Genomic DNA, 57,671 nt, shown 5'->3' with positions numbered 1-57,671 from the left:
GGCCGCCGGCACGCACGCGTACGTCACCGATCAGGCGGCCGGCAGGCTGATCCCCGTACGGGTGGGGCCCACGGTCGCGCAGCGGGTCGGCACCGGGGCTTCCTCCCGCCCCCGTTCCGTCTGCGTGACGCCGAAGGGCGACTGGGCTGCTGTCGCCGACTCGGCTACCCACCGCATCATGGTGAGTGAACTGTCCGGCGATTCGCCGGGCGAGCCGAAACCCATCCCGCTCCCCGGGGACGCGGAGAAGGTGAAGCCCTGGGGCATCGCGACCAGCCCCGTCGACACACAGACCCTTGCCTGTGCGACCAGCCCGGAGACGGACCAGCTCTTCAAGGTAACCCCGAAAGTGGGCCGGCCCCTGGGCGGGGACGTGGACGTCACGGCCATCGCACTCCCGGGCGGCGCGTCCCCGCGCGGGGTCGCCGTCACCCCCGACGGCAGATACGCACTCACGGCCAACTCCGGTGGAAAGTCGCTCTCACGGGTGGACCTCCACGGGGGAATGTCGACCATCGCGGAGGATGTCGTGCGGTGCGCGGAGCCCGTCGGTGTGGAGATCGGTGGCGTCGACGGCGACACCCTCTACGTCGCGGACTACCGGCCGCCGGGCAATGGGCATGTCTCCATCCTGAAGCGGCGGGGCACGGAGTGGGAATGGGCCGGCAGCATCACCGCCGCCGAGGGGATTCTCTCGGGCCCGCACGAACTCGCCCTGTCCCCCCAGGGCAGATTTCTGTATGTCGCCAGCTACGACAACGGCAGCATCGCGGTCTTGGAGGCGACGGACGACGGCTGGGTGGCCCGTGAGTCCATCAAGCCGAGCGGGCTGGTCAACCCGTACGGGCTGGCGCTGTCCTCCGACGGGCGATATCTCTACGCCGCATGCAAGGAAACAAACCGGGTCACACAGCTCTGTTCCGAGGACGGCGGCCTGACGTTCACTCACCAGTGCTGGCTCAATTTCCCGCGGCTCAACGAGGACAAGTCCTCGGCCTCGCTGACACTCTCCAAGGACGGCACGTACCTGTACGCGAGTCATCAGAAGCAGGGCTTTGTCCACGGCATCCAGGTGCCCCAGTCGTCGAACACCACGCTGATTCCGCTGCGGGGCAACAACCCGGAGCTGAAGGGATCGCGAGGCATCGTCTGCCGTGGCGATGAGCTGCACGTCGTCAGCGCGACCGAGCACGGCGGGCAACGGGCCCTGACCGTCCTCACGCTCAACCCGGAGGACCCCTTCACGGTCACCGAGTTCGCCCGGCCCACACCCCTGCTCGACGCGGAGCCCTGCGCGATCGCCGCCCACGCGGACGGTCCCGTCTACATCACCAACTTCAGGGAGAAAACCGTCTCCGTGCGCGGGGATTCGGTCACCACCGTCGCGCTCCCGCCGGCGGAGGGCTGCGAGCCCGAGGAGGTGGCGTGCACCTCGGACGGCGCCTACGCGTACGTCACCGACCGCGCCACGGCCCGGCCGGTGGTCCACTACCTCTCCCCCTCCGCACTCACCCCCGCCTCCCTGCCCGCCCCCGCCCCCTCGGCCGGTGTCGCCTGTGCCCCGGGCGGGCTGCGGGCGTATGTCGCTCATCCCGGCGACAACAGCATCTCGATCCTGCGGCGTTCGGCCGTCCTGACGGGTCCCGCACGCCCGGCGCAGCGCGCCGCCTCCCGGACCGTGGCGCAGCACCCGAACGAGCCGTACGCCTATGCGCTGGTCACCGAGGAGGGCGCCGGCGGCCTCCAGGTCATGTCGCTGGCGGACACCTCCGCGCCCGTGGAGGTGGCGGGCGCCACGGTCCCCCTCTCCGGGGACGCCGCGGCCGGCCTCACCATGACGCCGGAGGGAGAGCGGGCCTACGCGGTCGGTACCGGAGGCACGCTGTGGGTCCTCGCGACCGACTCCGCCGAGCGACCGACGCTGGCGCGCACCCTCGATACCGGCCTCACGGCGGTATGTGACCTTGCCATCGGGCCGGGCGATCCGGCGCATCTGTATGTCGTCACCTACGAGAACGGCCAAGGCTCCCTCCATGTACTGGAGTTGGGGCCCACGAGGGAGGCGGTGGTGGCTCGTGCGGACGCCGGGATCGCGCTGCCGGGCGCGGGCCGGCCCCACTCGCTGTGCGTACACCCGCTCGGTGGTCACGGCTTTCTCAGCACCGCGGACGAAGGGGTGTACGTCCTGGACCTCACCGACCCCGCCCGGCCGTCCCTCGGCGGAAAGATGGCCGCCGGCGCGGGGTCGGTGCACTTCCCGTCCGGCTCCGACGAGGCGCTGCTCACCCAGGAGGGCGGGGTCAGCGGGATCAGGCTGGGGCCACCCGAGCTCCTCCCCCGCGCCTGGACGGGCCTCGCGGCCCCCTCGCGGCTCGCCGTCTCCCCCGATGGACGGGAGGTCTACGCGACCGCCGAGGGCGGCGACACGGTCCAGGTCATCGACGCCGGGACGGGCATCGTCCGCTTCACGCTCAAGGCGGGCCAGGCCCTCTCCGGTCTCGCCGCACACCCGGACCCCGCGAAGCGGCGCCTGTATGTGGCGGACACGGCCGGGGAGCAGTTCCTCGCGGTCGACACCGGGATGCACGTTCCGGGGGCCGCGAAGGACGTGGGCATGGATGTGCGCCAGGCGGTTCGGCCAATTCCCCGGGAGGCGAAATGATCCAGCTCGTCGACGCAGCGCTGGAGGACCGCGTACGGGAGGGGCTGGGCCGGCCCGCCGGGCTCACGGTCGAGTTCACACCGCCGACCGGGGGCAAACGTCCCGGGGAGACCCCGGGTACCAAGACCGTCGGCATCTACCTCCACGACATCCGCGAGGACCTGGACCGCCGCCAGACGGGCACGGTCAACCTCTACAGCGACGACAAGCCCGACCCGTGGAAGGTCGGGCACCACGATCCGCCCCGCTATGCGCGACTGTCGTATCTGGTCACGGTCTGGACCTCGGACCCGTTGCTGTCCCACCAGAATCTCGGCGATCTGCTGATCGACCTGGCACGGGACCGTGAGTTCCCGGTCCGGCTGCCGGAGTCGCTGGAGGCGATGCGGCTCTCCGCCCTCCTCGAAGTGGGCCGCCCGCCGATCGGGGAACGGGCGCTGGCCGAGTTGTGGAGCGCGGTCGGCCACTTCCTCCAGCCGGTGCTGAATGTGACGGTCGTCCTGCCGCTGCCCACGCACATGCCCGCGTTCTACACCCACTGGGTGACCAAGAAACTCGAACTCCCCGACGACCGGATCGAGTTCCCCCTTCCCACACCCTCGCCGCACTGGAAGAAGTGGCCCCCGAAACCGAAGCCCGAGCCCCAGCCGCCGTCCACGTCCACACCCACGTCCATGCCGCGGCCTCCCGCCACCGGGTCCGGTACGGAGGAGGGCACATGACGGCCGCCGCCCCGGCCGCGGCGTACGGACGCGACGAGACGGAAGCCCGCCCGCTCCTCGCCCGTCTCGCCCTGGTCCAGTCCCGCATCCAGCGGGCGGTGACCGCCCGGGCCGAGTGCGATCCGCAGCCCCCCGACGACCCGTTCCGGGGGTTGTATCTGTCCGACGAGCTCGCCCCGCACATGCTGCGCGGCACCCCCGCGCCGCTGCCGCCGGACGAGGGCGACGCGCTGACCGCGGCGGCGCTGGACGCCACCGAGCAAGAGGCCGAGGAGGCCGGGCGCGCGGTGCCGCTGCGCCGGCTCTCCGCCCGCTTCGGACTGTCGGAGCTGGAGCGGGATCTGCTGCTGGTGGCGCTGGCGCCGGACCTCGACGCGCGGGTCGAGCGCTGCTACGGCTACCTCAACGACGACATCACCCGCCGCCGCGCCACCATCGGACTGGCTTTCGTGCTGTGCGGTCTGCCCACGCACTCCGTACGGGGGCGGGCCGCGCTGGATCCGGACGGGGCGCTGCGCGCGGGCGGACTGCTGGAGATCGAGCCGGGCGCGGAGGGCTCGCGTCCGTATCTGACGAGGTCCCTGCGCGTGCCGGACCGGGTGGCGGCTCATCTGCTCGGCCACGACGAGCCCGGAACCCTTCCCGGCGCGCTCCGCGGCGTCGCCCAACTCGCCGACTACGGAGGTCCGTTGGGTGAGCGGGGCGGACCGCCCCTGTACCTGCGCGGCGCCTCGGCCCGTACGGAGCATCCACGCTCCGGAGGCGGCCCCGTGATCCGGCTCGACCTGTCCGGGCTCTCCGGCGGCGCGCACACGCCCGACACCCTTCTGCGGGCCGCGGCGCTGGAGGCGCGGCTGCGCGGCGTCGGGCTGGTCGCCGGGCCCGTGGAGGCGCTGGCCGACGGGGGTCCGTACGGCGTACGGCAGTCGCTGGCGCTCCTCACCTCGCCGCATGCTCCCCCGCTCCCCCTGACACTGACCGGCGCCCGGCCATGGGACCCGGACTGGTCGTGCCCGGGGGCAAAGGCGCCGGTCGAACTGCGCCCGGACGGCAGCGCGGTCCCGGCACAGCGCGACCGGAACGCCTGCCGCAGCCGGCGCGGTGACGGCGCGCTCGGCCGGATGTCGCGGCATGTGCGCCCGGTCGCCGGCTGGGCGGATCTGGTGCTGTCCGCGCAGCCCCGGGCGCTGCTGGAGGACCTGGCCCGTCGGGCCCGCCACCGGGAACGCGTGCTGCTGGACTGGAAGCTACGGCCCGGGGGCGGGCGCGGGATCGGGGTGAGCGCCCTGTTCAGCGGGCCCTCCGGGACCGGCAAGACGCTCGCGGCCGAGGTGGTCGCGGGCGATCTGGGCCTGGACCTGTATGTCATCGACTTGTCGACCGTCGTGGACAAGTACATCGGCGAGACGGAGAAGCACCTCGAAGCGCTGTTCACCGAGGCCGAGCACACCGACGCCGCGCTGCTCTTCGACGAGGCGGACGCGGTCTTCGGCAAACGCGCGCAGACGGTGGACGCGCACGACCGGTACGCCAACACCTCCACCGCCTATCTGTTGCAGCGCCTGGAGACCTTCAACGGGCTGGCGCTGCTCACCACCAACATGCACGCCAATATCGACACCGCCTTCCTGCGCCGCCTCGATCTCGTCGTGCCCTTCGCCTCCCCCGACGCGCCCGAACGACGTGTCCTGTGGGAGCGCTGCCTGGGCACCGAGGTCCCGCGCGCCCCGGGGCTCGACCTCGACCTGCTGGCCGAGGAGTTCGACCTGTCCGGGGGCGCCATTCGCTGCTGTGTGCTGACCGCCGCCTATCGCGCCGCCGAGTCCGGACGCCCGGTCGGCACCGGCGAGCTGCTGGCGGCCGTACGCGACGAATACCTCAAGCTCGGCCGCTATCTGGACGAGAGCCGGTTCCCGTCCCTCCAGGAGGCGTGAGTCCATGATCCCGACCGGCGCACACACGACAGAGCCCGAGCCCGTCGCCGGCCCGAGCCACGCCCCCGACCCGGCCCCCGCGCCCGTGCCCCCGCCCCGCCCCGCGCTCGTCCCGGTGCCGGCTCCGCTCCGCGTACCCCACGCTCACGAGCGCGCGCGGCGCTCACCGCGCTGGCGGTCGGCCACCACGGAGTACGAGCAGCGGCTCGGTGTCGCGCTGGAGCGTGCGGCCGCCGTGCGGCGCGTCGCCCAACTCGCCGTGCTGCGCCTCGCCTCGGTGCTCGGCCAGGAATTCACCCCGGAGCGCGCGGCCGGCGCCTTCTTCAAGGACGACTCGTCCAGCGCCGGCCAGGTCGGCACCGCAGGCGACCTGGGCGTCCGGCTGCGGGACGCCTGCGCACCCGGCTCGGGCGCCACCGTGCGCCAGCTCATGACGGCGTTCTACAACGCGGCGTACTACAAGTACGGCCAGCAGGCCGAGAAGCCCGACGACGAGCGCGAGGTGTCGTTCAAGACGCTTCTGCACCGCGTCGTCCTGGACGGCGACACCGCACTCGCCGACCGGCTGGGGCTCGACGCCCCTGCGCTGCGCGGCTATCGCGCGTATCTGCTGAGCAAGGACCGCAAACGGCTCAAGTCGCTGCCGGGCATCCCTCCCCACCTCTTCGCCGACGATGTCTTCGCGCTGGGCAATCTGCCCGCCCGGCACGGGCTCGGCAAGGCGGTCTCCATGGGCCGCAGTCAGTGGGGCCGGACCGAGCGCCCCGATCAGCGGACGGGGCCGGGAAAGCCCACGCTGCGCGAGTACCACAGGCTCGGCATGCCGTTCGGCGAGGAGGAGTTGGCGTACCTGGAGCAGAATCTCGAACCCCTCACGGTCTCCGGGCTCGACTACGACGAGAAGGGACGCCTGCAACCCGCTTCCCTCACGGTCACCCCGGACGCCATGCGGGCGGCGCGGCTCGACCACCGGCTGCCGGGCGCCGAGTTCCCGCTGCCATGGACACCCGGCGCGGCCATGTACGCGATGGATCCCTCCGCCCTCTGGTACCGCAAGCACGACAAGCACGGTGTGCCCCTGGTGGCGGGGATCTCCGGGACCACGACCAGGATGGTCAGCGCCATGCACTGGCTCCGTCCGCCCGCGGGCGAGGACCGGCAGCGCATGGAGCGGCAGTTCTTCCTCGCGGTGGTCGCCTGGATGCTGCCGACGCGGGACCACTCGCTCTACGAGATCCTGCGCGGCGCCAAGGCCGCGGGGCTCGCCGGCCTGGCGGATCTCCCCGCCTCCTCCCAGGACGCGGTGGGCATGTACCGCGCCTTCGACGCCTTCCTCCGCGAGACCCTTCCGGGCACCGCGCTGCCCGAACCGCCGCATGCGCAGCTCTACATGGACCTGGCGAAGGCCGGCCCGGAGGACGACGGACTGATCACCGTGGACAAACGGATGGTGCGCGCCGCCGGTGCGCGGCGCCGGAAGCTCGACAGGCAGGGCCGTCACCCCGCGCTCACCGAGCCGTATCTGCTCGCCCTGGAGCAGTACACCGGCGGCAGCCACCAGCTCATCAACCGCGTGCTGTCCTGGCATGCGTTGCCCACGCTCGGCACGCGCCTCCTGGCGGGCGAGATGATCGGCCCGCTGAAGGAGGACCAGGTCGCCGAGATCCCCTTCGCCACCTGGCGCGACCCCGAGCTGCAACGACGCATCGAGGCCTATACGGCGCGCGACCTCGACGGGGTCGCGTCCAAGCGGCAGACCAAGCGGCTGCTGGACGCCATCCAGAGCCGTATGGAGGCGCTGTCGGAACGGCTGAGCGAAGAGGGCCAACTGCACGCCGATATGCTCGCCGAGGCGCTCTCCCATCTGCCGCCTGTCACCGGGACCGTCTACCGCGCCGCATGGGAACCCTTCCACCAGGGCCCACGGCACACCTTCGCCCCCTTCGCCAGCACCAGCCGCGACGACGAGCAGGCCCTGGACTTCCTGCCGCTCCAGCGCCCTCCGGTCGGCGGGCGGAGGGTGCTCTACCACGTGAGTCTCACGGGCCGCAGCGGCCGCGACATCGCGGAGTTCTCCAAGCACCCGGACGAAGAGGAGGTCCTTCTTCTCCCGGGTGCGACGTTCACGGAGACGGGCCGTTTCAAGGGCCTGGTCAAGCAGATCAAGGGCAAGGACTACACCTACGACTACGTGTTCCTCACGGAGACGGGCTGAGCGGACTCAGCCCGCGTTCACCGGCCTGGGCATGGGGAGACGCAAGAACTCGGCGTTCCCGGAGGTCGGGGGTGTGGGGTCAAAGCCCTTGTCGTTGCTGGCCGCGACGCTGAACGTGTACGTATACGTCAGCTTCGTCCTGCCGTCATCGATCACGATGGGCAGGCCCCCTTTGGTGTTGCTGTGGGCGGCCTTGTGCGCCGGCATCAGATGGAACGTGAGGGTCCCTGTCCCCTTCACGGGGAACCCGGGCCGGACATAGTCAGCCGTCACCGGGGCCATCCCCTCGATATCGGTCGGCACACAGACATGCGGACCGCAGGCGGTGAACCTCCCCGTGCCCTTGAGCGCCACGATCAGCGCGGGAGGGAGCCAGCTCGCTCCCTCCGGCGGGAGGACGACGAGCTTGTCGCCCTCCCTGACCACCGGATACGCCACAGCCCTCCCCTACCCCGCGCCCTGTCCGGCGATCTGGGCGATCGAGAAGTGCACGAACTCGGCGGGACGCACCGGCGCAACCCCGATATCGCAATGCACCTCACCCTTGTCCTGCGTCTCCCGCGGATTGTTCGACCCATCACAGATGACGTAGAACGCCTCCTCAGGCGTACGCCCCACCAAAGCACCCTGACGCCACTGATCCATCAAAAACGTCGACACCGCATGCCGCAACGTCCCCCACAACCGCTCATCATTCGGCTCGAACACCGCCCACGACGACGACTGCTGAATCGAATCCCGCAGAAAACACACCAACCGCCGCACATTCACGTACTGCCAGTCCCGCGTCGACGAACGCGTCCGCGCACCCCACACCAACAAACCCCGGTCGGGGAAGGTGCGCATGCAGTTGACGCCGGCGGCATTGAGGTCGCCCTGTTCCTCGTCGGTGAGGAGGACCGGGATCTCCAGGACGCCTCGTGGCACCTCGTTGGCGGGGGCCTTGAAGACACCGCGCTCGGTATCCGTACGGGCCCAGATGCCCGCCATATGGCCGCACGGTGGCACGGTCCGCTTGCGTGCCTCGACGCCGGGGACGGTGAGCCAGGGGTAGTAGAGCGCGGTGTAGGCGGCGTCATCGGAGTTGGGTGAGGCCAACTGGCTGTTCGCGAAGGCCTTCACCGCGTCGGGGAGCAGCCCGGACGGCGGGTCCACGAGGGCGAGCCTGTTACGCATGCCCGTGCAGTGCTTCAGCACAGCCTCGATCAGGGGCTTACCCTCCTGCTCCGTCACCGCGGGAAGCGGTTCGACCGTGGGGACGTCCCGGGTCATCTCCCACAGACTCGGCACCGCGACCATGGTGACCTTGGGTTCGGTCACCAGACCGCCGAGCCCCGTACGGCCCTCCTCGCTTCCGGCGAGCGCCGTGGCGGCCACCTTCCTCGTCGGGTCGGTGAAACCCACGACGTAACACGATTGCCCGCCGTTGGCGAAGAAGCCGTAGACCGCCTCCGCCAGGGTGAAGCACCGCTCCAGGGCGTTCCGCTCCTGGGCCGTCCTGGCCTCGGTCAGCTCCTTGGCCAGCCCTTCCATGCTGTAGCGGACGGCGAACTCGCGCCAGCCACGGATCAGTTGGGGGACCGTGCGTTCCTCATTCGTGTACGGCTCGGGCGTGGCCTCGGGATGGTCCTTGGGGGACACCCTGGTGTAGCCGAGGAACGCCGGGATGGATGTGCTCGCGCCGGTGATCGTGCGGACGCCGCTGGGCTTCTCGGTGACGAAGACTCCGGGCGGATTGGGCGGTGTCATGCGTGCTCCCTCTCGTGGCGCGGGCGGGTCATTCGACGGTCATGTCCTCGTAGGTGATGGTCACCTGCTCCGTCGCGGTCGCGGAGTTCGAGGCGCCGAGGGAGGGTCCCTGCCAACGGGAGGCCCAGGCGTTGCTGAGGTGGATGCGGCGTACGGTCTGCTTCTTGGCGTCCTTGAGGGCGATGGTGATGTTCTGCCGGGCGCTGTCGAGGTCGGCGTTGACGAGCGTGGCCTTGATCCAGTCGGTGAAGGCGGTGCTCTTGTCCATGCCCCGGGTGATGGTGATCTCCCCGGTCCTGCGCGAGCCGGGCTGCTTGCGTACGAGGAGCTCGCCGGTGGCCGAGACCTGGCGGGTCTCGACGACGTCCTGTTCCAGGGTGAGTCCGGAGACCTCCTGGACGGTCTCGACCTGGAACTTGCCGAGTTCGATGGCGAAGGTGCTGCTGCTGAAGGTGTCACCGGTCAACACGATTCTCGTTCTCCCTCTTTCCGCTTGCTCGACCTACCTGGCTTCCCTGATTTCTCTGGCTCCCCCGACTTCCCTGGCTTCCCGTCCTACGTACCGCCGGCCTGTCCGGCGATCTGTGCGATCGAGAAGTGCACGAACTCGGCGGGACGCACCGGCGCAACCCCGATATCGCAATGCACCTCACCCTTGTCCTGCGTCTCCCGCGGATTGTTCGACCCATCACAGATGACGTAGAACGCCTCCTCAGGCGTACGCCCCACCAAAGCACCCTGACGCCACTGATCCATCAAAAACGTCGACACCGCATGCCGCAACGTCCCCCACAACCGCTCATCATTCGGCTCGAACACCGCCCACGACGACGACTGCTGAATCGAATCCCGCAGAAAACACACCAACCGCCGCACATTCACGTACTGCCAGTCCCGCGTCGACGAACGCGTCCGCGCACCCCACACCAACAAACCCCGGTCCGGAAAGACCCGAAGGCAATTGATGCCCTTTTCGTTGAGGTCGCCCTGCTGCCCGTCCGTGAGGCGGGTGGGGATGCTGAGCACTCCCCTGATGTTCTGGTTCGCCGGAGCCTTGAAGACACCCCGCTCGACATCCGTACGGGCCCAGACACCCGCCATATGGCCGCACGGCGGCACGGTCCGCTCCTGAGCATTGACGCCCGGGACGCGGACCCATGGGTAGTAGACGGCGGTGAACGCGGAGTCGTCGGAGTTGGGGGAGGCCAGCTTCTGGATGAACGGACCCAGTTCACTGGGGTACAAATCGTCCGGCGGCTCGACAATCGCGAGACGGTTGCGCATCTTCACACAGTGGGCGACGACCTTCTCGATGTTTGTGCCCCCGGTGGCGACATCCTGGCTGTTCGTCCAGAGGTCCGGCACCGCAACCATGTTCACGTCGGAGAGGGCCTTGAGCTTCTCCAGGCTGGTGGCAGCGGTGAGTTCGGCACCGAGATCCTTGTCAGGGGCAAGGGTGACGACGTAACACTCGGTACCCCCGTTGGCGAAGAAGCCGTATACCGCCTCTGCCAGGGCGTATTTCTCGGACAGCGGCAAGTAGTCCGAAAGGTTTTCCAGTTCGCTGAACCGGTCGGCGACGGGCCACCACGACTTCCCGGCAACCTCCCAGGCGGTGTACGTCGCCCCCTCAAGGCTCGTCGCGATGGCGTCCGCCGCGTCCTTCTCCTCCTTACTGACCTTCTGCCCCGCCCCCAAACGCTTCTTCACCTCGGCGAAGGCCTTGTACTCCTCGTCGGTGAGCTTGCTCGGGACGGCCTCTTCCCGCAGCGCCTGGTCGGCCAACGCGAAATCGTCGGCGAGGGGCCCAAGTCGATGCAGTTCTTCCGCGATCTGCTCTGCGGTGAGGTCCGTACGGAAGTGGTACGCCTCGACGTACTGGTTCCAGCTACGCACCTTGACGGGTGGAGCCGCGACAGGTTTGGTGACTGAATACCCGAGGAACGCCGGCGTCGACGTACCCGCTCCGGTGATGGTCCGGACTCCGCTCGGAAGTTCCTTGACGAAGACTCCGGGGGCAAGGTCTGAGGACATAGGGCGGGCCCTTCCTGTCTAGGCGGTAGGTGCGCCAGACGGAAGCAGTACCCGCGCCTCCCCCGCCTCCCCGTACCCCGATCGGCTACCGTCCCGTATTCACCCGCCAGCGTGAGCACACATCGCTTGCCCACACGGATCCCACGCATACGTACGACCATTCCACCGGTTGCACGTTCGGCGGCTCTCAGCTCCGTGGCGGGGGCGTAGTTGCAGGGGCACCGGGAACCTCAGCGTGCGTCGGCACCTGGGGCACGGCGTCCAAGCGCGGGGTTTTCCGCTCGCCCCCATTCACCGACCCGCTATCCAAGCGCCCCGGAAAACAGATCGTTGACGTCTGCGGTCCGCCCGGAGCCGGTCAGATACTGCGTCACTTCTATGGCAAGCGATCCTAGGAACCCGAAAACACCTCGGGCAAGGGAAATCGACGCTCCGGTAGAGTTCACCATTCGCGCCAGGGGAAACCCTCTTCGCCTGTCTGGGTATTCGATGGTCTCGGGCTATCGGCTCGTCCACCAGGCGGCCCCGGTGCCAGTAGCGGCGGCGACCACCGTGATCAGCCACACGGGGAATCGCTGAATGGTCAAGTGGAGCCCGCCACACCGCAGTTCGAACTGCGGCTGCTTCCGATCTCTATCAGTTCTCGGGGTCATTCCCGTAGTTAAGCAGGATCCCCCGGTGTCCCGTCATGAGCCGTATGCGTACAAAACCCGGCCCCAAACTTCGCCGCGATGTACAACGGCCATACCGCACGGACCCTTGACAGCCCGGCTCACGGACGACACCGGCTCCCTCCTGACCGCCGGGAAGGGGCCTTGGCGCGAGGATGGACCCATGGCTGACAGCTTCACCACACGGACCATCGACGTGACCACCGGCTCCACGGAGACCGTGCTCGACCTGACCGACGCATGCGCGTCGTTCCTCCGGGAGGTGGCTCCGGGCCGGGACGGACTCCTCAACATCTTCACACCCCACGCAACGGCCGGTCTGGCTGTCATCGAGACGGGGGCGGGCAGCGACGAGGACCTCCTCGCGGCCCTCCACGACCTCCTCCCGGCCGACAACCGCTGGCGCCACCGCCACGGCTCCCCAGGCCACGGCCGCGACCACGTCCTGCCCGCCCTCGTCCCCCCGCACGTGACCCTCCCGGTCGTCGCGGGCCGCATGGCACTCGGCACCTGGCAGTCCGTTTGCCTGGTCGACACCAACGTCGACAATGTCAACCGTCAGGTCCGGCTGAGCTTCCTGGGCTGACCAAGACGGCCCTGGGGGTGGCCGCGAATTCTCCGTACCCTGCGTGCCCGAAACGGAGAAGCCAGAGCCCATCCCCGCAGGCACGGAGCGTTGGAACCGCCGGCCTTTCGCACCCCGAGGGTGGGCACCTCGGGACCATCCGCGCATGCGGAGAACAACCCTCGCGACCGGCAACTGTTTCACGGAGACTGCGGCATTTCCCATCTGGTTGAGCAGCGCGCAGCGCGGCTGACATTGCCCATCCCCGTACGCTTTCCCTCCGACGTGCTCCACGAGGTCAAGCACCGTTCCGAGGCCGACGACCGATCGGTGGCCTCGTGGATCCGTCGCGCTGTCGGGCACGAGCTCAACCGGACGGCGTGACCGAGGACCACACGCCGAACCACTGCTCGGCGCCGTACTCCTCGAACCGCTCCACCTCGGTGAACCCCAGCTTCGCCGCGAGGCGCAACGAGCGGTCGTTGGCGGTCCGGGTGCAGAGCTCCACCGGCTCGATAAACGCCGCACGGTCCCGGGCCTCGGGCTCACGGAGCACGAGCCGCTCTGTCCTGATCGGGGCAGGTGGCCAGGCGACGGGTCCGAGCTCAGTCATGGCGGCCCACTTATCGCACGCCCGCCGGGCAGGAGCCTCAGACGACCCACAGCGGCAGCAGCTTCTGACCCGTCGGCCCCAGCGGGATGTCGGTGCCCATCTCAGGCCCCACGCCGCACTCAACACTGAGCGTTTTCCCACAGGGAATGACGACGAAAAGGAGGTTGGGAAGGCCCTCTACAACCGCCTTCTGGAGTCCGTGCCAGGGGAGAACATCTCTCCTCAACACAACCTCTACCGGCTCTGCCACCAGATTTACGGGGGCTCGGGTCCGGCCCCTGCCCGCCCTGCTGCCGAGGTCTGGGCGCACCGGGACCACAAGACCGTTCAGCAGCGCGGTGTGGAGGCACGCGATCTCCACACCGCGCCCCGCCCGGAACATCGGCGGGCCGACCGGCGAAGCTCCTCGCGATCACCGGTGTCGCGGGTGAGCGCGCGACACGGTCACGCGACCAGGCGCAGCCAGGCCGCAGCGAGTGCGGCGTGACCGGCCGGCGTCGGGTGCACGCCGTCCTCGGCCCAGTATTCCGGTCCGCTCGTCGCAGCGAGTTCGGCGAACATGCTGTCGGCGGGGAGCAGATGGGCACCATGCTTGTCGGCGAGCTCCCGCACGGCCTGGATCTTCGGGTTCAGGTCGGCGCGCCATTCCCTTCGCTCTTTCTCTCCGATGAGCGCGACACCGGCCCCGGCCTCGACGACGCCGTGGATCGGCAGGAGGAACGGCTCGATGAGGATCAGCTCCGTGCCCGCCTCGGAGAGGGGCGCGAGCAGGCGGTCATAACCCGCTTCGAACTCCTCCACGGGGATCACGTACCCCTTCGGGTCCAGCGTGTGCCAGCCCATGTCGTTGACCCCGACGAGGATCGACACCACGTCCGGGCGCGCGTCGAGCACGTCCGCCTGCCACCGGGGTTCGAGGTCCCTCACCTTGTGGCCCGCGATCGCGGTGTTCAGCCAGGTCACGGGCCGGTCCGGATGCCGGAAGCCCCACTCGCCCGCAACGCGCAGCGGGTAGCCGAACCCGAGGCCGTCTTCGCTCTCCAGACGCTGGCTGTCGGTGATCGAATCGCCGGTGAACATCACAGTGGTTCCCGGGCGGAGGGTGATCGTCATAAGTGCTCCTTGAAAGCTGGGTTGGGGGGAAGGAGAAGGTTCAACGGGGAGCAGGAGGGAACAGGGGCGGCGGCTCAGATTCCCGAAGTGCCGAACCACTGGGCGGCGGCCCGCTCGAACGCTTTCCGATCGAAGTCGCGATCGCCCGCCCAGGCGACGACGCCGTCCGGCCGGATGAGCACGGCACCCAGTCCGAGGTCGTTCTTCGCCGCCCCGGCCGCGTAACGCAGGCGGCTCTGTCGGCTCGTCGCCGCATCGCGCAGGCGGCGGTCGGAGCTGAAATCGAGCACGACGCCTCGTCCGTCCTGCAACAGCTCGCCGAGGCGAGTGCCGTCTTCGAGACGGAGGTCCGGGGCGTTGCGGCCTACCAGCGGCTGCTCGCTGCCGAGGTCGTAGCGGATCGACGATCCCGACACCTTCTCGAACACGTGGGTCGTTCCGTCACGGGTCCCGAGCAGGTCGCGCATCAATCCTTGGATCGCCCGGCCATGTGGGTCCGGCCGCATCACCACCGCCTGGGCGCGCGTCCAATCGAGCACCCAAGCGCCGATCGGATGCCGCTCGCGGGTGTAGGTGTCGAGAAGCCCGTCCGGCGCGTACCCGTGCACGGTCGCCGCGAGCTTCCACCCCAGGTTCATGGCGTCGCCAATGCCGAGGTTGAGTCCCTGTCCGCCAAGGGGGGAGTGGATGTGCGCGGCGTCGCCCGCGAGCAGGACGTGCCCAAGCCGGTAGGTCGTCGTCTGCATCGCCCGATCGGTGAAGCTCGAGACGAGAGGGACGTCGCTCAGCGTCACATCGGTGCCGGACACGCGGCGCAGCACCGCCTGGAGGTGGTCGAGAGTCGGCTGTTGCGAGCGATCGAACGCGCCGCCGTCGAAGTCCATCATGCCGATGTGCCCCTCGGTGGGCATCCGGAGGTACATGCCCGTCGGCGTCAGGTTGATCCCGGGGCTCAGCTCGTCGGGATCGGCGACGGTGGCGAGCATGACGTAGCCGGTGAACAGCGGCTCGGTGCCGACGAATTCGAAGCCCGCGAGCCCGCGCACCGTGCTGCGTCCGCCATCGCAGCCGACGAGCCAGTCCGCCGCGTACTCGTGGTCGCCGACGTGTGCGACCACGCCCTCGTCGTCGTGCGTGATGGCTGAGACCGTGACGCCGCGCCTGATCTCCACGCCGAGCTCGGAAGCCCGCTCGGACAGCACCGTCTCGACCGCTTCGAGGTTCGTCAGCACACCGTCCATCGCCGGGTTGGGAAGCCGAAACGGCAGGGCGGCGAGGTCCACCTTGGCCGGATCGAGCACCATGCCGGCGAAGTGGCCCACGCCACGAGGAGGTGACGGCTCGTCCGCGTCGGGGTTCGGGCCGGGATCGTCGTGGACGCCCGACGCCGTCAGCAGTGGGTGCAGCATTCCGCGGCGGTAGAACGCCTCGACCGACCCGGCGGACAAGCCCCGCATCCCGAGCGGGTCCGCCCGCCACGGGGAGCCGGGCTCCGGCTCCCGCTCGAGCACCAGGACAGAGCAGCCCGCGAGGCCAAGTTCGCAGGCAAGGAACAGACCGACCGGGCCGGCGCCCACGATCACTACGTCATGCATGAGAAGTCCCTTTCCGAAGCCGGTTGTTTGCGGCACGCCAAGATTGCTGCGGGCCACTCACACGGTGCGCACACGGCGTTGACACGAGGGCACACGGGCACCGCCCTGATGTGAGGACCCGACCGTGTGCGTGCGAGGATCAGAGAATGGACGGGGGTGCCAGGGGTGCGCGGCTTCGTGTCACGCTGCTCGGCGCCTTTCAGCTGGCCCGCGGTGACACCGAACTGCCCGTACCAGGTGCCCGGTTGCAGGCTCTGGTCGTACGGCTGGCCCTCGCCGGCGGGCACGCGGTCGAGCAGGGCGGCCTCATCGACGCGATCTGGGCCGAGGACCCGCCGGCCGGCCCGGCCCACGCCCTGCAAGCCCTCGTCTCGCGGCTGCGCCGGACTCTCGGCTCGGCCGGCGACATCGCGCAGTTCGCGGGCGGCTACCGGCTGGCCGTTGACGCGGCCGACGTGGACGCGCTGCGGTTCGAGCAGCTCGCCGGCAAAGGCCGTGACCACCTGCGCGCCGGCGACCCACATGCCGCGGTGGCCGTGCTCGGCGAGGCCGTGGCGCTGTGGGGCGACCGTCCCGGCGCCGAGCCCCTGGTCGTCGCCGCGGTAGCGCCCGCCGTCGCGACCCGGCTGGCGTACGCCTCGATCGAGGCCGTCGCCGACCTCGCCGACGCCGAGCTGGCGCGGGGCCGTGCCGACGCGGCCGCAGCCCGTCTGGCCGCACTGCTTGCCGAGCACCCCGTCCACGAGCGCGCCGCCGCGTTACTCATGGACGCGCTCGCCGCCCAAGGGCGTCAGGCTGAGGCCCTCGCCCTGTACGAGCGGATCCGCGAGCGCCTGGCCGACGTCCTCGGCGCCGACCCGGGCGCCGCCCTGAGCGAACGCCACCTGCGCCTGCTGCGTGCCGAGCGGCCCGCCCCCGACGCCGAGCAGGTCAGGCAGAGCAACCTGCCCGCACCGCTGACCAGTTTCATCGGCCGCGACGACGACCTTGCCCGGATCGACACGCTGCTCGCCACCGGGCGCTTGGTGACTGTGCTCGGACCCGGCGGCGCCGGCAAGACGCGCCTGGCGGTCGAGGCCGCCCGCCGCCACCGGCACGAGTACCGCGACGGCGTCTGGATGATCGACCTCGCCTCTGTCACCGAGCCCGCCAAGGCCGGCGCGGCGCTGCTGACCACGATCGGGCTGCGTGGCTCGGCGCTTTTCGAGGCCTCGGCCAAGCTGCGCGGCGACCCGGTCGGCGAGCTGGACGTGCTGGCGGACCAGCTGGACGGCCGGGAGAGCCTGCTCGTGGTGGACAACTGCGAGCACCTGATCGACGCTGTGGCGCACCTGATCGCGGCGCTGCTGGCCCGCTGCGCCGCGCTGCGGGTGCTGGCCACGAGCCGGGAGCCACTGGCGGTCGACGGCGAGGCGCTGGTCCCGCTCGGCCCGCTCGCCCTGCCCGAGCCGCACGAGGAGGTCGAGCAGGCCCGCCGTACGGCGTCGGTGCGCCTGTTCACCGAGCGGGCGGCGGCCGTGCGGCCCGGGTTCGACGTCGACGAGCACAACCTCGGCGAGGTGCTGCGTGTCGTCCGCGGCCTGGACGGCATGCCGCTCGCGCTCGAACTGGCCGCGGCCCGTCTGCGCACGCTCTCGCTGGCCGGCCTGGCCGCCGGATTGTCCGACCGGTTCCGCCTGCTCACCACCGGCAGCCGGACCGCCTTCCCCCGGCATCGCACGCTGCGCGCGGTCATCGCGTGGAGCTGGGACCTGCTCGGCGCGGACGCCCGTGCGGTCGCGGAGCGCATCTCGGTCCTGCCCGGCGGCGTCACACCGGCCTCGGCCACCGCGGTGTGTGCCGGCACTGCGGTGCCGGCAGCCGAAGTCCCGGAGCTGCTCGCGGGCCTGGTCGACCGATCGTTGCTGCAGCTCGCGCCGGACACCGGCCGATACCGGATGCTGGAGACCATCCGCGAGTACGGCCTGCAGCGCCTGGTCGAGCAGGGCACCCTGACCAGCGTGCGGGACCTGGCAGCCCGCTACTTCGCCGAGCTCGTCGCCCGCCACGACCCGCTGCTTCGCGGCCCCGAGCAGCTCGACGCACTCCACGTGCTGCACGCCGAGTACGACAACGTGGTCGCCGCCCTGCGCCACCTCTGCGACAGCGACGACGCCGCCTGCGCGATCGCGCTCGCGCTGGACCTGATCTGGTACTGGCAGATGCTCGGCCGGCACGCCGACGCGGCCTACTGGCTCGGTGAGGCGGTCGCGCTGCCGGTCGCGCGGCCGAGTGTGAAACGCGACATCGCCGAGGGGTTGCTGGCGCTCAACACCGTCGCCACCCGGGGTGCGCCGGCCAACGAATGGATCAAGGAGCGGCGCGGGGAACTGCGGGCGCTCGCCGGCCGGCTGCTGAGCCGTCCGGAGCTGCTGATCCATCGGGAGCTGCCGGGCCTCTGCGGCGTGCTGACCGCGGTCTGGCTGGCCTCCCTGGCGGAGATGGAGGTGTCGCCGACGGTCCTCCAGCAGCTGGTCGACGGGCCCGACGTGTGGCTGGCAGGGATGGCCCGCTTGGTCCGGGCCCAATCCGCTGAAAATGACGGCCATTTCGACCAGGTCCGCAGCGACGTGCGCGCCGCGCTGGAGTGCTTCGCCCGAGCGGGCGACCGCTGGGGCTTGGCCAAGGCGCTGCCCCTGCACGCGCTGATGCGGCAGTACGACGGCGATCTCGACGGCGCACTGGCCGATCTGAACGAGGCCAAACGGCTGGCCCGCGAGTTCGGATCGCTCAGCCTCAGCGACGAGATCTTCGTCGACCTGCGCCTGATCGATCTGCACGTGCGGCTCGATGAGCCCGCGCGGGCGGCTGAGACGATCGCCGTGGCCCGGGAGCGCGTGCTGCGCTCGGCGTCGCCCGAGATGGCCATTCTGCTCGACGCGCGGGAAGCCGCTCTGTGGGTGCGAACCGGCGTTCTGCCCCAAGCGCGCGAGCTGGTCGAGTCGCTCGAGGCCGGACTGTCCGAGCAGGTCATGTTCGGAGGCGACCAGGGGCAGGCACTGGTCGGCGCGATGCGGGGCGCGCTCTGTCTCGAACTCGGCGACGGGCCGGGCGCCGAAGAGGCGCTGGGCCGGGCGTACGTGGCGGCGGTCGACAGCAGGGACATGCCGATCGTGGCGACGGTAGCGGTGACCGTGGCCGGCCTCGCCGCGCTGCACGGGCGGTACCCCGAGGTCGCTGTCCTGCTCGGCGCGGCGGCCCGTCTGCGCGGCGCCCACGATCGCACCGATCCGCAGGTCCGCACGCTGAGTAGCCGTAGCCGAGCCGCGCTCGGCGACGAGCGCTTCGCCGAGGCGTACGAGACCGGCTGGCAACTGGACGTGACAGCGGCCGTGACCCGGACCGACCCGGCGCGGCTGCGCCGCATGTCGCCGTCCGCGTCACCTCCCGAGCCGGGCGGCGCTCAGACACGGCGGGCGTGAGCCTGCAGCGCGAGCGGTACGAAGACCACCAGCAGGTGGAACTCGACCGGGCTGCCGACCAACAGCCCGCAGGGCGCGTCTCAGGCCGGGACGCCATATGCCCAGGGACCAACCCCACGGGCGCGGGGACCACAGTCGGTGACCGGGGGCAGATGCGCACAGAGTCGCTTTTACACTGGCGACCATCCGGCCGTCGGTCATTGCACGGTACGGACCTGGACCCGATCGAACGCCCATATGACGGATGCGGAAAGTCGTTCTGACACCGCAGCATCTGTCGGCGGGCACATCATCGGCGGGGCCGACGACCGGGAGGTATCGGGAGCCACGGCCCGATCACCCGGCCCGAGCTCGGTCCGTGGCTTCGACGAACGGGACCTGCGCGCCATCCAGCGCCGGAATCGAAACACCACCGTCAAGACGCGTGCGGCCGGACGCCCCAAGGGGAAACCCTCGTACGGGTTTCCGCTACGTCCGGGTTGCGATGGGCGGCGAAATCGACCACGTCGAACTGCACCCGCGTGTTCCACCGTGATCAGGCTCGTCGCTCGCCGCATCCTTGCCGATCCCGAACACAACACGCCCGGTGGCGAAGCGGCTCGCCTGAACCGCGCAGGGGAGCCGGCGCCTGTCGACCACTTGGCCGTCATGGAGGGGAAGCCGTCGAGCCGTCGGCCTCGTACAGCGTGCGGTGGACGACGAGGGTCCAGTCGCCGTTGAGACTGGGCCAGGTGGCGAAGACGACAGTGGTCGCGGCCGGCCCGAGGCAGCACGGAAGCGCGGTCAGTTGCCTCCTGCTCGGGTCAGGGCGTCCTGCGCCTGGGTGGCCATGGCGGTGACCAGGTCCTCTGCCGAGGGCAGGTCGTCGATGAGGTCGACGGCTTCGCCCGCCCAGACCGGCAGCGGTGGCACGGTGCCTCGTGCCACGTCGTCCTGGTACGCCTGGCGGACCTGGGGGTCGGCTGCGAGCTCGGCCTCCCGGCCTCGCCAGCGGTCGAGGTACGGGTGGCGGAGTGTGCGAGCGGGGTACTTCGACGGCCACCGGGAGCCGCGCGCGATGTCCAGCACGGTGCTGCGCTCGGTGTCCTGCCCCCGCCCCTCGACAATCGCCTGGCTGATCGAGGGGTCGATCAGGGCCTCGGTGGTGGCCTGGAAGCGGGTGCCGATGAGTGCCCCGGCGGCGCCCAGTACGAGAGCCGCGGCCACACCGCGCCCATCGGCGATCCCGCCCGCCGCCAGCACCGGCACCGGAGCCACGAGATCCACCACCGCGGGCACGAACGGCAGAGTGGACCGCCCGCGCACGGCTCCGTGCCCGCCGCTCTCGATTCCCTGAGCAACGATCACATCGGCACCCAGATCCACGGCCTGCTTGGCCTCCTCCAGGTTGGTGACTTGGACGATCAACAGAGCCCCTGCCCGGCGGACATGCTCCGCGTATGGGCTCGGATCGCCGAAGGACAGCATCACGGCGCTGGGGCCGTAGCTCAACGCCAGCTCCACCGCGGCGAGATCGATCCCCCAGGTCAGGAATCCGATACCCCACGGTCCTTCAGTACTCGCGACGACCGGCACCTCCCGTGCCAGCCACTCCGGATCCCCGTAGGCGCCGCCCAGAATCCCGAACCCGCCACCGCGGGAGACCGCTGCGGCCAGCGCCCCACCGGCCGACCCACCCATCGGTGCCAGCGCGATCGGGTGCCGTACGCCGAGCATCTCCGTGAACGCCGTCGATAAAGTCATGTTCGTATCATGCCGCTTTGTTCGATCAGCGGAACACAAACGCAGCGACTGATCTCCGCGGCGCCAACGCCGCGCCGCCATCGGTCTGTTTACCCTCTGCCACCAACTCGGCTGCGCTTTCTGGCCCCGCCCTGGCCCGAAGATCGAGAATGCCCCGGCGCCGACAGCACCGGGGCATTCTCGATCTTCGGGCCAGGGCCTGTCCGGCGGATCAGGGCCGGACAGGCCCTAGTGGTGTACCTCCCGGCGGCGGCGTAGATCTTCGACGGTTGGCGGCCGTGGAGAACGTGCCATCACCGAAGTGTCACGACTGTGCGGTGATGGTGCCGCCGCCGGGCTGGGTGGATCTGCCGGTCAGGTGGACGGTCGGGCCGAAGACCGCTGCGCCGAAGGCGTGGTCGTCGACCCTGGCTTGGCGGCGCAGGCGCCGTCCGCGCAGGCGGTGAGCCACGAGTCGAAGTCGGCGTCGTAGCGCGTGCCGATATCGTTGTAGACGGCGTAGCCGCCGGCGTAGTCGCCGGTCCGGAAGTGCTCAAGCATGGTGGCGATGTCCTCGGGGTGCTTCTCGAACATGTACCGGACCGCGAGGTAGCCCCAGGGATAGGTGCGGGTCACGTCGCTGTTGTCGTAGGTGCTTTGGAACAGCGTGCTCAGCTTGTAGGTGTGCTTGCCGGCCTCGGTGACCGCCTCGTCGTCGGTGATCTTGCGGTAGCCGTACGAGATGTACTCGCCGAGGCCCTCGATCCACCAGACGTCCGGAACCGACGTCTGCTGGCCGAAGTCCCCCTTCATGTCGTCACGGGCGTCGAGGTAGTGCGTGTACTCGTGGTTGAGGTTCCAGATCCGGGCCGGGAAGCCGTTGTCGTCGCTCCTCTGATACATGATGGACATGGGCTTGTTGTCGGGTTTGGTGGGGTCCCCGATCATGGTGATGCCGCCGTTGTTGGTGTCAACGCCGAAGATGGCCCCGGCGTAGGTCTGGTAGTCGCTGCGACTGCCGAACACGACGAGCTGGATGGTCGATTCGTACTGGTTGGGGATCGGGCCGTTGTCCTTCACCAGGTCATGGACGTACGGGCCCTGGCCCAGGACGCTGGCGCAGGCGGCTTCGAGCTCGTCGGGCGTCAGCGCCTGCGCCTTGATGGTGTGCGTCGCATCGCACTCGTGGGTGACCGGCAGCGCCGCCTTGGTCAGCTGGTCGGACAGGTCACAGACGCCGAAGTACGAGCAGTTGTCCTTGTCGTAGGAATCGGCCTGGGATGCGACGGTGACCCACATGGGCGCGGTCGGGCCGGTGATCTTCGAGGCGTCCAGCAGGCCCTTCATGAGCGGCCGCACCTTGTCCCGGAGGGCCTGATGCTCGACGTAGCGCGCGACGTTCATACCGGCGTTGGAGTCGAGGTAGGCATTGTCGGTGCCCAGCATGTCCAGGTGGTCGAGCGCGAACTTGTTGAGGGTGTCGATGATGCTCGGATCGGCCGTGACCGCCTTGACGTAGTCGGGGTTCCAGTTCCCGCGCCAGAGCGGGGTGTAGACGTTGTTGACGGCGGCCAGCATGCTGGGGATGTCGTTGTACGAGCTGTTGTACCCGCCGAGCACCTCCTTGTAGGTGTTCAGGTAGCGGGCCTGCTCGTTGGCGCTGTCCGTGAGCGTGATGACCTCGCTCAGGACGTCGCCGTTCTCCGATGTGACGTCCTTGGAGTGTGAGTTGGCGAAGAAGGCGTCCAGACTGCCTTGGCTGGCCGCTGCCAGGGTCGGGCCGTAGTCGCCGACGTCGTCCTGATGGTTGGACTGCACGTAATAGCCGGCGCGCAGGAACAGCACGACCTGCAACACATTGTCCGAGTTGTCACCGGGATACGCCGTCGCCCCGCTCTGGAAGGCGTTGGCTATGGTGACCATCTGTTCCTCGCGGAAGACGTCGTGCGCGTCTTTGCCGGTGATGCTGAACAGGGTGTTGACGCACTCCGTGGTCGAGGCTTTGACGAACGTGACCAGTTCGGATCCGGTCCGGCCGCCGAAGTCGGACGGGCTGCAGGAGGCCGCGGCACCGTGCTTCGCGCCGCCTTTCTGTTGTGCCGCCGCAGTCGAAGAAGTGGGGGGATTCTTCGCGTTGAGCGGGGGGAGTTGGGCGACGCCGAGCGGTCGGCCCTGCAGTGCGGGCCTTTCGTTCGCGCCGACTGCCGGGCCGGTCGGTGGTACGGGGTGGGAGGTGGTCCGGGACGCGGTGACGGCCCGGGCGGCATCCGATGAACCAGGCATCGCCTGTGCCGGCACAACCAGCAGACCGGCCGTGGCAACGCAGGCGGCCAGTCCGCCGACCACACACCTGGGCGGGGGGAAGCGGTAGCGCATCCATGCTCCTTCGTGGACAGATGCGCCTCGGGATCGAGCTGAGGCGTGAGTGGCACCTTCTCAACGCAACTGACCGCCGACAATAAGGTGTGACATAGCACATGAGCCGAGTACGCCATAACATCCCGGCCGAAGGTCTTGACGGCGGGCGGGCCGAACGGCCGTTCCGGACAGCTCAGTTGCCCAAAAGACAAGGAGGTGGGCGCCGAACCAAGCTCTACGGCCTGGCCACGCTCCAGGTTCGGGAGGCCCATGTCCGGAAGTGCGGAGACTGTGCGATGAGAGCCCGGTATGCCGCGGCGGCGGAGCCGAAGAGCGTGTCCGCTACCTCGTCGGCAAGGCTCTCGCGTCGCCAGGCCAGCACATAACGGCACCACAGGGGTGTGCCGACCAGCGGTTTGACGAGGACGTCGGGGATCGGCCGGAGCGTCGCTTGCACGATGGAGACTCCGATGCCTTCGGCGATCATGTTCTGTAACTGCTGCTGGTCGCCCAGGAATTCGTGGACCGCCGCCGGGGTGAATCCGGCCGCCCGGCAGGCCGCGTAGAACACTCCCGGCCAGCCGGCCCCGTCGTCCGGGGTCAGAAACCATGCGTCGTCGGCCAGGTCGGCGAGCGCCACCTCGGAGCAGTGCCGGAGCCGGTGCCCGGCCGGCAGGGCAACGAAGGACGGCTCGGTGACGATCCCACGGTGCGCCACGGCGGCCGAGTGCCGCAGTTCACGCCCCGGGTAGTCCGCGGCGATCGCGACGTCCACCTCCCCTTGCTCCAGGAGTTCGACGATCTCCGAGGACGGATACACACTGCTCACCGTGAGCGCGAGATCGGGCAGTCGGCCCCGAAGCCGGATGAGCATGCCGGCCAGGACCGGCGAGTTGGTCGCGGCCAGGCGGAGAGGTCGGCGCGTTCTCGCACCGCCTGCGGCCGGCCGGCGCCCGATCGCGGCCGCGCGGGCCAGGACGTCACGGGCCTGAGCCAGGACCTCCGTGCCGTACCGCGTCAGCTCCACACCCGAGGTGTTCCGCTCGAACAGCGGATTGCCGAAGTACTGCTCAATACGCTGGAGTTGGGTGCTCATGGCCGGCTGCGAGTACCCCAGGTCCGAGGCGGCCCGGCCCACGCTCCCCGCATCGGCAATCGCACACAGCACTCTCAGGTGCCGAAGCTCCAACTCCATGCCCACACTCCTCCCGTCCATGCTGCTCCTGTCCGAACCGTCCGGTGCCACCGCGGGGCGGCGCCGGGCATGCGGCACTCGTCCGACAGTTCGGTGTGGAAGCCCACCCCACCGCTCTCTGCCCGCTCGCGCCAGGGCCGGGTGCGCCCCGAAGGCGTCCGAGGCCTCGAATCGGCCGGAGGAGCGCCCGTACGCCATGAGCCACCCGGCACAAGTGCGGTGACCACATGGACGCGCCGTCCTTCTCCTGGGCCACATCATCGACTGAGCGAACGACTGGGAGATACGGGAGGGTGCCACAGACCCGATGGATCTTGCGCGGCGGAGGCTCCGGCCGGCCGCGGGGCTGCATGCCGGTGGGCGCCGGGCGCCATTGGTCCCAGCTGCCGTCCCGTTCCGTCTTCACCGGCGACCGGGCGGCGAAGGGTGCCGGACCCGGCACGACAGCCCGCGTCCCGATTGTCGTCGATGCGGCGAAATCAGGTCTCGGCACGGCCGAGGGGCGGCCCGCACCTGCGAGCCGCCCCCCTTGGACGGAGTCTTCAGTCCGCTGGACGGAGCCTTCAGTCCGCGGTGATGGCCCGGGCGGCCTCGACCAGGACCTTCCTTCCATCTTGACCGGTCATCACGAGCCGTGCCAGCCAGGGCCCCTTACGGTCGTAGGCATGAGTGACGGCCGCCTCGCTCGTCTCCCGCTGCGTACCGTCGCCGAAGTACCAGTGGTAGCGGTACCCGGCGGCGGGCGGCTTTCCGGCCACCGTCACCGACATGCGCACCTCACTGCCGACGGGCGCATTCTTCGGCACGTTCAGCTGTGCCCGGGGCCCCTGCCGAGGGAGGTGGAACCACTCGCGAACACTCGGGTTGAGGAGAAAGGCATCGGCGTACTGCCGGGCGCCCTCGATGTCGGGGTGACCGACCGCCGCGCTCAGACACTGTGCCGGAGTCGCGCTCAGCTCGGGGCAGGCCCGAGTACGCAGCGGGAACGCCGGGTCGGTCACCGGAGTGTTCCAGACCTTGGAGTCCCGGGTGAGTACGGCGTTGTCCACGGTGAACAGTCCGTCGGCCGCAGTCGCGTACGGACCGTCCTTGGACGCCTTGTTGGCGGCGGTCGCCGCCTGATGGTAGGCGGCATTGGCCAGTTGTGTGTACTGCTCATAGCGCTCGGCCACGCTGCCGAGGGCGCTCTTGCAGGAGGTCAGCCGCGCTCCGGCGACTCCCGGGGTCGAACAGGTCCGCACCGGGATCGGAGAACTGCTGCGGCTCAGCGCGTAGTAGAAGTCGGCCACGATCACCTTCGGCCGCCCCGGCAGGGAATGGGCCTTCTCGATCGCCGCCTGCATCCCGCGTCCGCCGTATCCGACCTTCGCGCCGCTGAAGTAGGGCACGTCCTTGGCCGGGTTCTCCGCTGCCGCGCCGATGCCGGAGCACTCGCGCTTCACGGCCTCGGGCAGGTTCCTCGAGCCGGGGGTGATGCCGACGCCGATCCCGAAGAAGGGGTCGAGGTCGTTGATACACCCGTTGATCACGACCAGATCGAGACCGTAGCCGCCCGCCCGCGCCTGCGCGCCCGCCTTTTCCAATTGGCAGAACACGTCCGGCATTTGCTGGGTGACCTCGCCGAACTCCATCTCCCCGTCGCCGTCCGGGTCCTGCTTCTCCGTCGTGCGCAGACAGGCCGCGTCATCGTTGCCCGCGGGCAGCTCGGGCGCGTCGAGCACCGCGCCGGAGATCGAGTAGTCCATGTGCTGGACGCCCCGGCCGGTCTCACGGCCGAGCAACTGACCTGTCAGATAAGGGAACTTCTGGTCGTGGTCCAGGCCCTGTCCCCAGACTACGGAGTCGCCGACGGACGCCACCCGCACCGGGTCGCACCCCCGGCGTATCGTGTCCCGCCAGACCTTGCCATAGCGGCCGGATGCATGGCCGCCGGACGAGGCGGCGATGCGGGCGTCGAACTGTAGGGCGGTCTCGGCCGCGGGCACCCGGTCGAAGGGGATACTGAACTCCGCCGTGCCGACATTGGCGGCCATGGCGAGGCGCCCGCCGGCCAGCTGCTCCTCACCGGCGCGTACCCGCCACTCCACGGTGGCTCCGGCCTTCGCCGCGGCGGGATCGTAGACCTCCACCCGGCCGCGCACGGCTCCGCTGCACACCGGATTCGGCGTCATGTCCACGTCGAGAACGAGAGGGAACGCCGATCCCGGCAAGGCGCTGGTCTGCGCCACGGCGGGGTGCCCACCGAGGAGCTGGCCGAGGAGCACGGCGGCCGCGCCGACCGCCGCGAAACGCCTCGCCGCCAACGAGCGACGGGCCACCCCCGGCCCGCTCGGAACGGCACCCGCGCCGGCGCCCGCCCGCCTTGGCAAAGCCCACCGCGACCACGCTAATCTCACGCCAACACCCCTGTTTTCGCTGTCATTTCGGTCCGCGCGGAGTCAACTGAATTCCGCATCGGTAGGGATGATGGCAGTCGGGAGGCCGGCATGGACCGCGGACGGGGTCCCATACCGAGTGAAACTGATCACTTACCCGCAGTTACGGATCGCAGTGCAACGCAGGAGGCCGCCGAAACGGACAGTCAGCGGCTGGCGAGGTCTGATCCTGGGGGGCCGACCGATAGGAACGGATCGGTTCGACAGACGCCTGGTCGCTCGGTACGAACGACGGATCCCTCCGCACACCGATCGACACTCGCGGTGACGACATCGACGGCGCCGACACCCCCAAGACCCGCCACCGACACAGCGCCGTGCGGGAAGCCTGCTGAACCCCGGGGGCTCAGCCGCCGTCTTCCGGTGAAACGTAGGAGACATAGAAGGCGTCCGGCTTCGGGCCCCGCCGGTATGCCGCCGATTCCTGCGGCTTGTAGGAGCCCTTGTAGTCCACCCACGGCTCCGGTCCCTCCGCTTGCAGCCCGTAGGCGCCGTGGAGGTGAACCTGGCTGCTGACCGCGGTCACGCCGACCAGCCCCATCACCATGAGAAAGACGAGCCACGCCCCGCTCTGTGTGCGATCCATGCGGCTGATCATCCCATCTCGCCTGCCGGCTGTGGCAGTTGGGCAAGGGGAAGCGCCCCACCCGAGCAGGGCGGGTGCGGCCCTTCGTCCTGTGTGCTGCCTGGTCAGGCCACTCCTGGGCGGTGCGCTTGCGGCGCATCCACACACGAGGGCGCCGTCGGCTGTGGCAAGCGCCGCGGCGATACCGGAGATCAGGCCGATGGGGGTGTCGGATCCGGTGTCGGCGAGGTCGCCGTCGAAGGACTTCGGCATCTGCCGCTGGACGGCCATCTTGTCCCACTTGGCGTTGGGGGCGCGCAGCGGCCACCGGGACGGGTTCTTGCTGTTGCGCCGGCGCATCAACCAGATGGATGACCGTGTCGGCAATTCAACTGGCCGTACCGGCCCGCGAGTTGGTCAGCCACCGATGAAGTACAGCTCCTCCATCGTCCGGGTGTAGGACTCGGTGTGCCGCACGCGGAAGGCCGATGTCTTGAGGCTTCCCATGGGCCACGGGTCGGCCTCACCCAGCGCGAGGGTGGCGAAGTCAGCCCACTCGACCTCGCCAGGGTCGGCATCGAAGTCGATGTCATGCTCTTCCAGGACGTCGGCGCTGATGCCCAGCGCGGCTGCGACGGCATGAGGGGCACCGGTCAGCTCCCACGGATCCATCGTCGGCCACCCCGAGGCGTGGAACATCGGTCCACCCGGCAGGTGGATGATGTCCTCGGTATGGGACTCGCCGCAGTCCACCTCGACCCGGCCGACGATCCGCGCGCCGGGGAACCGCTCTTGCAGCTTGGTCACCGCGTACAGCAGCGGGGTGCCATTGCCGTCGTCGACCATCGCCGGATCCGATATGGCCATCACGTTGCCCCAGCACCCCACCTGGATCACATCCAGGTCGGCGCGCGTCGCCAGATAGGGAATCTCGCAAGCAGACACAGGATCCAGCTCTTCAACAACCGCATCGACGGTCGGGAACGTCTCGGCGAAAGCTCGCGCGCCGGCAGGGTCATTGGGCGGCAGGTCCTCGGCACGGACCGCGAACGGGGGCTGAACGACGGTGATGTTGTAGTGGCTACCGCCGCCTTGAACCATCCGGTCTGGCGGCAAGGTCCAGAAACTGATGTCGGTCATGCACAACACCGTAGTGCGGGACACCGACACGGCTCCTGCGGACCGTCGATCGCAACCTCGCCGGCCGATGCGGCGTCTTCGTCCCGGTAGAGAGCGCGACGCAACTCACCTTCGCCTACGGTCGGCCATCGATCAGCACCGGGCCAGACTGCCCCCTACCTCCGACAGACCTCGCGCCGCCCCGAGACGCCCCTCGCCTCGACCGCATGATGCTGTTTCTCGGCAATACCCCCACGCCATCGATCAAGAAGCTCTCCCGGAAACCGCCGTCGAACGCTCCCGGTTGTGAGCTACGCAGCCAGAGGCAGTGCCGGCGGGGTCCGGCGCTCGGCCGAGGCCCAAGAACTGATGTCCCGAGGTTGAAACTCAAGCTCAGGGCGCCGCTTCAGCGAGACTGTAGAGGCGTGGTCCAGCCGTGCCGCGGGAGCCTGGAGGGGGCCGCATGGTTCAGGGGGCTGGCTGCTCGTCCGCCGGGTGGAGAGGATGGCAGTCCGACAGACAGCTGTGCTGCGCCATCTCCAGCCATCGGAGGCGGAATTGCTGTGGCGATCGATGCGTCCGTGGGCGGTGCTGCTCGGTGCGTCCGTAGGGGGCGCCGCAGCAGCAGTGATGGGTGCCGTCTGGTTACCGTCCTGGGGGGGGCGGCGATGCTGGCGGCGTCCGGTGCTGCCCTGGCGGGAGTGTTCACCGCCGATGCCCAGAGGACCATCTCGGAGCGGCAGCTGGCCAGGCGGGGAGTCGGCGGATCCGGTCCTGCGCCCATGGGGCGGGTGGAACGGTGCCTCGTCGGTGAACTGAACGACCCGATCGCGCTCGGCATCCACCCGGCGGCTCCACACGGGGCGCCGTCCCGGACCGACAGACTGCCGCAGTTCGTGCGGCGCGACTGTTTCCATGCCCTGCTCGACAGACTACGGCTCGGTGGACTCGTGCTGATCGTCGGCGAGTCGACCGCGGGAAAATCTCGGCTGGCCTACGAGGCGGTGCGCGCGGCACTGCCCGATCACGAGGCGTTCCTCGTGAAGCCGGACCACGACCTCGGAGCCGTGGCGGCCGAGGCTGCGAACGTCCGTCGGTGCGTGCTGTGGTTCGACGAATTCGACCGGTTCCTCGGCGTGGGCGGGCTGACGACCGACCTGGTGGGGACCATGCTCGACGGTGCGAACCGGCACGTTGTACTGCTCGCCTCCATGCGCAGTAAGGAGTACGACCGCTACGGCGCCCGGCAGCGCGAGGTCACCGATGCGGCGACCTGGCGCTCGGGGCGCGAGGTACTCCTCATGGCCGGCGACCCCCTTCGGCTTGAGCGCTTGTGGACACAGGCCGAGGTGGAACGCGCCAGGTCGGCGGCGGCCGACCCGCGAGTGGCCCAGGCGGCTCGCGGCACCGGCAACCGTTTCGGTGTGGCCGAGTTGCTGGCCACGGGGCCGGAGCTCGTGAACGACTGGCGGCATGCGTGGCAGCCGGGAACGCACCCTCGCGGTGCCGCCCTGGTGTCGGCGGCGATCGACTGCCGGCGCATGGGACTGCACCGCCCGGTCAGCAGGGATCTGCTGGTGGAGCTGCATGCGCACCACCTTGCAGAACGAGGGGGCTTGGCCCTGCGGCCGGAGCCGGTCGAGGCGGCGTTCACCTGGGCGACGTCCGCGGTGCAGGGTGCCAGCAGCTTGCTCGTTCCGCACACCGGCGGCTATCTCGCCTTTGACTACTTGATCGATCTGCCCGAGCTGGCGTCCGTGCCCGAATCGAGCTGGCAGACCCTGTTGGAGCGGACGTCACCGGAGGACAGCGTGGACATCGGCTGGGCGGCCGTCGACCTGATGCGACCGCTCATCGCTCTCAGAGCCTTCGACGCGGGTCGCCGGCACGGCCTTGCCGATGCGGACTACGCCCATGCCATCGCTCTTGGCAATGCCGGACGCCCGGCTGAGGCCGTGCAACGTTTGCGGGCTCTGCTTGAGGAGCGTCGTGCCGCATGGGGAGATGAGCACCCCCTCACCCTGAACACCTGGCACGACATCGCCCGCTATCTGGCGGAGGCAGGCCGTCCCGGCCAGGCGATCGAAGTGCTGATACGGGTGGTCGGCGACCGTACACGGTTGCTGGGGCCCCGACATGAGCAGACACTCGCTGCCCGGAGTGCCCGGGCCCGGTTCACCAGCGACGCCGGTGACCATGAGGGCGCGGTCCGCCGGTTTCACGAGGTGCTGCCCGACATGGAGGACGTTCTCGGTCCCCAGCACCTGGAGGTGTGGCTCACCCGGCAGGATCTCGCCCGGGCTCTGGGCCGCGCGGGACGTTCCGTGGAAGCCCTCGCGCTGACCCGCCGCGTACACGCGGCCCTCGTCGACGCGTTGGGCACCGCTCACCCCTGGGCACTGAGCAGCCGTTACGAGGAAGCCGTGCTGACCGGCCGGACCGGCCGGCCTGCGGAGGCCGTTGAGCTGCTCCGTGCCGTCTTGGTGGACCAGCAACGTGTCCTCGGGTTGCACTCACGCACGCTGAGTACCCGTCATCAGCTGGGGAGGTTCCTCGCGTCGGACGGACATCTCGAGGAGGGACTCCGCCTCCTCGACGAGGTGATCGTCGACCAGAGCAGGTTCCACGGCCCCGACCACCCCCGGACCCTGGCCTCCTGCCGCGAGCGTGCCACCGTCCGTGAGGCACTCGCACAGCGGACCAATGGGTCATGAACACGGTGTAAGACAGCCCGGTCGCAGCAGACGGCACCGGTGGCGCGGCTTGCACTTCGACGACCGTGTAATGGCCGAGGGGCTCCTCGGCCCAGCTCTCGTGCCAAACGCCGTGAGGACGTCGGTGGTGCGGGTTGCCAAGTACGGGAAACAGAACTGTCAAGACGCCAATCGACTGACAGCGCTTACTTATCGTGATTCCATGGTCACATGGCGGGGTGGAGAAGGTGCGTACTGGCGGCCTGCGTGATCACATGTGCGCTGGCAACGGTCGGACTCGCTGTGGTGGTGTTCGCGGTTGATCTGGCCACTGCGGACCAAGTGGCCAGTCTTGTCGGCTCCGTGGTCGGGCTTGCGGGACTCCTTCTCTCTCTGCGGGCACTCCTGCAGTCGGTCCATGCGGGTGTGGAAGCCGTGGACAACGCCGTAGCGGCGGGTAGCCATATCGGGCGCGTCGTTACCGGCAACAACAACAGCCTGACCGCCCGTGCACCTGCCCCGTCGCCCTCTGCTCCCTCGTCCTCGGGCGCGGTCAAGGCCTCCGGGAAGGGAAGTGTGGCCGCGGGTGGCGATATCGGCGAAATCATCACCGGCGATGGCAACACCGCATGACGCCTTTTCCGGGATGGTTGCGCCGGGCCAGGAATGAGCAGTACGCGAGCGAGAAACCCGTATCTGCGACTGATGGGTTCGGTGCGCAGGCGAGTGCCGCTGACGACTCCGTCGCGGCCGGCGGAGACGTTGGTACCGTCGTCCACGGCGACAACAATGATGTCAACGTCTACTTGATGCAGCCGTCTCCTGCACACGACTCCAAGTTCCCGGAAACCTCGGGGATCGTCTGTCGTCCGATCAGTGACTGTCATGCGATCGATCTGGAAGTCCGCCCTGCGCCAAAGGGCGATGTCGCGACGGCGGACCTTCCGAATTACGTAGCGAGAGAACACGACACGTACCTCGAAAAGGTTGTGGCCGTGGCCAAGGGCGGGCGCAGCCAGATGTGCGTACTGGTGGGTGAGTCCTCCACCGGCAAGACACGAGCCTGCTGGGAGGCCATTCAGCCCTTGGCCGACGACGGCTGGATGGTGTGGCACCCGATCGATCCGACACGAGCGGAGGCCGCGCTGGCAGGCCTGGCATCCGTGCGGCCGCGGACGGTGGTGTGGCTCAACGAGGCCCAGCATTACCTCATGGCAAGGGAGATCGGAGAGCGCATCATTGCCGCACTGCGGACTCTGCTCGGAGACCTGGAACGGGCCCCTGTCCTCGTGGTCGGAACACTGTGGCGGCAGCATTGGAATGCCCTTACTGCCCTGCCGAGTCAGCATTCCGACCCGTACGCTCAGGCCAGAGAGCTGCTGACCGGCCGACAACTTCGTGTCGCTGACGCTTTCACGCAACAGGACCTGGCGACCGCGACGCGAGCGGCATCAACCGACGACCGTCTGGCGTTGGCTTTGTCCCAAGCCAGAGATGGGCGCATCACCCAGTTCCTGGCCGGGGCCCCAGAGCTTGTCGGGCGCTATGAGAATGCTCCACCCGCGGCGCGAGCCGTCCTCGACGTTGCGGTGGACGCCATCCGGTTGGGATGCGGCGCTCATCTGCCGCACTCCTTTCTGGAGCAGGCCGCCGCCGGGTACATGCCGGAAGACATCTTCGATGGGGCCGAGGACGACTGGTTCGAGCAGTCCCTGGCGTATGCCGCGCAGCCGGTTCACGGAAACATCGTTCCATTGCGCCGGGTACGGATGCGCCCGGGACGGCTGGCCCCGGATGAGCCTGTCTATCAACTGGCCGACTATCTTCAGCAGTACGGCGGAGAACAACGGCGATATCTGTGCCCACCGGAATCCTTCTGGGACGCCGCCGTACGTCTTCTCACCAACATCGGTGATCTGAAAGCCCTGGAGCTTGCCGCCGAAAGCCGCTGGCGCCTTCACCGTGCACATCTGCTCAGCGTGACTGCGGCCTCGTTCGGCCCTGAGACGGTGTCGAGCACATGGGACGCGCGCAGTGCGATCCCATATCCGCGCCATCTGAGCCCCGAGGATCTCGATCGCCCCGAGGATCACTTCAATTGCAGGGCGCTCGCAGACCTCGCTCTGACCCACGAGAGTAACGCTGAACGCGGCGAAGCCACGGCGCTCGCCTTTCAAGCGGCCGACTGCTGCCAACCCGACGCGCTGGCCACGCTCGCCCTCATCCGCGAAAGGGCCGGCAACCGAAGTGACTCCGCCTACCTTGCGCATCACGCGGCAGCACGCGGTGCCCCCTACTGCCTCAGCGAACTTGCCCTGGCGCGAGAAGAGGCCGGGCTGTACGAGGAAGCGGAACACTATGCCTGGGAAGCCGCCCAGTACGGTCTCCCCGAGACGCTGGCAGCTCTGGCGCAAGTACGTGAGGAGGCTGGTGCGCTGGGGCAGGCCGAACGGCTGTGGGAACTGGCAGCTGAACGCGACCATCCTGAAGCTCTTGCCAACATCGCCCGACTCCGGCTGATCGATGGAGACCACTACGGTGCCGAATCGGTGGCGATGGAAGCGGTCAACCGCGGGTTTGCGGCGCCGTGGCGGCACACCACCCAGCCCCTCTGGGCAACCCTATGGCCGCACGGCATCGAGCCCGACGGCTCCCCCACAGCACCGTGGCGCACGGACTGAGCCCGGCCGACGTCCGAGATCCAGCAAGACCGCTCGGGGTTCGTCACAGCACTTGTCAGTAGTGCTGTGACGAACAGGCAGGCTCAAGCCCGTTTCACCTCAGCCCTGGAGAGCGTCGGTCGCGCGGGAGAGAGTCGCGCGGACCCATTTGCCGCCCTCGGGGTCCTGGCCGCACGTCCAGGATTCGGCGAGCGCGTTGATGATCAGCATTCCGCGTCCACAGTCCTCGTCATGGCCGGCCGTACGCTGGACCGGCAGAATCGTGGACCCGTCGTGCACCTCGATGTGCAGCACCTCGGGTTCCAGTGCCAGCTTGAGAACGATCACGGAATCGGGTCCTCGCTCGCGCCCGCATTCGGCCGACAGCCGGGCTCCATGGCGAATGGCGTTCGTGGCCAGCTCGCAGACGATCAGCACGGCCGCTTCGATGAGTTCTTCGTTCTCGCCCCACCGTCGCAGAGACTTCGCGGTGAAGGCCCGCGCTTGCCGGGCGGAGGGCAGGACTGCCGGCAACGTGAGCGAGATGGACGTCAGTTCGGCATCTCGGGGGATGGCGAATTCAGCCACAGCAGTCATTTTCTTAACCCTTCAAGCAAGCCGGGCGTGCAATCGACACGATTTGCAGCTTTTGCTCATGTGAGCAACCACAGCTCATATATCTAATTGCTCTTCCATTAAAGATCCACAGAATGCGATGTCAATGGTTTGGGCGGGCCGTTTTGAAACATGAGCGAATCATGCTCAGACGAGCAGTTTCCCCCGCCGGGCGTGACTGTGCGCAGTGGATCGATGATGGCCGGTCAGCCGGGCAACTTCGCGTGGCGGTCGGAGCGGCGGTCGGTGTCATTTCACGGCGCCGAGCGACAGGCCCTGGACGAGTTTGTCCTGGGCGGCGAACCCGGCGGCGATCACCGGGAGGGAGATGACGGTGGCGGCGGCGCACACCTTGGCCAGGAACAGGCCCTGGCTGGTCACGAAGCCGGTCAGAAATACCGGCGCGGTGCCCGCGACGACACCGGTCAGTACCCGGGCGAAGAGCAGCTCGTTCCAGCTGAAGATGAAGGAGATCAGGGCCGTTGCGGCGATACCGGGCATGGCGATGGGGGCGACGATGCGGGTCAGCGTGGTGGCCAGGCCCGCGCCGTCGATCGAGGCGGCTTCGAGGATCTCCACCGGGACCTCGGCGAGAAAGGAGCGCATCATCCATACCGCGATCGGCAGATTCATCGAGGTGTAGAGGATGACCAGCAGCCAGATGCTGTCGAGCAAATGGGTGTGCTGGGCAACGAGATAGACCGGGAGCAGCCCGGCCACCAGCGGCAGCATCTTGGTGGAGAGGAAGAAGAAGAGGACATCGCGCCATTTGCGTACCGGTTTGATGGACAGGGCGTAGGCGGCGGGGAAGGCGAGGGCGAGGACCAGCAGTGTGGAAACCACCGATGCGGTCAGCGAATTGATGAGCGGCGGCCAGGGGCTGATTCCGCTGCCCTCGCCGAAGAATTCGCGGTAGCCGTGCAGGGTGAGGGAAGCGCCGAGGCTGGGCGGATTGGTCGCCGCGTCCGTCTCGCTGTGCAGTGAGGTGAGCACCATCCAGGCGACGGGCAGGAAGAACAGCAGTCCGCACAGCCAGGCCAGCAGGCCCAGGGACGCGCTCTTGCGACGCCGGCGGCGGGCGGGAGCGGGCAGTCGGTGTGCGGCGCGCGGCATTCTGGTCATCGGACGCTCTCCTCGCGCAGCAGGGACGAGACGGTGCGCAGCGCGAAGGTGGCCACGACCAGCGAACACAGCAGGACGACGACGCCCTGCGCGGACGCCCGTCCGTAGTCATGGGCCTGGTAGAAGGTCTGGTAGATGGTGTACGGCAGGTTGGCGGTGCCCAGGCCGCCGGAGGTGAGGGTGAAGACCGCGTCGAAGTTCTGGACGACGTAGATGGTCCCGAGCAGGGCGGCGAGCTCCAGGTAGCGGCGCAGATGCGGCAGGGTCAGACAGCGGAAGATGTCGAAGGACGAGGCGCCGTCCACCAGGGCGGCCTCGACGACGTCGGCGGGCCGGCTCTGCAGTCCTGCGAGCAGGATCAGCATCATGAACGGCGTCCACTGCCAGATCAGCGCCACCTCGACGGCGGCGAGCGGGGTGCTGGTCATCCAGTCCGGCTGCGGCGGACTGTCGCTGCCGAACAGGCTCCACAGCCACGTCAGCACGCCGTTGAGGAAGCCGTAGGACGTGTTGAACAGGGCGTGCTTCCACAGCAGGGCCGCGGCGACCGGCACGATCAGGAACGGCGTGATGAGCAGCGTGCGGACGATGCCGCGGCCGCGGAAGCTCCGGTCGAGCAGCAGCGCGATCCCCAGGCCGAGCAGCAGGCTGACCAGCACCACGGTCACCGTCAGCAGGATCGTGGTCCATACCGAGCTGCGCAGCGCGGGGTCGGTGAAAACGGCCCGGTAGTTGTCGAAGCCGGCCAGGCCGCGGTTCTCGGGCGCCAGCGCGTTCCAGCGGAGGAAGGAGATCACCACCGTTGCCACGAACGGGAGTTGGGTGACGATGATGAGGAAGACCAGCGCGGGCAGGAGGGGCGCACGGCGAGCCCGCGCCCTGGCCCGGTCCATGGCCGCGCGGCCGCGGGCGTGCGAAGCGCCGTTCGGGCCGTGCGTCGATGCGTCAGTGGCCTGCGTAGGCACGGGCCACCTCCTCTGCCAGTCGCTGGCTGTGACGGAGTGCGGCGGCCACGCTCTGCTTGCCGGCGATGGCCGAGCTGATCTCCTGGCTGGTCTTGGTGCCCAGGTCGGAGAACTCGGGGATGTCCACGAACTGGATGCCGGGCACGGGGCGGGGCTGGACCCCTGGGTTGTCGGGCCGGGCCGAGCTGATGGCCCGCTCGGTCGGACCGGCGAAGGCCCGGGCGGACTTGGTGTACTCCGGGTCGCGGTAGAGCGATGCCCTCTTGCCGCCGGGCACTCTCGACCAGCCCAGTTCGCGGCCCACCAAGCGCTCGTAGGACTTGCTCGAGGCCCAGCGGATGAACTTCCAGGCCGCCTCCTGGTGCGTACTGGCCTTCTGCAGCCCCCACGCCCAGGTGTACAGCCAGCCCGAGACGGCGGTCCGCTCCACCGGCGCCGGCGCGTAGCCCACCTTGCCCGCGACCTTCGAATCACCGCTCTCCAGCGAACCGGCACCGGCGGTCGCGTCGTACCACATCGCGACCCTGCCCTGCTGCATATCGTTGAGGCACTCGGTGTAGCCGGCCTGCGGGGCGCCCGGCTCGCCGTGCTTGCGCACCAGGTCGACATAGAACCGGGTGGCTCTGGTGAACTCCGGGCTGTCGACCTTCGCCTGCCAGTCCTTGGTGAACCACGTCCCGCCGAAGGTGTTGACGACCGTGGTCAGTGGGGCGATCAGCTGGCCCCAGCCGGGCTGGCCGCGCAGACAGATACCCTTCATGCCCTTGCGGATGCCGTCCAACTTGGCGGCCATCGCGGCGACTTGGTGCCAGGTGGGCCGCGCCGGCATGGTCAGCCCCGCCGCCTTGAGGAGGTCCTTGCGGTACATCAGGAAGGAGGACTCGCCGTAGAAGGGCTCCGCGTAGACCTTGCCGTCGGCGGCGGTGAGGGACTGGCGGACCGGGGTGAGGATGTCGCCCTGGTCGAATGCACGGTCCTTGGCGGCGCGCGTGCCCAGCTCGGTCAGCCAGCCGTTACGGGCATAGATCGGCGTCTCGTAATTGCTGAGGCTGGCCACGTCGTACTGCCCGGCCTGACTGGAGAAGTCCTGGCTCATCTTGTCGCGCAGATCGTCCTCCGGCAGCACGGTGAAATTCACCTTGACGCCGGTCTCCTTGGTGAAGTGCTCGGCGGTGAGCCGCTGCAGATCCACCATCTGCGGATTGTTGACCATCAGCACATTGATGGTGTTCTCGCCGCTGTTTCCGACGTCGCCGGCGCCCCGATAGCAGCCGGCGGCCGCCAAGATCACGGCCAGCGCCACGGCGGTCTGCCGGACGATGCGACCGGGGTGGCGTCGGCCGCTCTTCCCACGGGGTCGTGCTCTCACGGCTGGCACCTTTCACCCCGCCCGCTTCTGCCCGCACCAGGTTTATATCCCGGGTCAGCTGCTGTGCCCGCACCCGTTACCGCGGTAGGAACGCCCGATTCCGTGCGCACTCCCTCCAATGGAGGAAAGAACCCCCGTGCCCGCGGACAGCAGCACAGGGACACATGGTTTCAGAGCAGACTCTCGGCAACCCTGGCGTCCGTGACAACGCCGTTGAAAAGGCCGGTTTTCAGTGCCGCCGAGGCAGCGGTTGCCCGTTCGATGCCATCGGCCATGAGAATCACTTCGGGGACCTTGCGCAGTTCGTCAAAGCTGATGGCGACGACCCGTTCGGTGAGTTCGGGGGCGATGACGCTCCCCTCCGCATCGAGCAGTTCGCCGACGACCTCGGCGCACACTCCCCTGCGCCGGTAATCCTCTCGCTCGGCGTCACTGAGCGCGTCATAGACGGTGGAGAGCCCCGGGCCCCATCCGCCGACGGTGACGATGGCCTTGGTCACCTGACTGAAGCGGCTTACCGCATCGACAATGCCGGGCTGCTCACGCAGCATCCGGGCCGCCGTTGCGTCGGGCAGCAGCAAGGGCGCGTAGATGGGGTAGACGACGCCCCTCGAAATGGTGGCGGCCCGGCGTACCGCCTCCACGGCCGTCGCATTCACGGGGCGCAGCGGGGTCGATCCGCACAGCTGGACGACCGTGCACCGGGCGAGGGTGGTCAGTGCGAGGCCGAGGGCTTCGACCTCGGGGCCCCAGACGAGCCCGAGGACATCGTTCTCGGTGACTATTTCGGCGAGCAGGTCGGCGGTGACCGCGCCGAGGCGGCGGGTGGCCTGCACCGTGTCGTCCGGGACTTCCTGCCGTGAGTCGATGACGATGGCATGCCGCAGGCCGTATCGCGTGCGCAGGGCATCGGAGAGACCGGCGTCGAGTTCGGCGGGCAAGCGTATCTCCAGCCGGATCAAGCCGTCGCGGAGGGCGGACTCCAGCGTCCGGGCCACCTTGAACCGGCTGATGCCGAATTCCTCGGCGATCTCCATCTTGGATTTGCCTTCGAGATAGAACCGCCGGGCCATCGCAGCTGTCTGAACCAGGTACTCCGGGCCGGTGTGGTGTGCGCGCATATCAGCCCTGGCCTTTCTGCACGCTGCGGGTCATTGCTCGAATGAGCGGGTATCTCTCATATGCACCTTTCCTCCATTAAAACTCCCCGGAGGGTGCTGTCAACGCCGCTACCGCCTGCCGCTCCGCCTGGGGCGCGCCGGTGTGAGCACCGGGTTCGGAGGGCGGCGCGGGCGTCTTCAGGCACAGCACGAGGACGGTGCTGAGCAGGTGCAGGGCGGCATAGATCCACATGACCCCGCCGATGCCGATCACACCGATGAAGACCGTGCCGATGAGCGGGCCGAAGGCCATGCTGGCGCCGGCCCCCAGCGTGTAGGCGGACATGATCTGACCCTTGCGTTCCGGGGCCTGTGAGGTCATGAGCGGAGGCAAGGGGACGTATCCGGCCATGCCGACGCCCAGCGCGCCCGCGGCGATCGCGACGAGCGGGAAGTCATGGCCTGCGGTCGCGGGGACGTAATACAGCGCCAGACAGGCGAGCGCCGAGACCACGCCGCCGAGCCAGGCGACGGTCTTGCGCCGGCTCCACTTGTCTCCGAGCGCGCCGAAGAGCACGACGCAGGCGAGATTGCTGACCATCATGACGATCAGCAGCGCGGCCCACTCCTGTGCGCTGAAGCCGACCTGGTCGACGAGGAAGAGCGGAATGAAGACCCACACGCCGAACTGCGACGTGGTGTTGATGAGCCGGACCACAGCTCCCATGCCGACGCGCGGCCTGGCGAACATGACGGTGAAACAGCCCAGGAAGGTACGCGGCAGGCTGACGCGCTCGGACCCCCTGGACAGGCCCTGAAATCCGTGGCGTTCGCGCAGCAGGAACCGGACGACCAGGGCGCCCGCGATGATCATCGCGAGTGACACCCACAGCGTGCGGTAGAAGCCGATCGTGGGCTTGAGGAGCGAGACCAGGGCGGAGCCGATGACGGGGTAGCCCATGGTGAAGCAGAACCAGAACCAGCCGAGCGCCTTGCCGAGCTGACGCTCCGGGGCGCCCGCCATGATCCAGACCATGAATCCGTAGGCGAACAGCGGATACCCGAAGCCGCGCAGACCGTAGCTGAACAGGATCAGCCAGTAGGAGTGGGCCGGGACGGCGACCGCGAGCATGAGGGCGTGGCAGACCGCCCAGCAGATGGCACCGGTCATCATCACCCGGCGCGGCCCCCACAGGTCACAGAGCCCGCCCGCCAGGAAGGCGCCCACCGCGGCGGTGACTCCGTACACCGTGAAGATGATGCCGACGCCCGCCTCCGCGAAGCCGAGGTCGGTCTTGAAGTACGTGGGCAGATAGCTGGTCTCCACGCCGTCGCCGATCATGAAGAGCAGGATGCCGACATATCCCCATATGAGGGCTCGGGGGATTCCGAGGACGGCGGGACGGGGCAGCGACGGATCGCGCTGTTGGGGTGTGCGCAGCACGAGGGGGACCTCCTGACGGGCCGGGCGTTCGCCCGTACGTGGCCATCAGACTGAACAACCTCACAGAGAATTTCAAGAGCTTCACATAAAGTGTGTGATGTTCTAGGGTGAGAGCACGGCGAAGACCGCCGCGGAAAACGAACGGGGGGTGCCCACGATGAGAGCGAGCCGCGGCTCCGAGGCCGAGGTCGAGGAGCGTCGGCAGGCGGTGCTGCGCCATGTCGCCCAGGAGGGCGAGATCCGCATCGCCGACCTCGCCGAGCGCATGCGCGTCAGCGTGATGACCATGCACCGGGACCTGGACAACCTCCACGAGCGGCAGCTGCTGCGCAAGGGGCGCGGAGTGGCGACGGCCTTCTCCAACGTCGCCATGGAGAGCGCACTGCGCTTCCGGGAGAACGCCCATGTCGAGGTCAAGACCGCCATCGCGGACGCGCTCGTGGAAGAGGTCGCCCCCGGCGACACGGTGCTGATCGACTGCGGCTCCACGCTCTTCCCGCTCGCCCGACGGCTCGCCACCGTCGACGGAATCCGCGTGATCACCAACTCGCTGCGGATCACCTACCTCCTGGCGGCGTCGCCGGCCGAGGTGACGCTGCTGGGTGACCGTTTCTACGAGGACTTCGAGTCCTGCGCCGGTCCGCAGACCCGGCGTCAGCTGCAGGACATCCGCGCCACCGTCGCCTTTGTCACCGCCACCTCGGTCCGCGACGGCCGGCTCTACCACCCGGTGCGCGAATACGCGGAGACCAAGCAGGCGTATCTGCAGGCCGCCGACCGCGCCGTACTGGCCGTCGACCACAGCAAGTTCGGCCGCACCGCCACCTACCCCTACGGCGATGTCAGCGGCTACGACCTGCTGGTCACCGACGCCGAAACCCCGGAGAGCGAACTCCGGACCGTCCGGGACCTCGGCGTCGAGATCCGCACCGTCGAGGTCCGCCCCGGCGATCCGCACAGCTGAGCCAGACCCCGGCCAAGGCTCCCCGCGTCCCCGAGCGCCTTCCCCCGAGCGCATCCCCCGAGAAAGGCCCGATCCATGCGCGCTGTCGTCATTCACACCCCCGAGCACTACGAGGTCACCACCGTCGATGACCCCACCCCGGGCCCCGGCGAGGTCATCGTCGCGCCCGCGGCGGTGGGCATCTGCGGCACCGATGTGCACATCGTCCAGGGGGAGTTCGCGCCCACCCCGTACCCGATCATTCCCGGCCATGAGTTCACCGGCGAGATCGTCGCGCTGGGGGCGGGAGTGAGCGGTCTGCGCACCGGAGAGCAGGTCGCCGTCGACCCGTCGCTGTTCTGCGGTGCCTGCCACTACTGCTCGATCGGGCACGGCAACCTGTGCGAGAACTGGGGCGCGATCGGCGACACCGTGGACGGCGCGATGGCCGAGTACGTCAAGGTGCCGGCCGCCAACTGCTACCGGCTGCCCGAGAGCATCGACGTCGCGCAGGGCACGCTGATCGAGCCGCTGTCGTGCGCGGTACGCGGCTTCGACGTCCTGCCGCGCCGCCTCGGCGACCACTACCTCATCTACGGCGCGGGCACCATGGGCCTGATGATGCTCCAGCTCGCCAAGGCAGCCGGCGCGGCGTCCCTCTCGGTCGTCGACATCAACAAGAACCGGCTGGAGATCGCCGAACGCCTCGGCGCGGACGCCACCGCGGTGAGCGCCTCCGATCTGGACCGGCCGCAGGGCTGGGAGACCGTCATCGACTGCACCGGCGTCATCCCCGTCATCGAGGACGGCCTCACCCGGGTGCGGCGCGGTGGCACCTTCCAGCAGTTCGGCGTCGCGCCGTCCGCCGCCAAGGCGTCCTTCTCGCCGTTCAGCGTGTACAACGACGAGATCACCATCGTCGGGTCGATGGCCGTGTTGCACAGCTTCGGCCGCGCCGTGGACCTGATGGCGAAGGGAGTCATCGACGCGGACACGATGATCACCCACAGCTTCGGTCTGGACGACTTCGGCGCCGCCCTCCAGACGTTCCGTGACGGCTCCGGCCGCAAGATCCAGCTCCGCCCGCAGACCTGAACTCCCCTCCCCTCTCGTCTCGTTGCACGGAAGCGACATCGTCATGCCCACAGTTGCCGGGGTGGACTCCTCTACCCAGTCCTGCAAGGTCGTCGTCTGCGACGCCGACACCGGGGAGGTCCTCCATCGGGGCCGCGCCACCCACCCCGATGGCACCGAGGTCGCCCCCGAGGCCTGGTGGCAGGCGCTCCTCGAAGCGGGCAACGGCCTCCTGGAACATGTGGATGCCCTTGCGGTCGCGGGGCAGCAGCACGGCCTGGTGGCCCTTGACGCGTCCGGGCAGCCGGTGCGTGACGCGCTGCTGTGGAACGACACCCGCTCCGCGCAGGCCGCAGCCGACCTCGTCGACGACCTCGGCGGGCCGGAGAAGTGGACCCGGGCGGTCGGCACCGTACCGGTCGCGGCCATCACCGTCGCCAAGCTGCGCTGGCTTGCCGAGCACGAGCCGCGGTGCGCGGACCGTACCGACCGGGTGCTGCTGCCACACGACTGGCTGACCTGGCAGTTGTGCGGCGGCCCCGGTACGCGCGCCGAACCGGTCACCGACCGGGGGGACGCCTCGGGTACGGGCTACTGGTCACCGGCCGAGGGCGCCTACCGCCGCGACCTGCTCGCCCTCGCCTTCGACGGCCGCACCCCCGAACTGCCCCGCGTGCTCGGCCCGTACGAGGCGGCCGGCCGCACGCCGCACGGGGCCCTCGTGGCACCGGGGACCGGCGACAACATGGGCGCAGCCCTGGGACTGGGCATCCAGCCGGGCGACGTGGTCATCTCTCTGGGTACCAGCGGCACCGCCTTCGCCCTCTCCGAGCACCCCGTGGGCGACCCCACCGGCGCCGTCGCCGGCTTCGCCGACGCCACCGGCCGCTTCCTGCCGCTGGTGTGCACCCTCAACGCCGCCCGGGTCCTGAGCTCCACCGCCCGCATGCTCGGCATCGCACTCGACGACCTCGACCCCCTGGCCCGCGAGGCCGAGCACGGCGCCGGCGGCCTGGTCCTGCTCCCCTACCTGGGCGGGGAGCGCACCCCCAATCTCCCCGAGGCCGCCGGCAGTCTGATGGGCATGCGCAAGGCGAACATGCACCCGCCGAACTTCGCCCGGGCAGCCGTCGAAGGCATGCTGTGCAACATGGCCGACGCCCTCGACAGGCTGCGGGCCCAAGACGTCAGCGCCCGGCGGGTCCTCATCATCGGCGGGGCGGCCAAGGCTCCCGTGGTCGGCGAGATCGCCGCCGAGATCTTCGGCATCCCGGTCACCGTCCCCGAACCCGAGGAGTACGTCGCCCTGGGCGCAGCCCGCCAGGCCGCCTGGACCCTCGCGGGCACCCCCGAGCCACCGCACTGGCCGCTCGCCGCAACACGCCGCATCCCCGCACCGACCGACGCCTCCGCCGGCCGCCGCATCCGTGAGGCCTACGCCCTCGCCCGGTCGATGGTGTACGGATGACCGCGGAAGGCCGTCAGATTCGGTTGTCCTTCCTCGGGTGACCGTCGTCTGCCGGACACGGCCATCATCCGGGCCGGTCCGCAGGCCCGCAGGGGGCGCGCGCAACGACGCCTCCATGCTCCGGCAACAAAGGTCCACCAGCCGAGACGACGTTTGACCCCTCTCGGAGGGCACCGCTACGTTCGGCGGCATGTCTACATCAGCCCTGCTCACCACGCGCGGTCACATCGACCTGGTGCGGGTGGCCTCTGCCGCGTGTCGCCGCGGCTGCTGATGCTGTTCTAGGTTTCGCGGCTCTTCGAGGCCGCTGTTCGCGGCCGTTCCGGGGATTCCGTTTCCTCCTTCGGAGCGCGTGACCTTCTTCTTGGGTGCTCGGTGCTGCCCGGTAGCAGCTCGGGGCGCTGCTCTCGTCCTTCGCCGGCTTTTTCGGTCCGGTGCCTGTGCGCATGTCGTTGCGCGAAGAGGCGTGCTCTCTCCCTCTCTTCTTTCCTTCTCCTCTCCTCTCCTCCTCCCCCTGCCCGTGGAGTGTTCATGACTGTCGATCAGGCCGTGGCCGGCCATGCACCACCCGATATATCCGCTGGAGATGACGGTGGCGGCCCTGAGCTTGCTCGTGTGGTTCCGGTCTCGGGGCGGCGGCGGTCGGTGCCGCGGTGGCTGCGGCGTACGGTGGGGCCCCTAGCCTTGCTGGTGCTGTGGCAGGTGCTCAGCACCAGCGGTGTGCTGGAGGCCGACATCCTGGCGTCGCCCGGCACCATCGCTGCCACCGCCGGCGATCTGGTCTCGGACGGGACGCTGCCCTCGGCGATGCTGGTCTCCCTCCAACGGGTCGCCGTCGGGCTGCTGTTGGGTGGTGTGACGGGTGTGGTGCTGGCGCTGGCCTCGGGGCTGTCGCGGCTCGGCGAGGATCTGATCGACGCGACCGTACAGATGCTGCGCTCCATCCCGTGGGTGGGCGTGATTCCGCTGTTCATCATCTGGCTGGGGATCGGTGAGGCGCCCAAGATCGCGCTGATCTCGCTCGGGGTCGCCTTCCATCTGTATCTGAATGTCTATGCCGGGATCCGTGGTGTGGATGCCCAGTTGGTCGAGGCGGGGACCTCGCTCGGGTTGAGCCGATGGGGCCTGATCCGGCATGTGGTGCTGCCCGGTGCGCTGCCCAATGCCATGACCGGGCTGCGGTACTCGCTGGCCACCGCATGGCTCGCGCTGGTCTTCGGTGAGCAGATCAACGCCGATGACGGCCTCGGCTTTCTGATGAATCAGGCCAGGGAGTTCTTCCGCACCGACGTGATCGTGGTGTGCCTGGTGGTCTACGCGATCCTCGGGCTCATCGCCGACTTCCTCGTACGTACCCTCGAAAGGCTGCTGCTGCAATGGCGACCGACGTTCACGGGTCAGTGACCGACACCGACACCGAGCGGCGCCCGCATCCCGGCCCCGCGGACTGCGGTGCCGCCGTGGAAGTGGGTGGGCTGGTGCGGTCCTTCGGCGACCGGGCCGTCATCGACGACCTTCATCTCACCATCCGGCCGGGCGAGTTCGTGGCACTGCTCGGACGCAGCGGATGCGGTAAGTCGACGCTGCTGCGGGTGCTGGCCGGGCTCGACCGCGAGATCGAGGGCGAGGTGCTGGTGCCGCGTCGCAAGGCGGTGGCGTTCCAGGCGCCGAGGCTGATGCCCTGGAAGCGGGTCTGGCGCAATGTGCTGCTGGGGCTGCCGGGTCGCCCTGAACGTGGCGCTGCGGTACGGGCGTTGGAGGAGGTCGGACTCGGCCACGGGGCGGATGCCTGGCCCAAGACGCTTTCCGGCGGTGAGGCGCAGCGCGCGTCGCTGGCCCGTGCGCTGGTGCGCGAGCCCGATCTGCTGCTGCTGGACGAGCCGTTCGGTGCTCTCGACGCACTGACCCGGATCAAGGCACAGCGGCTGGTGGCCGAGCTGTGGCAGGAGCGCGGCTGCGCGGTGCTGCTGGTCACCCATGACGTGGAGGAGGCCCTGCTGCTCGCCGACCGGGCGCTGGTGATGGAGGGCGGCCGGATCGCGTACGAGACCGCGGTGGAACTGCCGCGGCCGCGGGATATCTCCGATCCGCGGTTCGGGGCGTTGCGCGCCCGGTTGCTGGACCGGCTGGGGGTGGAGGGCAAGGAGGGTCCGGAAGCCAGGGAGGCTGAGACGCATTCCCGTGCGGAGGCCGAGCCGGGGACCCCCGCGTACACCTCCTCCGCCGCCGCCTGACGTCCCCACCGTCAGCACCGTCAGCACCACACGACACACGCCTCGCACCGCACACCACGCACCGCACCGCACCTCGACCACCGACAACCGGTGCCCCACCCCACCCCCCTACCCCACCCCACCCACACCACCCCAAGAACGAAACGGACACCTCATGAGACCACGCCACATGGCCCCGGCCGCCCTGCTGCTCCCGTTTGCCCTGCTGCTGGCCGCCTGCGGTGGTGTGTCGCGGGCCGACGGGGGTGGCGGTAGTGACAGCGGGACCGACGGAAAGGGTTCGCTGACCCTCAACGTCGGTGATCAGAAAGGTGGTTCGGAGGCGCTGCTGCGTGCCGCCGGGGAGCTGGACGACCTGCCGTACAAGATCAAATGGTCGACGTTCACATCGGGGCCGCCCCTGCTGGAGGCGGTCAACGCCGGGGCGGTGGACGTTGGTGCGGTCGGCAACACGCCGCCCGTGTTCGCCGCCGCGGCGAAGTCGAAGATCAAGGTGATCGCGGGGACGCACAGCAGGTCGGACGGCGAGGCGATCCTGGTGAAGAAGGATTCCCCGCTCAAGCGGCCGGCCCAGTTGAAGGGCAAGTCGATCGCGGTGGCGCAGGGCAGCTCCGCGAACTACCAGCTTGTCGCCTCGTTGAAGAAGGCGGGGCTGTCGCCGAAGGACGTGACGCTCAACTACCTTCAGCCGGCCGATGCGCTCGCCGCGTTCACCCGGGGGAAGGTCGATGCCTGGGCGGTGTGGGACCCGTACACCTCGCAGGCACTGGACCAGGCCGATGCCCGGGTGCTGACCACCGGGCAGGGTGTGGTCAACGGTCTGAGCTTCCAGGTCGCCGCGCCCGCCGCGCTGGACGACAAGAAGAAGGCCGCGGCGCTCAAGGACTACACCGACCGGCTGCGGCGGGCACAGAACTGGGTGTTCAAGCACCCTGACGTCTGGGCGAAGGCATGGGCGCAGGAGACCGGGCTGCCGGAGAAGGTGGCACTGGATGCGGTCAAGCGCACCCGGGGAACGGCGGTCGCGGTCGCGGTGGACAAACGCGCCATCGCCTCCGAGCAGCAGATCGTCGACACCTTCGCCAAGCTGAAGCTGATCCCCCGCTCCTTCGATTTCGGGGAGTTCGTCGACCCTCGCTTCAACAGTGACCTGCCGCCTTCGAGCACGGCACCGCGTACCTACGGAAAGGCCCGGTGAGATGTCCGTACACCTGCATTGGTTTCTGCCGACCGGCGGCGACGGGCGGACCCTCGTCGACCGGCACGCCTACACCGACGGCGGCATCCGGCGCGACCGCATCACCCCGGTGAGCGGCGTACGGGCTCCGGACATCGAGTATCTGGCCCAGATCGCCAAGGCTGCCGAGCAGTTGGGGTTCGAGGCGGTGCTCACGCCGACCGGCACGTGGTGCGAGGACGCCTGGCTGACGACGGTGGCGCTCACTCAGGTGACGGAGCGGCTGAAGTTTCTGGTCGCGTTCCGGCCGGGGGTGATCTCGCCGGTGCTGGCGGCGCAGATGGCCGCGACGTATCAGCGGATCTCGCGTGGGCGGCTGCTGCTGAATGTGGTGACCGGCGGTGACTCCACCGAGCAGAAGCGGTTCGGCGATCATCTCGACCATGACCGGCGGTATGCCCGTACGGATGAGTTCCTCCAGGTCGTGCGGGGTGTCTGGGGCGGCAGGCCGTTCGACTTCCAGGGTGAGCACTACCAGGTCGAGGGCGGTCTGACCGCGCTGCCGCCGGACCCGCTGCCGCAGATCTTCTTCGGCGGCTCGTCCCCGGCCGCCGGGCCGGTGGCCGCCCGGAACGTGGATGTGTACCTCACCTGGGGCGAGCCGCCCGAGCAGGTCAGGCAGAAGATCGAGTGGATTCGCGGGCTGGCGGAGAAGGAGGGGCGTACGGTCCGCTTCGGTATCCGGCTGCACACGATCTCCCGGGACTCGTCCAAGGAGGCCTGGGCGACCGCGCACCGTCTGCTCGACGATCTCGATCCGGACACCGTCGCGGCCGCGCAACAGGCCCTGGGCAAGAGCGAGTCGGTGGGGCAGCAGCGGATGCTCGCGCTGCACGGCGGCTCGCGCGACAAGCTGGAGATCTCGCCGAATCTGTGGGCGGGGGTGGGTCTGGTACGCGGCGGTGCGGGCACCGCACTGGTCGGCAGCCATGCCGAGGTGGCGGACCGGATCGAGGAGTACCACTCCCTGGGCATCGAGCACTTCGTGCTCTCCGGCTATCCGCACCTGGAGGAGGCGTACTGGTTCGGTGAGGGCGTACGTCCGGAGCTTGCCGCCCGTGGCCTGCTGGATGCGGTCCCCTCTCCGGTCGCGGGCGTCCCGGCCGCCAATGGCCGCCCGGCCTCCGCGCCCGGTGGGGCGCCGTTGCTGATCGCCGGCGGCCGCTGAGCGGGCGTGGGTCGCGGCGGTCATGGCCGGCCACCGCGACCCACGGCCCCCGGCGAATCCGGTGGCGGGCCCGGTCGATCCCTGAAAGGCTGCGCCGGTTCGATGCGGTTGGCAGACATCCTGACGGGAGAACGCGATCCCTACGCAGCTGGGTTCGGCAGGACGACCCGGGCCGATATGCGCCCTGGTACGGCTCACCTCATCTACCGGGCGGCGATGCTGACATGGTGGCCGGTTTCCACAGCTTCCACTGGCGCGGCTGCGAGCTGCGTGACGATGAACTCCGGTGCGCGCACGAGGAGTTGGCCGACCCGACCGGGAAGGACGCATACCTGAACGCGTTTCGCACGCTGTTGCACAGCGGGCACACCGCCGCCGCGGGTATCGCCCTCGACCACTTCCAGTACTCCGGTGCGCTGTCCCGGTTCGGCGGGGAGAGTGTGGTCGAGCAGTACGCACCGGAGGTGCTCGCCGTGGCCCGCGGGCTGCTCCGGCAGCCGCCGACTCCCGAGGACGACGGCACGGCCGCGGGCGCCAACCACGCGAGCGCGCTGAACGCCATGATGAACATCGCCGAAGCGGCGGACGCGGATCTCATCGCCGACGCCCTGGCGTGCGCCACCGAGGAGAATGTGGTCTCGGCCGGCTGTTCGGCGGCCGGCACGGCGCTGGCCGCGGATGCGGAAGAGAGCCCGCGACTGGTCGCGGCGGTCGGCAGCGTGGCGTTCGACGCACGCTTCGATGTCCAGGAACGGGCCCAGGCCCTGTCCGCGCTGTTCGCGGCGCAGGGGCCGAAGGCAACGGATCTGCTGGTCCGTGCCACCGGGTCGAGCGAGATCGAGCTGCAGACCGAGGGCGCACTCGGGCTCACGGTGCACGGTCGTTTCCACGCCCACCGCGCGCACGTCGAACGCCTCGCGGCGACCTGGCCGCGGGACGCGGGGTACCGGGCGGACCTGGTGCGGGAGGCGCTGACCGGCTTCCACAGTCACCACTGGATCGATGCCGTCCTCCCGTCCCCTGAACTCCGCGACGCGCACGCCGAGTTGATGTTTCCCACCGGCGAGGACGCCTGTCACCGGGCGTTTCGGACGCTGCTCCGCAGCACTCACACGGTGGCCGTGGGTATCGCGCTCGATCACTTCGAGGATGCGGACGGGCTGCGGCAGTTCCTCGACAGCGACGAGGTCGACGCGTACGCGCCGGAGGTGTTGGCGCGGGCCCGGGCGGAACTGCGTCGGCCGCCGTCCCCACCGGAGCTGAGCCCGGCCACCGGAGCGGCCGCCAACCACATGAGCGCGCTGCGCGCGGTCCGCACAGCCGGGGCGGACGCGTCGGACACCGACCTGGTCGCCGACGTGCTGGAGCGGGCCACCACTGATGACGTCCGCGGCGCGGCGCTCTGGGTCGCGTCCGGGGTGCTCAAGTCGACGGGGACACCGGATCGGCGACTTGTCGATGTCGTCAGCCGCTTCGTCTTCGATCCCTCGCTCAACTCTCACCATGCCACCGCGCTGCGTGTCCTGGGTGAGACCCTGGGGCCGGAGGCGAACCCGATTCTGGTGCGGGCCGTACGGAGCGACAACTGGGATGTCCAGGTGCACGCGGCCTGGCGGCTGTCCCGGCCGGGGCGCATCGAGGAGCACCGGGAGCTGCTCGAAGAGCTGGTGGAGGGCTGGCCGCTCCGGATCACCTCCTCACGGCATCTCGCCGAATGGGTGACCAAAGCGGTACTGGGCGGGATGCACAGCGTCTTCTGGGAGGGCACCAGGCTGACCGACCCCGAGCTGTATCGCGCGTACCGCGAGCTACGGGCGCCCAGCGGTGCGGATGCCTGCCATCGCGCCCTTCGGATGCTGCTGCGCAGCGGGCAGCCGGTGGCCGTGGGGATCGCGCTGGACCACTGGCACGACGACAACGGCATCGAGCGGCTGGAGGAGGAAGAGGCGTGCGCGGCGGAGGAGGCGGAGGTGCTCGCCGCTGCCCGCGAGGTACTTCGACAGCGCCCCTCGCCGGCCGAACTCAGTCCGGCGACCGGTGCCGGCGCCAACCATCTGAGCGCGTTGAACGCGTTGCGGGTGGCGGGCGCGTCGGCGCCCGAGGACGCGGCGGCGCTCACCACCGTCCTGGAGTGCGCCGCGAACGCACGCGTGCGTGACGAGGCCCTCCGCACGGCGGCTTCGCTGCTGGAGGATGCGGACACGGCGGACCCGCGGCTGGTCGGGATGCTCGGGACGCTCGCCCGCGACGAGAGCCTTGCCGTGGGCACCCGCACCAAGGCGCTACGGGCACTGGCCGAGGCTCCCGGCGATGCGGCGACCGAGGAGTTGGTACGTGCCACCGGGTGCGAGGCCCTCGCGGTGCAGGCCGAGGCCGCCTACGCCCTCACGGCCGGGCATCGGACGGCCGACCACCGCGAGCTGCTCGCGGCGCTGGTCGCGCGGTGGCCAAAGGAGCCGGAGGAGGACGTGCCGTGGGCCGCCCGCTCGGTGCGTGAGCATCTGGCAGCGGACCAGGAGTGAACGGGGCCGGCCGGTACCTCGTTCCCCGTATCGCCCGGGACGGGACCGGCAAGAGACCGGGAAGAGATCAGCCCCTCCCCAAGTTGGTAGAAGCATGAACCACACCGGGGTGCGTGAGGTCGAGGTCATGGTGATCGGTGCCGGGCAGGCGGGCCTGGCCGCCGCCTTTCATCTGCGGCGCACCGGCTATGAGCCGGACCGGGACTTCGTCGTCCTCGATCACTCCCCGCGCCCCGGCGGTGCCTGGCAGTTCCGGTGGCCCACGCTGACGTACGACAAGGTGCACGGTATGCATGCGCTGCCGGGCATGACGCTGACCGGCGCCGATCCGCAGCGGCCGTCGTCCGAGGTGATCGGCGGGTACTTCGACAACTACGAGCAGACCTTCGGGCTGCGGGTGCACCGGCCGGTGAGCGTGCTGGCGGTGCGCGAGGGCGGTGGGGGTCCCCCCTGGACGGAGCCTGTCGGAGCCCTTGGGGGAGGACGGCTGCGGGTCGAGACCTCGGAGGGCGATTACGCGGCACGGGCGCTGATCAATGCGACGGGCACCTGGGACCGGCCGTTCTGGCCGCGGTTCCCCGGGCATGAGACGTTCGGCGGCCGTCAGCTGCACAGTGCGCAGTACGACGGGCCGGAGCGGTTCCGCGGTGCGCGGGTCGTGGTGGTGGGCGGCGGCACGTCGGCCGTACAGCAGCTGATGGAGATCGCACCGGTCGCCGCCGCCACGACCTGGGTGACGCGCCGGCCGCCGGTGTTCCGCGAGGGGCCGTTCGGCGAGGAGCAGGGGCGGGCCGCGGTCGCCCTCGTCGAGGAGCGGGTCCGGCAGGGGCTGCCGCCGCGGAGCGTGGTGAGCGTGACCGGGCTGCCGATGACCGAGGCGATCCGGCGGGCCCGCGAGAGCGGCGTCCTTGAGCGGCTGCCGCTCTTCGAGCGCCTCACACCGACGGGCGTGGTCTGGGCCGACGGCCGCGCGGTCGAAGCCGACGTGATCCTTTACGCGACGGGCTTCCGGGCCGCCATCGACCATCTCGCCCCGCTGCGACTGCGCGAGCCGGGCGGTGGAATCCGGATGGAGGGCACCCGCACGCTGCGCGACGCGCGGGTGCACCTCGTCGGTTACGGACCGTCGGCGAGCACCATCGGCGCCAACCGGGCGGGCCGCGCCGCGGTCCGCGACATCCGACGGCTGCTGGCCGCAGGCCCTCAACCGCCTTACGCAGAGGAGGCGTTGGCCGACAGCCGCGCCTCATAGGACGAGGCCGCGTGCTCCACGAGACGGATCAGCACCTCCTTGCAGGACGCACGGTCGCGGGCGTCACAGAGCACCACCGGGGTACCCGGGTCGAGGTCCAGGGCCCGTGCCACCTCGTCGGCCCGGTGGGCGCGGGCGCCGTCGAAGCAGTTGACGGCCACGACGAAGGGGATGCTGCGGTGCTCGAAGTAGTCGATCGCCGCGAAGCTGTCGGCGAGTCGCCGGGTGTCGGCGAGCACCACGGCGCCGAGCGCGCCCTGTGCCAGCTCGTCCCACAGGAACCAGAACCGGTCCTGGCCGGGCGTACCGAACAGATACAGCGCCAGGTCGTCGTGGATGGTGATCCGTCCGAAGTCCATCGCCACGGTCGTGGTGGTCTTGTGCTGGACCCCGTCGAGCCGGTCCACCGGCCTCCCGGCCTCGGTCAGCCGCTCCTCCGTGCTGAGCGGGCGGATCTCGCTGACGGATCCGACGAGGGTCGTCTTGCCCACGCCGAACCCGCCGGCCACCAGGATCTTGAGGGCCATGAAGGAGTCAGAGCGCGCGGAGTCCATCGATCACTTCCCTGAGAATGTGCGCATCGGGCAACTGGGCGGGCGGTACCGGGCGGTCGACGCGGATCAGGCCCTCGAGCAGCAGATCGCTCAGCAGGACCCGGACCACGCCGAGCGGCAGTCCGGAGTCGGAGGCGATCTCGGCCACCGGGCGGGGGCGGTCGCCGCACAGGACGAGGATCGCGCGCTGCTCGGGCGAGAGCACGGGGACCTCGTCGGGCCCGGACTCGACGTGCACCACGGCCATCAGTTCAAAGGCCGCGCTGCTCGGCCGGGCCCGCCCGGCGGTCATCGCATAGAGCCGGACCATCGGCCCCGCCTCGTCGTCGTACCAGTGCGGGGTGGAATCGGTCATGGGCGCCCGATCACTCCGCTCCGGCACGCTCGGGCGTCCCGAGGTGTGCACCGACCCGCTTGACCAGCCGGGCCATCTCGTAGGCGACCAGACCGACATCGGCTTCGGCGTCGCCGAACACCGACAGGCACGACCCTTCGCCGGCCGCCACGACGAAGAGGAAACCGCCCTCCAGCTCGACCATGGTCTGAATGACCTGGCCGGCGGCGAAGTGCCGGCCGGCGCCCTTGGCGAGGCTGTGGAAGCCGGATGCGATCGCCGCGAAGCGCTCGCTGTCGTCACGGATCAGTCCGGTGGAGGCACCGACGGCCAGGCCGTCACCGGAGAGCACCACGGCGGAGCGGATCTCCGGTATGCGGGCCACCAAGTCGTCGAGAAGCCAGTTGAGTTCGCCGGAAGGGTGCTGATCGCCGGTCATCGTGTCTCTTCTCTTCATGACGGATTCTCGTTCTCCCCGTTCCGCTGCCGCGCGTCCTGCTGATGCTGCCCTGGCGGCTCTTGCTGTGGCGGGGTGGTGGCGCCGCGGCCGCGTGCCCATCCGGCGCGCAGCGACGCCATGGTGGCGCGGGCCTGCTCGGGAGAGCGGCGCGGTGGTGGCGTGCGCTCCGTACGCGGGACCCACTCGGGCTGCTTCTGCGGGGACGTCTGCAATCCGGGCGCGAGGCTTGCCTGCCGTACGCGGCGCGGGAGGCTGCTTTCCGGGTCTGCCTCTGTGGCCGCGGCGACGGGCGCCACCGGAGCGATCAGGGGCGCGGTCGGCGCAGCGCCCGACTCTTCGTCGCGTACGGGCGGGTCCGGGACGGGCGGCAGGGCGTATCGCGGTACGGACCCGAGCGCCCGGGTCGTGGGCGGTCGCCGGCGACGGAAGACCGGCCCGTCCTCCTCCGGCTCCGCCGTGTCCCCGTCGGCCGGCGCATCCTCGTCGCGCTCCCCGGACAGCAGGGCCTCGGGCAGCAGCACCACGGCGGTGACGCCGCCGTACACCGATGGTTGCAGGGTCACCGTGACGTGCTGACGGTGGGCGAGACGGTTGACCACGAAGAGACCGAGCTGTTCGGTGTCCAGCAGGTCGATCACCTCCGCGTCCTGGATACGGCGGTTGGCCTCGTCGAGCGCCTCCTTGCCCATACCGAGCCCGCGGTCCTGGATCTCCAGGGCGATGCCGGTGCCGACGCGCTCGGCCCGGACCTGCACCTTGGTGTGCGGGGGCGAGAACATCACCGCGTTCTCGACGAGTTCGGCCAGCAGGTGGGTGACGTCGGCGACCGCGCCGCCGATCAGCCGTGCCTCGGCGACGGCATGCAACTCGACCCGCGGGAAGTCCTCGACCTCCGCGACGGCGGCGCGCACCACGTCCAGCAAGGGCACGGGGTTGCGCCAGCCCCGTCCGGGAGCGGCACCGGAGAGGATGATCAGGCTCTCGGCATGCCGCCGCATACGGGTGGTGAGGTGGTCGAGCCGGAAGAGGTCCTCCAGTTCCACCGGGTCCTCGGTACGGCGTTCCATCGTGTCCAGGAGGGCGAGCTGGCGGTGCAGCAGCAGCTGGCTGCGGCGGGCGAGGCTGACATAGACGCCGGAGATGCCGCTGAGTGCCTCGGCACGGTCGGCGGCCGCCTTGAGCGCGGCGCGGTGCACGGCCACCAGGGCCTCGGCCACCTGCCCCAATTCGTCCCGGCCGGTGCCGCGCTCACCGAGCGGTGCGACGGCATCGATGTCAACGGGTTTACCGGCGTGCAGTCGGCGCATGGACTCGGGCAGGTCGCGGCCGGCGATCCGGAGTGCGGAGTTGCGCAGTTCCTCCAGCTCGACGACGAGCCGTCGGCCGATCTTGACCGAGATGAGGAGGGAGAGAAGGACACCGGCCAGCCCCAGGGTCACGGCGATACCGGATCCGCCGAGGGTGTCGAGTGACAGCGGGCCGGCGCCGCGGGCCACACCGGCGCGTGCGTTCTGCTGCGCTGTGCGCAGATCGCGCAGGACCGTTGCACTCGCCTCGCTCCAGCGGGCGGCGACGGTGGCGGCGGGGGCGCCCGCGCCCGCCTTCCGTACGGCGTCCTCGGCGGCCCGCAGCTCGCGGTAGGCAGGGCCGTCGAGGATGCGGCGGTAGGCGGCGGCGTCATCGGGCCGCAGGTCGTCGACCGCGGTGGCGAACAGCTCGCGCTGGAGATGCACGGAGCCGGTGAAAGAGTCGAGCTGGTCGCGCGACATCCGTCCGGAGACCTGGGCGGCGCCGAGGACCGCGTCCTCCCGGGAGATCGCCTCCCGGGCCCGGGTGAGGTCCAGGACGATGCGGCCCTGCGAGGCGTCCGCCATCGTCGCCGGGCCGGTCAATGCGCCGAGGGCGGCAAGGCCGTGCTCGACGGTGTCGGTGTAGCCACGGATCACCCGGTCCGCACCGGCCGTCGTGTGGCGGTCCTGCTTGCGCAGCGCGGGCAGTCCGTCGGCGTCGTGCATCAGCTTGTCGATACGGTCGGGCAGTGCGGGGTCGACGATCGCCGCGTCGGCGCTGCCGGCGTTGACGCCGTCCCGGAGGGCGGCCGCGGCGGAGTCGGTGGCCCGTTGCCGGTCGCGCAGCGCCCGCCGGCTCCCGTCGTCCGGTGCGGCGAGGGCGCGTGCCGCGGTGGCCCGCTCCTCCTGTACGGCGGCGATGTATGCGCCGACCGGCACGAGGAGGGTGGTGTCGACCTCCTTGAACCGGTTCAGATCGGAGACCTGCTGCGCGGTGGTGACCGTGGCGAAGGCCCACAGGGCGATCAGGGACACCACCGGGACCATGAGCAACGCGACGATCTTGGCGCGCACGGACCGGGGCATCAGATGGAGCCGGTAATTCGCTCCGGATTTCCTGGACTTGGGGACCGGGGGCAGCGCATGTCTCGGGCCGCCGGTCGGCGGCGCTTCCCCTCCGTGCCCGGAATGGTCCGGACTCTGTCGTGCATGCATGAGTTCCTCAATAGGTCAGGAAGAGGTGGGCAGTTCGCCCTCGCGGAACGACTCTGCGGAGGCGGATGCGGCGCGTTCCCGGGCGGTTGGGGACAATGCGACGAAGGCCACGGTGAGGAAGAGAAAGGAGCCGAGCACAACGGTCAGCGGAAAGATGAATTCCATTGCGGTGACACCGGGAAGCGGCGCGCGACTGGGCGTCAGCTCGATGTGCACGGCGGCCATTCCGGTGTAGTGCATGCTGCTGACGGCAAGCCCCATCACCAGGGAGGCAAGGGCCGCGCCGAGCGCGCCGCGCACGTTGAGCGCGGCCCACAGGGCGGCCGTCGCGGCACCCGCGGCGATGACGACGGAGAGCGCGACGAGGCCCGGATCGAAGCCGACCTGCCCGTGCAGGCGCATGGCAGCCATGCCCATGTAGTGCATCGCCGCGACGCCGATGCCGGTGCCCAGCCCGCCGAGCAGCAGCGATCGCAGCCGGGCGGCGCCATGGCCGACGGTGAAGACGCCGGCGCCGACGACCACCATGGCGACCAGCAGGCTGAGTACGGTCAGCAGGACGTCGTAGCGGATCGGGCTGCCGGTGACGGCGAAGCCGAGCATGGCGATGAAGTGCATCGTCCAGATGCCCGAGCCGATGGCGACGGAGGCGGTCAGCAGCCAGTTGCGGCGCGAGCGGCCGTCGGCCGCCAGCGCTCTTACGGTACAGCGGAGTCCGAGCGCGGATCCTACGCACGCCATCGCATAGGCGAGGACCGGGGATACCCAGCCCGCGCTGAAGTGTTGCATGTGGCCCACGGAGTTCCCTTTCGCGTATTCGGTTCGCGGCGACGGACGCTAACACGTGATCGTCTTGTGAAACTCGGACACGGACGCAGGTTGATTCGGGTAGAAGCACCAGCTCCCTGACACACCGTTTCACTACCGGTGAGTTCAGTGAGCTGCCTTCCGGGTAAATGTCCGCCATTTCCCGGCACCGACCCTGCTGATTACACGTCAATTCCGGGGAGGTGAGAGTCGGCCGGCATATCGGCAATAAATTCGGCGATGAGAAAGGTCACGGGAATCGCGGCAACCGCGCCCGCACAAGCCCCACCATGCACACCCAAAAGGAAGAAGGGGTGCACATGGGGCACTCCTGACGGCGTCTCCGTGCGAACAAAGGAACACGGGATCGAATGTTCGCCAGAAAGCATGATCGAGCCCGATCGGGGTTCCTTGACTC

At 69.5% G+C, this 57,671-nt stretch carries 44 protein-coding genes (1 of these 44 only partly in view); 19 read left to right on the top strand and 25 right to left on the bottom strand.

Features of this window, described 5'->3' with window-relative positions:
* The 4 genes in view from KI385_RS37985 to KI385_RS37970 are tightly spaced (at most 4 nt apart) and all read left to right on the top strand, a layout consistent with a single transcriptional unit that may run on beyond the window.
* Nucleotides 1-2,662, top strand: partial view of a beta-propeller fold lactonase family protein gene (locus KI385_RS37985; RefSeq protein ID WP_238576566.1) — the 3' portion only. Its footprint begins 938 nt before the window's first position; 2,662 of the gene's 3,600 nt are visible here — the last part of the coding sequence; its start codon lies beyond the left edge, outside the window; its stop codon occupies nucleotides 2,660-2,662.
* Nucleotides 2,659-3,384, top strand: a complete 726-nt coding sequence (locus KI385_RS37980) for a Pvc16 family protein (RefSeq protein WP_238576565.1) — start codon at nucleotides 2,659-2,661, stop codon at nucleotides 3,382-3,384. Before KI385_RS37985 ends, KI385_RS37980 begins: the two co-directional genes overlap by 4 nt.
* Nucleotides 3,381-5,318, top strand: a complete 1,938-nt coding sequence (locus tag KI385_RS37975) for an ATP-binding protein (RefSeq protein ID WP_238576564.1) — start codon at nucleotides 3,381-3,383, stop codon at nucleotides 5,316-5,318. Before KI385_RS37980 ends, KI385_RS37975 begins: the two co-directional genes overlap by 4 nt.
* Before the next feature lie 4 nt (nucleotides 5,319-5,322).
* Nucleotides 5,323-7,533: an ADP-ribosyltransferase family protein gene (locus KI385_RS37970; protein ID WP_238576563.1), complete on the top strand. Its 2,211-nt coding sequence runs from the start codon at nucleotides 5,323-5,325 to the stop codon at nucleotides 7,531-7,533.
* Between the two features lie 6 nt (nucleotides 7,534-7,539).
* Here the strand turns inward: KI385_RS37970 and KI385_RS37965 are convergent, their stop codons facing one another.
* From KI385_RS37965 to KI385_RS37950, 4 genes are all read right to left on the bottom strand, one after another.
* The gene (locus KI385_RS37965; protein ID WP_238576562.1) at nucleotides 7,540-7,971 is read right to left on the bottom strand and encodes a hypothetical protein; all 432 of its coding nucleotides are present in this window, start codon (nucleotides 7,969-7,971) and stop codon (nucleotides 7,540-7,542) included.
* A gap of 9 nt (nucleotides 7,972-7,980) precedes the next feature.
* A complete protein-coding gene (locus tag KI385_RS37960; protein WP_238576561.1) occupies nucleotides 7,981-9,282 on the bottom strand; it encodes a phage tail sheath family protein in 1,302 nt (433 codons plus the stop codon).
* A 28-nt stretch (nucleotides 9,283-9,310) separates the two neighbouring features.
* Entirely contained in the window at nucleotides 9,311-9,751 is a 441-nt protein-coding gene (locus KI385_RS37955) for a phage tail protein (protein WP_128510835.1), read from the bottom strand.
* An 86-nt stretch (nucleotides 9,752-9,837) separates the two neighbouring features.
* Entirely contained in the window at nucleotides 9,838-11,067 is a 1,230-nt protein-coding gene (locus KI385_RS37950) for a phage tail sheath family protein (RefSeq protein ID WP_238576560.1), read from the bottom strand.
* Between the two features lie 1,083 nt (nucleotides 11,068-12,150).
* Here KI385_RS37950 and KI385_RS37945 point away from each other — a divergent pair.
* Nucleotides 12,151-12,573 carry a YjbQ family protein gene (locus KI385_RS37945; RefSeq protein WP_238576559.1) on the top strand — a complete coding sequence of 141 codons (423 nt, stop codon included), beginning with the start codon at nucleotides 12,151-12,153 and terminating at the stop codon, nucleotides 12,571-12,573.
* 346 nt (nucleotides 12,574-12,919) lie between these two features.
* On the opposite strand, the gene KI385_RS37940 is transcribed toward KI385_RS37945, so the two are convergent.
* From KI385_RS37940 to KI385_RS37925, 4 genes are all read right to left on the bottom strand, one after another.
* A complete protein-coding gene (locus tag KI385_RS37940; RefSeq protein ID WP_238576558.1) occupies nucleotides 12,920-13,165 on the bottom strand; it encodes a hypothetical protein in 246 nt (81 codons plus the stop codon).
* A 37-nt stretch (nucleotides 13,166-13,202) separates the two neighbouring features.
* On the bottom strand, nucleotides 13,203-13,526 hold the full coding sequence (locus KI385_RS37935) for a hypothetical protein (protein ID WP_238576557.1): 324 nt from the start codon (nucleotides 13,524-13,526) through the stop codon (nucleotides 13,203-13,205).
* Between the two features lie 83 nt (nucleotides 13,527-13,609).
* The gene (locus tag KI385_RS37930) at nucleotides 13,610-14,278 is read right to left on the bottom strand and encodes a GDSL-type esterase/lipase family protein (protein ID WP_238576556.1); all 669 of its coding nucleotides are present in this window, start codon (nucleotides 14,276-14,278) and stop codon (nucleotides 13,610-13,612) included.
* 74 nt (nucleotides 14,279-14,352) lie between these two features.
* Nucleotides 14,353-15,873, bottom strand: a complete 1,521-nt coding sequence (locus KI385_RS37925; protein WP_238576555.1) for an FAD-dependent oxidoreductase — start codon at nucleotides 15,871-15,873, stop codon at nucleotides 14,353-14,355.
* A 146-nt stretch (nucleotides 15,874-16,019) separates the two neighbouring features.
* Between KI385_RS37925 and KI385_RS37920 the strand changes: the two genes are divergently transcribed.
* Nucleotides 16,020-19,334: an ATP-binding protein gene (locus KI385_RS37920; RefSeq protein WP_238576554.1), complete on the top strand. Its 3,315-nt coding sequence runs from the start codon at nucleotides 16,020-16,022 to the stop codon at nucleotides 19,332-19,334.
* Nucleotides 19,335-20,117: 783 nt separating this feature from the next.
* Here KI385_RS37920 and KI385_RS37915 read toward each other — a convergent pair.
* The 6 genes from KI385_RS37915 to KI385_RS37890 all read right to left on the bottom strand — a co-directional run bounded on the left by KI385_RS37915 (nucleotide 20,118) and on the right by KI385_RS37890 (nucleotide 28,749).
* The gene (locus KI385_RS37915) at nucleotides 20,118-21,077 is read right to left on the bottom strand and encodes an NAD(P)H-dependent flavin oxidoreductase (RefSeq protein ID WP_238576553.1); all 960 of its coding nucleotides are present in this window, start codon (nucleotides 21,075-21,077) and stop codon (nucleotides 20,118-20,120) included.
* 354 nt (nucleotides 21,078-21,431) lie between these two features.
* Complete coding sequence (locus tag KI385_RS37910) at nucleotides 21,432-23,432, bottom strand: collagenase (RefSeq protein WP_238576552.1); 2,001 nt, start codon at nucleotides 23,430-23,432, stop codon at nucleotides 21,432-21,434.
* 217 nt (nucleotides 23,433-23,649) lie between these two features.
* Entirely contained in the window at nucleotides 23,650-24,609 is a 960-nt protein-coding gene (locus tag KI385_RS37905; protein ID WP_238576551.1) for a LysR family transcriptional regulator, read from the bottom strand.
* 563 nt (nucleotides 24,610-25,172) lie between these two features.
* On the bottom strand, nucleotides 25,173-26,912 hold the full coding sequence (locus KI385_RS37900; RefSeq protein ID WP_238576550.1) for a PKD domain-containing protein: 1,740 nt from the start codon (nucleotides 26,910-26,912) through the stop codon (nucleotides 25,173-25,175).
* A 478-nt stretch (nucleotides 26,913-27,390) separates the two neighbouring features.
* A complete protein-coding gene (locus tag KI385_RS37895; RefSeq protein ID WP_238576549.1) occupies nucleotides 27,391-27,969 on the bottom strand; it encodes a hypothetical protein in 579 nt (192 codons plus the stop codon).
* A 57-nt stretch (nucleotides 27,970-28,026) separates the two neighbouring features.
* Nucleotides 28,027-28,749 (bottom strand): DUF6333 family protein, encoded by a 723-nt coding sequence (locus tag KI385_RS37890; RefSeq protein WP_238576548.1) that lies wholly within the window; start codon nucleotides 28,747-28,749, stop codon nucleotides 28,027-28,029.
* Nucleotides 28,750-29,396: 647 nt separating this feature from the next.
* On the opposite strand from KI385_RS37890, the gene KI385_RS37885 reads away from it, so the two are divergent.
* The 3 genes from KI385_RS37885 to KI385_RS37875 all read left to right on the top strand — a co-directional run bounded on the left by KI385_RS37885 (nucleotide 29,397) and on the right by KI385_RS37875 (nucleotide 34,102).
* Nucleotides 29,397-31,442, top strand: coding sequence for a tetratricopeptide repeat protein (locus KI385_RS37885; protein ID WP_238576547.1), 2,046 nt, complete (start codon nucleotides 29,397-29,399; stop codon nucleotides 31,440-31,442).
* Nucleotides 31,443-31,724: 282 nt separating this feature from the next.
* The gene (locus KI385_RS37880; protein WP_238576546.1) at nucleotides 31,725-32,054 is read left to right on the top strand and encodes a hypothetical protein; all 330 of its coding nucleotides are present in this window, start codon (nucleotides 31,725-31,727) and stop codon (nucleotides 32,052-32,054) included.
* Nucleotides 32,051-34,102, top strand: coding sequence for a hypothetical protein (locus KI385_RS37875; RefSeq protein WP_238576545.1), 2,052 nt, complete (start codon nucleotides 32,051-32,053; stop codon nucleotides 34,100-34,102). The genes KI385_RS37880 and KI385_RS37875 overlap by 4 nt, the downstream gene beginning before the upstream one ends.
* A 99-nt stretch (nucleotides 34,103-34,201) precedes the next feature.
* Here the strand turns inward: KI385_RS37875 and KI385_RS37870 are convergent, their stop codons facing one another.
* The 6 genes from KI385_RS37870 to KI385_RS37845 form a co-directional block, all read right to left on the bottom strand.
* Nucleotides 34,202-34,678, bottom strand: coding sequence for an ATP-binding protein (locus KI385_RS37870; protein ID WP_238576544.1), 477 nt, complete (start codon nucleotides 34,676-34,678; stop codon nucleotides 34,202-34,204).
* A 267-nt stretch (nucleotides 34,679-34,945) separates the two neighbouring features.
* Nucleotides 34,946-35,818 carry a carbohydrate ABC transporter permease gene (locus tag KI385_RS37865; RefSeq protein ID WP_238576543.1) on the bottom strand — a complete coding sequence of 291 codons (873 nt, stop codon included), beginning with the start codon at nucleotides 35,816-35,818 and terminating at the stop codon, nucleotides 34,946-34,948.
* On the bottom strand, nucleotides 35,815-36,711 hold the full coding sequence (locus KI385_RS37860) for a carbohydrate ABC transporter permease (protein WP_238578020.1): 897 nt from the start codon (nucleotides 36,709-36,711) through the stop codon (nucleotides 35,815-35,817). The genes KI385_RS37865 and KI385_RS37860 overlap by 4 nt, the downstream gene beginning before the upstream one ends.
* A 52-nt stretch (nucleotides 36,712-36,763) precedes the next feature.
* Nucleotides 36,764-38,152 (bottom strand): ABC transporter substrate-binding protein, encoded by a 1,389-nt coding sequence (locus tag KI385_RS37855; protein WP_425357022.1) that lies wholly within the window; start codon nucleotides 38,150-38,152, stop codon nucleotides 36,764-36,766.
* 170 nt (nucleotides 38,153-38,322) lie between these two features.
* Entirely contained in the window at nucleotides 38,323-39,273 is a 951-nt protein-coding gene (locus KI385_RS37850; RefSeq protein WP_238576542.1) for a sugar-binding transcriptional regulator, read from the bottom strand.
* A 76-nt stretch (nucleotides 39,274-39,349) separates the two neighbouring features.
* A complete protein-coding gene (locus KI385_RS37845) occupies nucleotides 39,350-40,696 on the bottom strand; it encodes an MFS transporter (protein ID WP_238576541.1) in 1,347 nt (448 codons plus the stop codon).
* Nucleotides 40,697-40,853: 157 nt separating this feature from the next.
* Between KI385_RS37845 and KI385_RS37840 the strand changes: the two genes are divergently transcribed.
* The 10 genes from KI385_RS37840 to KI385_RS37800 all read left to right on the top strand — a co-directional run bounded on the left by KI385_RS37840 (nucleotide 40,854) and on the right by KI385_RS37800 (nucleotide 52,594).
* Entirely contained in the window at nucleotides 40,854-41,660 is an 807-nt protein-coding gene (locus KI385_RS37840; RefSeq protein ID WP_238576540.1) for a DeoR/GlpR family DNA-binding transcription regulator, read from the top strand.
* 75 nt (nucleotides 41,661-41,735) lie between these two features.
* On the top strand, nucleotides 41,736-42,734 hold the full coding sequence (locus tag KI385_RS37835) for a zinc-dependent alcohol dehydrogenase family protein (protein ID WP_238576539.1): 999 nt from the start codon (nucleotides 41,736-41,738) through the stop codon (nucleotides 42,732-42,734).
* Nucleotides 42,735-42,777: 43 nt separating this feature from the next.
* The gene (xylB, locus tag KI385_RS37830; RefSeq protein ID WP_425357021.1) at nucleotides 42,778-44,181 is read left to right on the top strand and encodes a xylulokinase; all 1,404 of its coding nucleotides are present in this window, start codon (nucleotides 42,778-42,780) and stop codon (nucleotides 44,179-44,181) included.
* Between the two features lie 190 nt (nucleotides 44,182-44,371).
* Nucleotides 44,372-44,455: a putative leader peptide gene (locus KI385_RS44730; protein ID WP_381393783.1), complete on the top strand. Its 84-nt coding sequence runs from the start codon at nucleotides 44,372-44,374 to the stop codon at nucleotides 44,453-44,455.
* Between the two features lie 257 nt (nucleotides 44,456-44,712).
* On the top strand, nucleotides 44,713-45,585 hold the full coding sequence (locus tag KI385_RS37825; protein WP_238576537.1) for an ABC transporter permease: 873 nt from the start codon (nucleotides 44,713-44,715) through the stop codon (nucleotides 45,583-45,585).
* On the top strand, nucleotides 45,558-46,415 hold the full coding sequence (locus tag KI385_RS37820) for an ABC transporter ATP-binding protein (protein ID WP_238576536.1): 858 nt from the start codon (nucleotides 45,558-45,560) through the stop codon (nucleotides 46,413-46,415). The genes KI385_RS37825 and KI385_RS37820 overlap by 28 nt, the downstream gene beginning before the upstream one ends.
* A gap of 154 nt (nucleotides 46,416-46,569) precedes the next feature.
* Nucleotides 46,570-47,613, top strand: a complete 1,044-nt coding sequence (locus KI385_RS37815; protein ID WP_238576535.1) for an ABC transporter substrate-binding protein — start codon at nucleotides 46,570-46,572, stop codon at nucleotides 47,611-47,613.
* A 1-nt stretch (nucleotide 47,614) separates the two neighbouring features.
* Nucleotides 47,615-48,820: an LLM class flavin-dependent oxidoreductase gene (locus tag KI385_RS37810; protein ID WP_238576534.1), complete on the top strand. Its 1,206-nt coding sequence runs from the start codon at nucleotides 47,615-47,617 to the stop codon at nucleotides 48,818-48,820.
* Between the two features lie 224 nt (nucleotides 48,821-49,044).
* The gene (locus KI385_RS37805) at nucleotides 49,045-51,342 is read left to right on the top strand and encodes a hypothetical protein (protein WP_238576533.1); all 2,298 of its coding nucleotides are present in this window, start codon (nucleotides 49,045-49,047) and stop codon (nucleotides 51,340-51,342) included.
* A gap of 94 nt (nucleotides 51,343-51,436) precedes the next feature.
* Nucleotides 51,437-52,594, top strand: coding sequence for an NAD(P)-binding domain-containing protein (locus tag KI385_RS37800; RefSeq protein ID WP_238576532.1), 1,158 nt, complete (start codon nucleotides 51,437-51,439; stop codon nucleotides 52,592-52,594).
* On the opposite strand, the gene KI385_RS37795 is transcribed toward KI385_RS37800, so the two are convergent.
* From KI385_RS37795 to KI385_RS37775, 5 genes are all read right to left on the bottom strand, one after another.
* Complete coding sequence (locus tag KI385_RS37795; protein ID WP_128510549.1) at nucleotides 52,555-53,148, bottom strand: GTP-binding protein; 594 nt, start codon at nucleotides 53,146-53,148, stop codon at nucleotides 52,555-52,557. The two genes, KI385_RS37800 and KI385_RS37795, sit on opposite strands and share 40 nt — an antisense overlap.
* A complete protein-coding gene (locus tag KI385_RS37790) occupies nucleotides 53,129-53,503 on the bottom strand; it encodes a DUF742 domain-containing protein (protein WP_238576531.1) in 375 nt (124 codons plus the stop codon). Before KI385_RS37790 ends, KI385_RS37795 begins: the two co-directional genes overlap by 20 nt.
* A 10-nt stretch (nucleotides 53,504-53,513) precedes the next feature.
* Nucleotides 53,514-53,921 carry a roadblock/LC7 domain-containing protein gene (locus KI385_RS37785; protein WP_238578018.1) on the bottom strand — a complete coding sequence of 136 codons (408 nt, stop codon included), beginning with the start codon at nucleotides 53,919-53,921 and terminating at the stop codon, nucleotides 53,514-53,516.
* Nucleotides 53,922-53,935: 14 nt separating this feature from the next.
* Entirely contained in the window at nucleotides 53,936-56,317 is a 2,382-nt protein-coding gene (locus tag KI385_RS37780; RefSeq protein ID WP_238576530.1) for a sensor histidine kinase, read from the bottom strand.
* A gap of 144 nt (nucleotides 56,318-56,461) precedes the next feature.
* Nucleotides 56,462-57,244 (bottom strand): MHYT domain-containing protein, encoded by a 783-nt coding sequence (locus tag KI385_RS37775; RefSeq protein WP_238576529.1) that lies wholly within the window; start codon nucleotides 57,242-57,244, stop codon nucleotides 56,462-56,464.
* Nucleotides 57,245-57,671 lie beyond the last annotated feature (427 nt).

Origin of the sequence: Streptomyces inhibens, from assembly GCF_022221585.1 — a bacterium.
In the GTDB taxonomy this organism is placed as follows: domain Bacteria; phylum Actinomycetota; class Actinomycetes; order Streptomycetales; family Streptomycetaceae; genus Streptomyces; species Streptomyces inhibens.
Note: the sequence above shows the minus strand (reverse complement) of the source record. Positions and strands in the feature narration are given on the sequence as shown.

What these genes read in the sequence shown, in the direction of transcription:
- KI385_RS37795 (WP_128510549.1), bottom strand. Translation starts at nt 53,148, where the DNA reads ATGGACTCCGCGCGCTCTGACTCCTTCATGGCCCTCAAGATCCTGGTG.
- KI385_RS37890 (WP_238576548.1), bottom strand. Translation starts at nt 28,749, where the DNA reads ATGACCGACATCAGTTTCTGGACCTTGCCGCCAGACCGGATGGTTCAA.
- KI385_RS37825 (WP_238576537.1), top strand. Translation starts at nt 44,713, where the DNA reads ATGACTGTCGATCAGGCCGTGGCCGGCCATGCACCACCCGATATATCC.
- KI385_RS37940 (WP_238576558.1), bottom strand. Translation starts at nt 13,165, where the DNA reads ATGACTGAGCTCGGACCCGTCGCCTGGCCACCTGCCCCGATCAGGACA.
- KI385_RS37960 (WP_238576561.1), bottom strand. Translation starts at nt 9,282, where the DNA reads ATGACACCGCCCAATCCGCCCGGAGTCTTCGTCACCGAGAAGCCCAGC.
- KI385_RS37925 (WP_238576555.1), bottom strand. Translation starts at nt 15,873, where the DNA reads ATGCATGACGTAGTGATCGTGGGCGCCGGCCCGGTCGGTCTGTTCCTT.
- KI385_RS37805 (WP_238576533.1), top strand. Translation starts at nt 49,045, where the DNA reads ATGGTGGCCGGTTTCCACAGCTTCCACTGGCGCGGCTGCGAGCTGCGT.
- KI385_RS37800 (WP_238576532.1), top strand. Translation starts at nt 51,437, where the DNA reads ATGAACCACACCGGGGTGCGTGAGGTCGAGGTCATGGTGATCGGTGCC.
- KI385_RS37975 (WP_238576564.1), top strand. Translation starts at nt 3,381, where the DNA reads ATGACGGCCGCCGCCCCGGCCGCGGCGTACGGACGCGACGAGACGGAA.
- KI385_RS37915 (WP_238576553.1), bottom strand. Translation starts at nt 21,077, where the DNA reads ATGACTTTATCGACGGCGTTCACGGAGATGCTCGGCGTACGGCACCCG.
- KI385_RS37905 (WP_238576551.1), bottom strand. Translation starts at nt 24,609, where the DNA reads ATGGAGTTGGAGCTTCGGCACCTGAGAGTGCTGTGTGCGATTGCCGAT.
- KI385_RS44730 (WP_381393783.1), top strand. Translation starts at nt 44,372, where the DNA reads ATGTCTACATCAGCCCTGCTCACCACGCGCGGTCACATCGACCTGGTG.
- KI385_RS37790 (WP_238576531.1), bottom strand. Translation starts at nt 53,503, where the DNA reads ATGACCGATTCCACCCCGCACTGGTACGACGACGAGGCGGGGCCGATG.
- KI385_RS37810 (WP_238576534.1), top strand. Translation starts at nt 47,615, where the DNA reads ATGTCCGTACACCTGCATTGGTTTCTGCCGACCGGCGGCGACGGGCGG.
- KI385_RS37980 (WP_238576565.1), top strand. Translation starts at nt 2,659, where the DNA reads ATGATCCAGCTCGTCGACGCAGCGCTGGAGGACCGCGTACGGGAGGGG.
- KI385_RS37885 (WP_238576547.1), top strand. Translation starts at nt 29,397, where the DNA reads ATGCTGGCGGCGTCCGGTGCTGCCCTGGCGGGAGTGTTCACCGCCGAT.
- KI385_RS37785 (WP_238578018.1), bottom strand. Translation starts at nt 53,921, where the DNA reads ATGACCGGCGATCAGCACCCTTCCGGCGAACTCAACTGGCTTCTCGAC.
- KI385_RS37945 (WP_238576559.1), top strand. Translation starts at nt 12,151, where the DNA reads ATGGCTGACAGCTTCACCACACGGACCATCGACGTGACCACCGGCTCC.
- KI385_RS37910 (WP_238576552.1), bottom strand. Translation starts at nt 23,432, where the DNA reads ATGCGCTACCGCTTCCCCCCGCCCAGGTGTGTGGTCGGCGGACTGGCC.
- KI385_RS37895 (WP_238576549.1), bottom strand. Translation starts at nt 27,969, where the DNA reads ATGCGCCGGCGCAACAGCAAGAACCCGTCCCGGTGGCCGCTGCGCGCC.
- KI385_RS37780 (WP_238576530.1), bottom strand. Translation starts at nt 56,317, where the DNA reads ATGCCCCGGTCCGTGCGCGCCAAGATCGTCGCGTTGCTCATGGTCCCG.
- KI385_RS37820 (WP_238576536.1), top strand. Translation starts at nt 45,558, where the DNA reads ATGGCGACCGACGTTCACGGGTCAGTGACCGACACCGACACCGAGCGG.
- KI385_RS37840 (WP_238576540.1), top strand. Translation starts at nt 40,854, where the DNA reads ATGAGAGCGAGCCGCGGCTCCGAGGCCGAGGTCGAGGAGCGTCGGCAG.
- KI385_RS37815 (WP_238576535.1), top strand. Translation starts at nt 46,570, where the DNA reads ATGAGACCACGCCACATGGCCCCGGCCGCCCTGCTGCTCCCGTTTGCC.
- KI385_RS37930 (WP_238576556.1), bottom strand. Translation starts at nt 14,278, where the DNA reads ATGACGATCACCCTCCGCCCGGGAACCACTGTGATGTTCACCGGCGAT.
- KI385_RS37970 (WP_238576563.1), top strand. Translation starts at nt 5,323, where the DNA reads ATGATCCCGACCGGCGCACACACGACAGAGCCCGAGCCCGTCGCCGGC.
- KI385_RS37865 (WP_238576543.1), bottom strand. Translation starts at nt 35,818, where the DNA reads ATGACCAGAATGCCGCGCGCCGCACACCGACTGCCCGCTCCCGCCCGC.
- KI385_RS37920 (WP_238576554.1), top strand. Translation starts at nt 16,020, where the DNA reads ATGGACGGGGGTGCCAGGGGTGCGCGGCTTCGTGTCACGCTGCTCGGC.
- xylB (WP_425357021.1), top strand. Translation starts at nt 42,778, where the DNA reads ATGCCCACAGTTGCCGGGGTGGACTCCTCTACCCAGTCCTGCAAGGTC.
- KI385_RS37870 (WP_238576544.1), bottom strand. Translation starts at nt 34,678, where the DNA reads ATGACTGCTGTGGCTGAATTCGCCATCCCCCGAGATGCCGAACTGACG.
- KI385_RS37850 (WP_238576542.1), bottom strand. Translation starts at nt 39,273, where the DNA reads ATGCGCGCACACCACACCGGCCCGGAGTACCTGGTTCAGACAGCTGCG.
- KI385_RS37875 (WP_238576545.1), top strand. Translation starts at nt 32,051, where the DNA reads ATGACGCCTTTTCCGGGATGGTTGCGCCGGGCCAGGAATGAGCAGTAC.
- KI385_RS37860 (WP_238578020.1), bottom strand. Translation starts at nt 36,711, where the DNA reads ATGGACCGGGCCAGGGCGCGGGCTCGCCGTGCGCCCCTCCTGCCCGCG.
- KI385_RS37835 (WP_238576539.1), top strand. Translation starts at nt 41,736, where the DNA reads ATGCGCGCTGTCGTCATTCACACCCCCGAGCACTACGAGGTCACCACC.